The organism is Sphingomonas sp. (assembly GCF_036387535.1).
GTDB lineage: Bacteria > Pseudomonadota > Alphaproteobacteria > Sphingomonadales > Sphingomonadaceae > Sphingomonas_R.
Window position 1 is genome coordinate 1 of the sequence record NZ_DASVTO010000025.1, and the last position, 56684, is coordinate 56684.

Genomic DNA, 56684 nt, shown 5'->3' on the forward strand with positions numbered 1-56684 from the left:
TGACGCTGCCGTCGGGGCGTACGATGCCCTTGAGCTTGGCCAGGGCCTCGACGCTGGTGCTGCGCGGATGTTCGTCGCGGTCGACGATCAGGTGATCGCCCTTTTTCTGCGGCACGTGGACCGCGACGATCTCGGCGTCGAACCGGCCCGAGCTTTGCGCGGCGGCGGCGCGGCGCTGGCTGTCGCAGGCGAACGCGTCCTGATCGGCGCGCGATACGCCATAGCTCTCGGCGACGTTCTCGGCCGTTTCCGGCATCGAATCGGTGCCAAAGGCGCGGCGCATGGCCGGATTGACGAAGCGCCAGCCGATCGTCGTATCCTCCAGCCCGGCGGCGCGGGAGAAGGCGGTGTCGGCCTTTGCCATCACGAACGGCGCCCGGCTCATGCTTTCGACGCCGCCCGCGATCATCAGCCGCGCGTCGCCGGCACGGATGCTGCGTGCGGCCAGCCCGACCGCGTCGAGGCCGGACCCGCACAGCCGGTTGATCGTGGCGCCGGGCACCGTTTCCGGCAGGCCCGCCAGTAGCAGCGCCATGCGTGCGACGTTGCGGTTATCCTCGCCCGCCTGGTTCGCGCAGCCGAGCAGGACATCATCGACGGCATCCCAGTCGACCGACGGGTTGCGCGCCATCAAGGCGCGGAGCGGGTGCGCGGCGAGGTCGTCGGCCCGGACCGACGACAGCGCGCCGGCATAGCGTCCGATCGGCGTGCGGATCGCGTCGCAGATATAGGCGGCGGTCATGCCGCGGCGAAGGCGGCCACGGTCTTCGCCTGGATCTCGGCCAATGTGACGCCCGGCGCCATTTCCAGCAGGGTCAGGCCCCCTGCGACCTTGTCGCAGGCAAAGACGCACAGGTCGGTGACAATCAGGTCGACCACGCCCGCGCCGGTCAGCGGCAGCGTACAGCGATCGAGAACCTTGGATTCGCCGGCCTTGTTGGCGTGATCCATCACGACGACGACGCGCTTCACGCCGGCGACCAGGTCCATCGCGCCGCCCATCCCCTTCACCATCTTGCCCGGGATGGTCCAGTTTGCGATGTCGCCATTGGCGGCGACCTCCATCGCGCCCAGGATGGTCAGGTCGATGTGCCCGCCACGGATCATCGCGAAACTGTCCGACGACGAAAAGAAGGAGGAGGTCGGCAGCTGGGTGATGGTCTGCTTGCCGGCGTTGATCAGGTCGGCATCGACCTCGTCGTCATAGGGGAACGGCCCCATGCCGAGCATCCCGTTTTCGCTCTGCAACGTCACATGGACGCCGTCCGGGATATAATTGGCCACCAGCGTCGGGATGCCGATGCCGAGATTGACGTAGAAGCCGTCCTTGAGTTCCTGCGCGGCGCGTTGCGCCATCTGGTCGCGGGTCCAGGCCATCAGACGCTCTCCCTTTCACGCACGGTGCGCTTCTCGATCTTCTTCTCGTTGATCGTACTGCGCACGATCCGGTCGACATAGATGCCGGGCGTATGGATGCAGTCGGCATCGAGCGCGCCGGCCGCGACGATCTCCTCCACCTCGACCACGGTGATGCGCGCCGCGGTCGCCATGATCGGGTTGAAATTGCGCGCGGTCTTGCGGAACATCAGATTGCCCTCCGGATCGGCGCGCCACGCCTTGATGATCGCCAGATCCGCCTTCAGCCAGCGTTCGCGGACATAGGTTTCGCCGTCGAAATCCTCCAGCGGCTTGCCGTCCGCCACGACGGTGCCGACGCCGGTCTTCGTGTAGAAAGCGGGGATGCCGGCGCCGCCCGCGCGGATGCGTTCCGCCAGCGTGCCTTGCGGGTTGAGTTCCAGTTCCAGTTCGCCGCCGAGATATTGCTGCTCGAACAGCTTGTTCTCACCGACGTAGGAGGAGATCATCTTCGCCACCTGGCGGCTTTCCAGCAGCATCCACAGCCCGAAGCCGTCGGCCCCGGCATTGTTGGAGATGATCGTCAGCGCCTTCGCGCCCGAATCGCGGACGACGGGGATCAGGCTTTCGGGATTGCCGGACAGGCCGAAGCCCCCCGACATGATGGTCATCCCGTCGAACAGCAGCCCGTCAAGCGCGGCGGCGGGACTGTCATAGATCTTCTGCATTGCCCTGCTCCCAGCCGATGTCCGGAGTGCGACCATCGGATCGGATCGCGTCCTGCCATCTGGAACGCGGGCGGGAAAGCCCCTCCTGTCGAAAACCGCTCGATTGCGCGGCACGCTCCCAAGGAGCAGGTGCGGCGTACAGCGCACGCAACCAGTCGACGAGCGCGGTGACGGCTGGGGGGATCAGGCCGGCGGCGGGATGGACGGCGTAAATGCCGACGTCGACGGAGCCCTCATGGTCGACCAGCACGCGCGCCAGCCGCCCGGCCGCAATGTCGTGATCCACATCCCACAGCGAACGCAGCGCGATGCCGACGCCCGCCAGCGTCAGTTCGCGGACGACCTCGCTGCTGTTGGTGCCGACATGGCTGCGGCGGTCGACGATGACGGGGCCGTCCGGTCCCTCCAGCCGCCAGGGCAGTTGCCCGTCGGCGGCCAGCAGACGGTGGTCGGCAAGCGCGGCAATGCCATTGGGATGGCCATGGGCCGCAAGATAGGCAGGCGCGGCGCACAGGATCCGGCGGCTGGTGCCGAGGCGGTGCGCGGTCAGCCCGGAATCGATCGCCGGCGCGATCCGGACCGCGACGTCGATCCGGTCGGCGATCAGGTCGGAAAAGCCGTCCGACAGGTCAAACCGAAGATCGACCCCGGGATAGGCATCGAGAAACAGACCGAGGTGCGGGGCGAGATGGAGCCGGCCGAACGAAGTGGGACCCGACAGGCGCAACGGGCCACGAACGTCGCGCTGATGCCCCGAAACCCGCGCTTCGGCGGCCGCGACCGCCGCCAGGATGGCGACGACATCATCATGAAAGGCGGCGCCGGCCTGGGTCAGCGCCAGCCGGCGCGTGCTGCGATGGACCAGCTGCGTACCCAGCCGGCGTTCGAGCCGGGCCAGCCGCTTGGACGCCATCGGCGGCGAGATCGCCAGCCTGCGCGCCGCGGCGGAGATGCTGCCGGTGGCGACGATGGCGGCGAACAGGTCGTAATCGGGATCCACCATTCGTTCCTGCCGGGAAAGACTGTCGTCGGGAACTTGTGTCTACTGAACGGACGCGGGGCCGGCTACACCGACCGCGCAGGACAGACAGGAGGAAGCCGGATGATCGACAGGACGGATCGCGCGGGATTGCAGGTCGCGAACACGCTGGCCACGTTCATCGAGACGCGCGTCTTGCCGGGAACGGGGGTCGCGGCCGATACCTTCTGGGCCGGCATGGCGGATATCTATGCGCGCTTCGCCCCCGACAATGCCGAATTGCTGGCGGTGCGCGACCAGATGCAGGCGCAGATCGACGCATGGCATCTGGCGCGCGCGGGTCAGCCGATCGCGATGCCCGCCTATCAGACCTTCCTGCGTGCGATCGGCTATCTGGTCGACGAGCCCGCGCCGTTCACGATCGGTTCGACCGGCGTCGACGCGGAACTGGCGACGATGGCGGGACCGCAGCTGGTGGTGCCGGTGCTGAACGCGCGCTTCCTGCTGAACGCGGCGAATGCGCGCTGGGGCAGCCTGTACGATGCGCTATATGGCACCGATGCCCTGCCCGGGGCGGCAGCGGGCAAGGGCTATGATCCTGAGCGGGGGGCGCAGGTGATCGCCTGGGCCAAGGCGTTTCTCGACCGGACATTGCCGCTGGCGGACGGCAGCTGGGCGGACTTCGCAGGCGGGATGCCGGTGCTCGCGGATCCTACGCAGTATCGGGGTCATGCCGGCGAAACCCTGCTGTTCCGGCATAATGGACTGCATATCGAGGTGGTGGTGGACCGCGACCATCCGATCGGGCGGACCGATCCGGCGGGGATCGCCGATGTGGTGCTGGAATCGGCCCTGTCGACGATCGTGGACCTGGAGGACTCGGTCGCCGCGGTCGATGCGGATGACAAGGTGGCGGCCTATGCCAATTGGCTGGGGCTGATGCAGGGCGATCTGGAGGCGCAGTTCGAGAAAGGCGGCCGGACGCTGACCCGTCGGCTGGCGGAGGACCGCCGTTATGACGCGGCGGATGGCGGGACCATCACGCTGCCGGGGCGCAGCCTGTTGCTGGTGCGCAATGTCGGTCATCTGATGACGACGCCGGCGGTGCTGTTGCCGGATGGGACGGAGGCGCCGGAAGGCGTATTGGACGGGATCGTCACCAGCCTGATCGCGCTGCACGACCGGAACGGCGCCGGTATCCGCAACAGCCGGACCGGTTCGATCTATATCGTGAAGCCCAAGATGCACGGACCGGACGAAGCCGCATTCACCAACCGGCTGTTCGATGCGATCGAGGATCTGCTCGGCCTGCCGCGCCATACGATCAAGGTCGGCGTGATGGATGAGGAGCGGCGGACGTCCGTCAACCTGGCCGCGTGCATTGCGGCGGTGAAGGACCGGATCATGTTCATCAACACCGGGTTCCTGGACAGGACCGGCGACGAGATGCACACATCGATGCGGGCGGGGCCGATGCTGCGCAAGGGCGACATGAAGACGTCCGCATGGATCGCGGCCTATGAAAATCGCAACGTGCAGATCGGGCTCGCCTGCGGACTGTCGGGCCGGGCGCAGATCGGGAAGGGCATGTGGGCGGCCCCCGACCGCATGGCCGACATGCTGGACCAGAAGATCGCGCATCCCCGCACCGGCGCTAGCACCGCCTGGGTTCCCAGCCCAACGGCGGCCACGCTGCACGCGACCCACTATCATGCCATCGACGTGTTCGCGCGCGCGGCGGAGCGCGTTGCCGAGCCGATCGCGCCGCTCGACGCGTTGCTGACGATTCCGTTGGCGGATGGGCGCAACTGGAGCCCCGCGGACATTCGGGACGAGCTGGACAATAATGCGCAGGGCATCCTGGGTTATGTCGTGCGCTGGGTGGACCAGGGCGTCGGATGTTCGAAGGTGCCCGACATCCATGATGTCGGCCTGATGGAGGACCGCGCGACCTTGCGAATCTCGTCGCAGCATATGGCGAACTGGCTGTTGCACGGCGTCGCCACGCCGGACGAGGCGGAAGCGGCGCTGGAACGGATGGCGGCCAAGGTGGATGCGCAGAATGCCGGCGATCCGCTGTACCGGCCGATGGCGGGCGTGGCCGATACCAGTCTGGCCTATCAGGCCGCACGCGCGCTGGTCTTCGACGGACTGACGCAGCCCAATGGCTATACCGAGCCGTTGCTGCACCGGTTCCGGCAGCGGGCGAAGGCCGCGGGGGCGGCGGCCTGATGCCGGTCTATGCGCTGGACGGGCGGCAGCCGCGACGGCCCGATGACGGTTCCGCCTGGATCGCGCCGTCCGCCGACGTGATCGGGGAGGTCGTGCTGGCGGCGGAGGTCAGCATCTGGTTCGGGGCGGTGGTGCGGGCCGACAATGGCGCGATCCAAATCGGCGCGCGCAGCAATGTGCAGGATGGTGCAATGCTGCATTCCGATCCGGACGCGCCGCTGACCATCGGTGCGGGCGTGACGATCGGGCATCATGCGATCCTGCATGGCTGCACGATCGGCGATCATGTGCTGGTGGGGATGGGCGCTACGGTCCTGAACCATGCCGTGATCGGCGCGGACAGCCTGATCGGCGCCGGGGCGCTGGTGACGGAGGGCAAGGCATTTCCGGCGGGCAGCCTGATCGTCGGCGCCCCCGCACGGGTGGTGCGGGCCTTGTCCGAAGCGGAGATCGCACGGCTGCGCCAGTCGGCAGCGGTCTATTGCGAGAAGCGGGCGCTCTATGCGGCCCGCCTGGAACAAGTGGGATAAACGCAGTGCCCGCGGATCAGCGATCGCCGACCAGATCGAGCGCCAATGCCTCCGCGACCTTGATACCGTCGACCGCGGCCGAAAGGATGCCGCCGGCATAGCCCGCACCCTCCCCCGCCGGATAGAGGCCGCCGGTGTTGAGGCTCTGGAAATCGCGGCCACGGGTGATGCGGATGGGCGACGACGTCCGCGTTTCGACCCCGGTCAGCATCGCGTCGGGATGATCGTAGCCCGGAATCTGACGGCCGAAGGCGGGCAGCGCCTCCCGCATCGCGGTGACCGCGAAATCGGGCAGGCAGTCGGCCAGGTCGGTTGGATGAACACCGGGGCGATAGGACGGGACGACCGCGCCGAAGCCGGTGGAGGCGCGGCCGGCAAGGAAGTCGCCCACGGTCTGGCCGGGTGCGGCATAGCTGGATCCACCCGCCAGATAGGCGCGGCGTTCCCAATGGCGTTGCAGCGCGATCCCCGCGAGCGGCGACCCCGGATAGTCGCGCGCGGGATCGATGCCGACGACGATGCCGGAATTGGCATTGCGTTCGGCACGCGAATATTGGCTCATCCCGTTGGTGGCGACATGGCCGGGTTCGGACGTGGCGGCGACGACGGTGCCGCCGGGACACATGCAGAAGCTGTAGACCGTGCGCCCGTTCGCGCAGTGATGCGACAGGCTGTAGGCGGCCGCGCCGAGATCGGGATGCCCGGCGCAGGTGCCGAACCGCGCGCGATCGATCCAGGATTGCGGATGTTCGATGCGGACGCCGATCGAAAACGGCTTGGCTTCGACATGGACGCCGCGATCATGGAGCATGTGAAAGGTGTCGCGCGCGCTGTGCCCGACCGCCAGCACGACATGCGACGCCGCCAGATGCCCACCATCATGCAGGTGCAGGCCGCGCAGGTGGCGCGTCCCGTCCGCCGCGACCGCGATGTCCAGATCGTCGACCCGCGTGCCGAAGCGATATTCCCCGCCCAGCGCCTCGATCGTCGCGCGCATATGTTCGACCATGGTGACGAGGCGAAACGTGCCGATGTGCGGATGCGCCTCGGTCAGGATTTCCGGCGGTGCGCCGGCGGTAACGAACTCGGTCAACACCTTGCGCCCAAGGTGGCGCGGATCCTTGATCTGGCTCCAGAGCTTGCCGTCGGAAAAGGTGCCGGCGCCGCCCTCCCCGAACTGGACGTTGGATTCGGGTTCCAGCACGCCGCGGCGCCACAGGCCCCAGGTGTCCTTCGTCCGTTCGCGCACGACCTTGCCGCGATCCAGGATGATCGGGCGGAATCCCATCTGCGCCAGGATCAGTCCGGCGAACAGGCCGCAGGGGCCGGCACCGATCACCACCGGGCGAGGGCCGGCCGATCCCGTCGGCGCGCGCGCGACGAAGCGGTAGTCGGTGTCAGGCGTGGGGCGGACATGCGGATCGCCGGCAAAGCGGGTGAGGATCCCGGCTTCGTCATGAACCTCCACATCGACCGAATAGACGAGCAGGATCGCCGATTTGCGACGGGCGTCATTGGCGCGGCGGGCGATGGCGTGGTGAACCAGCGCATCCGGCGGGATGCCGAGCCGTGCGCAGATCGCGGCCGGCAGGGCTTTCGGTGGATGATCGAGCGGCAATTTCAGGTCGGACAGGCGCAGCATCGCACCGCCTTAGCCGGATATGGTGCATTCTGCCACGTCGGGCTGGGACGGTAAAACAGGTGCAAGGCAGGGAAATGTCGGATAACGGGCATGACGGCGGTCGCAGGGCCGACGGGATCACCAGGATGGGAATGGCGGGCAATGCGGATCACGATGATCGGGACGGGATATGTCGGGCTGGTGTCGGGGGCGTGTTTCGCGGATTTCGGCCATGACGTGATCTGCGTCGACAAGGACGCCGCGAAGATCGACGCGCTGCATGCCGGCATCATGCCGATCTACGAACCCGGGCTGAAAGAATTGGTGGCGACCAACGTCAAGGGTGGCCGCCTGTCGTTCACCACCGATCTGACCGAGGGCGTCGCCGGCGCGGATGCGGTGTTCATCGCGGTCGGCACCCCGTCGCGCCGCGGCGACGGCCATGCCGACCTGACCTATGTCTATGCCGCCACGCGCGAGATCGCGGCGGCGCTGACCAAGCCGGCCGTGGTCATCACCAAGTCGACCGTGCCGGTCGGTACCGGCGACGAGGTGGAGCGGATCATCCGCGAGGTGGCGCCCGATGCGAAGGCCTGGGTCGTGTCCAACCCCGAATTCCTGCGCGAAGGTGCGGCGATCGAGGACTTCAAGCGTCCCGACCGCGTCGTCGTCGGCACCGAAGATCCGGAAGCGACCGCCATCATGGAAGCGGTGTATCGCCCGCTCTACCTCAACCGGTCGGCGCTGATGTTCACCGGTCGGCGCACCGCGGAACTCATCAAATATGCCGCCAACGCGTTCCTTGCGACGAAGATCACCTTCATCAACGAGATCGCCGACCTGTGCGAAGTGGTGGGCGCCGATGTGAAGGACGTGTCGCGCGGCATCGGCCTCGACAATCGGATCGGATCGAAGTTCCTGCACGCGGGCCCGGGCTATGGCGGGTCCTGTTTCCCGAAGGATACGCTGGCGCTGTTGAAGACCGCGGAAGACCATGAGGTCCCGGTGCGGATCGTGGAAGCGGTGGTGCAGGTCAACGACAGCCGCAAGCGCGCGATGGGCCGCAAGGTGCTGCGCGCGATGGGCGAGGGTGATCATCGCGGCAAGCGGGTCGGCGTGCTGGGCCTGACGTTCAAGCCGGATACGGACGACATGCGCGATGCGCCGTCGCTGGCGCTGATCCAGGCGTTGCAGGATGCCGGCGTGTCCGTGCGCGCCTATGATCCGGAAGGCGTGGAGCAGGCGGCGAAGATGCTGACCGGTGTCGAGTTCGTGGCCGATGCCTATGCCGCGGCGGCCGATGCCGATGCGCTGGTGATCGTGACGGAGTGGAACGCGTTCCGCGCGCTCGATCTGCAACGGATTGCGGGTGCGATGCAGGCGCCGGTGCTGGTCGACCTGCGCAACATCTATCATCGCCGCGATGTCGAGGCAGCGGGGCTGCATTATCACGGGATCGGCCGCGGCTGATCCGCTTGATCGCGGGCGGCACGGTGGCCGCCCGCCGGGGTCGACGTCCACAGCGCCGGTCCGCGACGCAGGGAGCCTGTCATGACCGATCGCGATCCGCCATCCGCCGAGGATAACCGGACGCCGCGCGTGGTGCGGCCGTGGATCATCCTGTTCGCGGTGGTGGCCGTACTGGCCGCCGGCGGCATCCTCTATGCCTTCACGACGCGGTTCGGGCAGACCGCGACGCCGGGTGCGACGCCGGTGGGGGGAAGCCGCCCGGCCCGGTAAGCCGCGGCCGGACCGGGGCGTCAGCCGTTCGCGACCGCCTCCCAAAACCCGGTCTTGCGGCCATGATCCCGGCGAAGCGCCGCGACATAGCCAGCGTGGTCGGGCAGATCACCATGATCGACGATGCGGACATCGGCCGTCGCGCATTCCGCGAGGTGACGTGCGGCATGGCCGTAGCGCGCCGAGCGCGCAGCGCGGAGCGTGAAATCGATGATCGCGCGGCGCAGGATCGTGGCCGCAAGCGGATCGGCGCCATCGAGCCGGTCGGCGGCCTCGCTCAATACCTCATAGCGATTGCCGTCCAGGTCGTCGCGGCGGGCCAGCACCATGCGCGCGGCGCGTTCCGGCGCGGGCCATTCGATCAGGAAGGCGAGCGCGGCATGAACGTCGTTATGACGTTCGACCAAAGCGAGCGCACGCTGTTCCGCCTCGAAATCATCGAAATCGGGCAGCCGGCGGAGATGGTCGCGCAGATGACCGGCGTGGAGCACGGATTGGAACCGTTCCCAGCGCAACGCCTGCGCTGCATCCGCCCGACCCAGCGTTTCGAGAATGTCGAGCCGCACCATGTCCATGTCGGCGGGGATGAAGGCGGCGCGTACCGGGTGCGCCGCGTCGAGCGTCGCCAGCGCGGTATCGGCCCGGCCCGCCGCCAACAGGCGCCGCGCGATCGCGGTGGCGACCAGCGGCTGTCGCCGGGTGGCGTCGGGATGATGCGCGATGTAGGCGTCCACATCGCCCTCCGCGTCGGCCATGTCCCGCAGCAGGCGACGTGCGGTTTCTGCGCGGCGTCGGGTGGCGGAATGCGCGTAAAGGGGACCCGACAGGCCATAGCCGATCACCGGCCCCAATTCTTCCGGCGTCGGTTCTGTCTGTCCCCACGCCGCGATCTGTTTCTTCAGCCGGTCGCGTCCTTCGGCGCCGAGCAGCGGCGCGATCGTGGCGATCAGTCCGTCATATTGGCCCTGGTCCCCGGCGGTCAGTGCATCGAACACCCGGTCGGCCAGCGCCGGCGGAGCGATCGCCGCCGCCTGGGACAGCCGGCCGATATCACTGGCAGCGCGGCGGAGCAGATCGACCAGATGACCGCCGCCGTCCTCGGTACGATCGAACAAGCGGTCGGCGAGGCCGAGGAACGCCCAGAGCAGTTCATGGGCCGTTTTCGGATCGCTGGCCGCAAGCGGCCCGACGATGGCGGCATGCTGCGTCGACAGGTCGGCGATCAGCGCGCGCAATTGTTGCCAGTCGAGCCGGCCGCGCGCCTTGGCGATGGTGGCGATCCGCTTGCGGACCTGCGCCGCGATCTCGTCCGGCCCCGCGACATCGGCGAGTGCCAGCCGCAGCCGGCGCTTGATCGCACCGTGACCGGTCGACACCTCCATCAGCAGGGCGGCGAGCGCGGGGGCACCGAGTTTTTCCAGGTTGCGCGCGTTGAGCGTGGTCGAAGCTGCCATGTCCGACAGGTGGCGCGATTCCGGGCGCGGTTCAACCGCCACTGGCGACCGGTTCATCGGGGAGTCAGCTTCAGCCGGCGATCGTCCGGTATGCGGATATGGGCGATCCTCCTGTTGCTGATCGTGACCGCCTGTATCCCGGCGGGGCGCCCCGAACCGCGGGCGCCGGCCCGGCGGCCGGCCGCGACACCGGCGCGACCGGTCTTGTCCGAACGGGCGCTGCGTCAATGCCATGCCGATCTTGGCCGTGCCGGGGTGTCGTTCCAGGCGCTGCCGGACCGGGTGTTCGGTGGCGGATGCGATGCCACGGCCGCGGTGAAGCTGGTCGCCATCGGCACGCCGGTCACCAACCTGGGCGCGCTGCGATGTCCGCTGGCGCTGGCTTTCTCGCGCTGGGTGCAGCAGGTGGCGCAGGTCGAGGCGGAGCGTCGTTTCGACCAGCCGCTGCGCCGGATCGACAGTTTCGGGACCTATGCCTGCCGACCGGTAAACGGGCAGGTGGGCCAGCGGCTATCCGAGCATGGTCATGCCAATGCCGTCGACATCGCGGCGTTCGTGCTGGCCGACGGGACGCGCTTTACCGTACGCGACGGCTGGGCCGGTCCGGATGCACGGATCCGCGACTATCTGCATGCGGTGCATGACGGTGCGTGCCGGCGGTTCGGCGTGGTGCTGGGGCCCGATGCCAATGCCTATCACCGCGACCATTTCCATTTCGATATGGCGAGCAGCGACTATTGCCGCTAGAAGGCGCCGCTTTCCCGCGGGGATCGCCCCGCTTTTCCGGGCAAAAGCAGGATCTCCGCATGACCGACCGCCAGATTCCCAAGCGTGTCTTTTCCCCCGCGCGCGATGAGGCGGAGGTCGTATCGAAGCAGCTGTCGACCCCGCAGACATCCGATCCCGCTTACCGGCTGGCGTTCCAGGATCCCGATTTCCTGCTGCGTGAGGATCTGCGTTCGGTGCGGTTCCAGCTGGAATTGCTGAAGCCCGAATTGCTGCTCAACGAAGCGGGGATCGGATCGACCTTCGTCTTCTATGGTTCGGCGCGAATCCCCGAACCGTCGAAGGCACAGGCGCTGGTCGCCGCGGCGGGCGATGGTCCGCGCGCCAAGGTGGCGGCGCGGCTGGCGGAAAAGGCGAAATATTATGACGCGGCGCGCAAGCTGGCGGCGCTGGCCAGCGGCACCGCGCCATCGGAGGATGGCAAGCGCCAGCTGGTCGTCTGTTCGGGCGGGGGGCCGTCGATCATGGAAGCCGCCAATCGCGGCGCGGCCGATGCCGGGGCCGAGTCGATCGGTCTGAACATCGTGCTGCCGTTCGAACAGGCGCCGAACGTCTATGTTACGCCGAAGCTGTCGTTCCAGTTCCACTATTTCGCCTTGCGCAAGATGCATTTCCTGTTGCGCGCGCGCGCCGTGGCGGTGTTCCCGGGCGGGTTCGGGACATTTGACGAGACGTTCGAGCTGCTGACCCTGATCCAGACCGGAAAGGTCACGCCGATGCCGATCCTGTTCTATGGGCGAGAGTTCTGGAACCGGGTCGTCAATTTCGAGGCGCTGGTCGAGGAAGGCGTGATCGGCGCGCAGGACCTGGAGCTGTTCCGCTTTGTGGAGACAGCGGAGGAAGGCTGGGCCGCGGTCCAGGATTATTGGGCGGCGCACCGGCGGGCATGAACCGCCCGCCCTCCCGCGCCCGCATGCTGGGCGAACTCGCCACGCCGCTGGCATGGATGCGGGGCCAATGGGCATGGCGCGGATTGGCGCGCGCCTGCCCGGGTGATGGCCGGCCGGTGCTGGTCCTGCCGGGATTTCTGGCCGGGGACCGCACCACCGCGACCTTGCGCCGGACGCTGGCCGCCGCCGGATATCGCCCGCAGGGCTGGGGATTGGGGCGCAACCTGGGGATCAGCCCGGCCCTGATCGACGGCATGCTGGCGCGGCTGGAGGCGATGACGCGCGATCGCCCGGCGGCGGTGATCGGGTGGAGCCTGGGCGGGCTGTATGCGCGCGAACTCGCGAAGCGGATGCCGGACCGGGTCGAACGCGTGTTGACGCTGGGCACGCCCTTTTCCGGTGACATCCATGCCAACAATGCCTGGCGATTGTATCAGCGGGTCGCGGGCCACGCCGTCGATCGGCCGCCGGTCGATGCCGTGCTGCCAGAAAAGCCGCCGGTGCCGACCTTCGCACTCTGGAGCGCGCGCGACGGGATCGTCGCGCCGGCGGCGTCGCGCGGGCTGCCGGGCGAGGCGGACGTGGCGGTGGAGGTCGATTGCCTGCACATCGCCTTCACCAGCGCGCCGGAGGCGCTGCGCGCGATCCTGGAGGTGCTGGCGCGGCCGGTGTAACCGATGGGCCTTCAAGCCAGAAAGGGCGCGATCACCTCCGCAGGCACGCGAAGCGGCCGGCCGGTGGTGCGGTCGAGAATCGCCCAGGTCGTGCGGGCGCGGACATGGACCTTGCCATCGCCGCCGGTGAACTCCATCAGCCGGTCGAACTTCGCGCCGCGCGGCGCATCCGCGACCCAGGTGCGCGCGGTGACGGTCTCGCCCGCCTTCAACGCGCGCAGATAATCGATCTCATGACGGGTGATCAGCCAGACATAGGCGTCATGATGGCCGGGCGCCGCCACCGCATGCCAATGGGCGGTCGCGACATCCTGGATCCAGCGGACCCAGACCGCATTGTTGACATGACCCAGTTCATCGATGTCGTCGGGCAAGGCCGTGATCGGCAGCAGGAACGAAGTCGCCATGGCGTTCAGCCCTTTTCCCCGAGACCCGCAATCCGCGGGCGGTCGGCCGGCGGGATCAGCGCTTCCAGCACCGCCCAGAACCCCGCGACCGCGCCCGGCCCGGCGTCGCTATAGGCGCGCCCCAGCTTGGCGCGCAGCATGTCGAACAGCTGCGCTTCCAGTACCGCGCCGGCGGGGGTCAGGCGCAGCAGGCGCTGGCGTCGGTCGCTGGTTCCGGGGCGGGTGTCGATCAGCCCCCGGGTCGTGAGATCGGTCAGCACGCGACCGAGCGATTGCTTCGTGATGCCGAGCAGGCGCAGCAGCGTGCCGACGTTCAGCCCGGGCTGACGTGCGGTGAAATACAGCACGCGGTGATGCGCGCGCCCCAGGCCATGCGCCGCCAGCGCATCGTCGATCCCGCGATAGAGCTGGGCCTGTCCGAAATGCACGAGTTCGATGCCGCGCCGGATCTCGGCTTCGCGCAGGAACAGCGGCGATGCGGGCGGGGCAGGCATGTTGACCCCTCCTGACAGCGCGCCTAACCGGACGCAACCGCCAAGCGGGAGGACGGTCCCGCCGGGCCGCGCCACCAAAGCCCCTGAAGGAGCCGCCACGTGACCGAGCAGACCTTTCGCATCGAACCGCATGCCACGCCGGTCGATGCCGGTACGCGCGCGGGCATGCTGGTCGATCCGGGGTTCGGGCGCGTGTTCACCGATCACATGGTCGTCATCAACTATGCCGAGGGCAAGGGCTGGTACGATCCGCGCGTGCAGGCGCGCGCGCCGATCCAGATGGATCCGGCGTCGTCGGTGCTGCATTATGCGCAGGAAATCTTCGAAGGCATGAAGGCGTACCGCACGCAGGACGGCGGTGCCGCGCTGTTCCGCCCCGATGCCAATGCGCGTCGCTTCGCACAATCGGCCGAGCGCATGGCGATGCCGCCGCTGCCGGAGCCGCTGTTCCTGGAGTCGGTGCGCGCGCTGGTCGCGGCCGATCGCGACTGGATCCCCGGGCAGGAGGGCGGGGCCCTCTACCTGCGCCCGTTCATGTTCGCGAGCGAGGTGTTCCTGGGCGTGAAGCCCAGCGCGGAATATCTGTACATGGTGATCGGATCGGCCGTCGGCGCCTATTTCAAGTCGGGAACGCCGACCGTGTCGCTCTGGGTTTCCGAAGACTATACGCGCGCGGCGCCGGGCGGGACCGGAGCCGCCAAGTGCGGCGGCAACTATGCCGCCAGCCTGCTGGCGCAATCGGATGCGATCCGGCGCGGCTGCGACCAGGTCGTGTTCCTCGACGCGGTCGAGCGTCGCTGGGTCGAGGAACTGGGCGGGATGAACATCTTCTTCGTGTTCGACGACGGTTCGGTGGTGACGCCGCCGCTGGGCGGGACGATCCTGCCTGGTATCACCCGGGATTCGATCCTGACGCTGGCGCGTGATCAGGGCGTTACCGTGCGCGAAGAACGCTATGCCATCGATCAGTGGCGCGCCGACGCGCGGAGCGGGCGCCTGCGCGAAGCCTTTGCCTGCGGTACCGCTGCGGTGGTGACGCCGATCGGCACGGTGCGCAGCGTCGATGGCGATTTCACGATCGGCAATGGCGGCAGTGCCGGCGAACTGACCCTGAAACTGCGCACCGCGCTGGTCGATATTCAGCGCGGCCTGGCGCCCGATCCGCACGGCTGGGTCGAAAAGCTGTTCTGAACCCGCCACCAACCCCCTTCCCTCCCGCGCCCGCCCGGCTATAAGGCCGGGCACGTTGGGGCGTCGCCAAGTGGTAAGGCAGCGGCTTTTGATGCCGCCATGCGCAGGTTCGAACCCTGCCGCCCCAGCCAATTTCATCATAAGTCGTTGTTTTAGCTGAAAGCGACGCTGGTCCGGCTTTGGCGTCCGCCGGAGGCGTTCCATCACGTGTCGTGTGACGTATCTGCCGTCCGCTACCCTGAAAACAGGGGCTTTCGCCTTCGCAAGTGAAGGTTTCGCGTCATTGCGCTGGACCGATTAGACGTGGTGGCGATTTCAGGCGGCCATATCTCCTGCGACCAAATCCTTTGGCGAGAATAGGCCGATCGGTTTGGTAGAGGAGATATGTGTCGCCGAGCTGTTCCGTACACTGCGCCGCGTGCCGAGGAACCATCACAAGACACCAGTACATGGCGGCATTCCGCGTCCGGCAGCGGCCTGAAAACGGGGCAGGTCATGTGGCCGAACAGGGGCTTCATACTGCCCCCAGATCCTTCTGGCTCGACCCAGCTCACGCAAAGAGCCCTCGTTAACCATGTTGCAATTTTGTAACATAAACGGATCGATCGTTGCCATCGGGTAAAAGGATACGCCCTGTCTATTGCGGCGCAGCACTTTTTCCCGAACCTTGGGCGCATCACTCAGGGGGCCGTTACGATATGAAGAACCGAACATCGCTGCGTTCAGGCATATGCCTTTCTGCCATGCTGCTCGCGAGCGCCGCTGCCCATGCACAGGCGGTTGATGTCGGCCCTGCGGCTGGCGCAAGCGCCGCGACGAACGATGTGGCGGGCACGACCGACGACATCATCGTCACGGGATCGCGCATCCGGCAGAGCCCGCTGGAACAGCGCTCGCCGGTCGTCACGCTGGACGCCGCTGCCCTGGCCCAGACAGGGCTTACGTCGGTGGCCGACATTCTCCAGCGCCTGCCCAGTGCGGCCGGCGGCCTGAACACGAAGGTCAACAATTCGGGCAACATCGGCAATCCCCAGGATGGCGGCGGGGTCGGGGCCGGTTCGTCCGAAATCGACCTGCGCTATCTGCTCGCCAAGCGTACGCTCGTGCTGGTCGACGGCCTTCGCTACGTCAACGGCGCCTCGGCCAGCGGCATCCCGGGCACGGTCGATCTGAATACCATCCCCAACAGTTCGATCGAACGGATCGAGGTTCTGCAATCCGGCCAGTCTCCGCTCTACGGCTCGGACGCCATCGCCGGTGTCGTCAACATCATCACCAAAAGCAGCCAGCAAGGCCTGCGCATGTCCGGCCAGTTCGGTACGTTCCGCGCGGGCGACGGCCATTCCTATAACGGCGATATCAGCTACGGCGTGAAGGGACCCACGACGTCGCTGGTGATCGGCGCCAGCTATGTGAAGGAAGGCAGCGTCCGCACGCGGGACCGGACCATCTCGCAATTCCCGAACCCTGGCCAGACGAGCTGTACCGATCCCCGCGGCGGTTGCTCGGGCGCGGCGCTCGGCGGCCGCATCGTGTTCAACCAAGGCAATGCAATCCGTCCGCAGGGCGGCACGCTGACCGTACGCCAGAATGGCCTCAGCACGCGCGGCGTCTATGATCCCACGCTGGTCGGTGGCGATTTCCGCGCCTTCACCACAGCGGACCGGTTCAATTTCTCGCCCTTCAACTATTTCCTGACCCCGTCGGAACGCTATGGCGCGTTCGTCAACTTCAAGCAGGAACTGGGGTCCGACATCAACCTGCGCGTCCGGGCGATCTACAATCACCGGGAGTCGCAAAACCAGGCTGCGTTCCTGCCGCTGAACGTCGGCCCCGACGCGGGCACCGGCACGCTGACCGATCGGATCTCGATCGACGCAACCAATCCGTTCAATCCGTTCGGCGTCACGTTATCGGCGGGCGGCGCAGGCCAGCCGCCGGCAAATTACGCGCTGATCGGCCGCCGACTGGTCGAGGCGGGGCAGCGGACCTACGATCAGCGGGTCGACACCATGACGGTGACGGCAACGCTCGACGGCAAGTTCCAGCTTGGCGAACGGACCTTCTACTGGGACGTAAACGCGGTGCAGGGCTTCAATGACGCGAAGCAGGTATTCACCGGCAACATCAACACGCAACGGCTCGCCCGCGCGCTTGGCCCGGTTTCACAATGCACCGGCGAATGCGTACCGTTCAACATCTTCGGCGGCGCGGGTTCGATCACGCCGCAGATGCTGGCCTATGTCGGTTTCACCGAACGGGCGCGGAGCAGTCAGGAACTCCGCGACTATACCGCCAACGTGACCGGTGAGCTGTTCGACCTGCCGGCCGGTCCGGTCGGTATCGCGGTCGGGTATGAGCATCGCTATCAGCAGGGACAATTCACGCCAGATCCGATCATCCAGGCGGGATTCGGTGCAGACATTCCGGCACAGGCCGCCGGCGGCTCGTTCAACTCGGACGAATTCTACGGCGAGATCCGCATCCCGCTGCTGAAGGATGTGCCATTCTTCAATTCGCTTGAGGCATCGGGTGCGGTGCGCCACGTCAATTATTCGATCAGCGGCAGCAACACGACCTATACCGCGACGGGTTTGTGGAAGCCGATCTCCGATCTGCTCTTCCGCGCCTCCTTCGCAGAGGGGTTCCGCGCGCCGAGCATCGGGGAACTGTTCGGTGCGCAATCGCGATCCGACATCGGCATTCCCGATCCGTGCAGCAACATTGCAGGATCCCGCTACCAGGCGTCCGCCACGGTGCGGGCCAACTGCGCGGCAAACGGCGTGCCGACCAACGGCAGCTATCAGGAACCGACCGGCCAGCTCGGCGTGACGACCGGTGGCAACCGTGCATTGGCACCCGAAACGTCGAAGACCTGGCTGTTCGGCGGCGTGCTGAGCCCCGCCTTTTTGCGTGACAGCGGTTTTGCCAGCCAGTTCGCGCTGGAGGCGAACTATTACGACATCAAGGTGTCAGGCGCGATCGCCTCGACCAACCCGCAGGTGACGCTGGCGCGGTGCAGCGAAGCCGGCGACGCGCTCAGCTGCTCGAACGTAGTGCGCAGCACCAGCGGCCGCATTTCCAGCATCGTGGGTCTGTTGCAGAATATCGGCCAGATTCGCACCCGCGGCATTGATCTGACACTCAACTACCGGTCGCCTCAGACCGGAGCGGGTATTTTCGGGCTGTCGCTCAACGGCAACCACCTGATGAAATATACCGAGACGACCCCGACCTCCACCGGGTTGGCTGCGATCAGCTACCGAGGCACCACTCGCGGATCGCCCGACCAGTCCTATCCCAAGTTCAAGGGAACCGGGGTGGTCAGCTGGAGCATTGCAGATCTGGAGGCATCGTTTACGGGGCGCTACATCAACCATGTTACCGAAAACACCGGCGCACGACTCAAGAACACCTTCTACGGCGATGTTCAGCTGATCTTCTCGCCCGCCTTCCTCGACAGGAAATACGACCTGACCGTCGGCGTGCGCAACGTCTTCAATCAGGATCCACCGGCCTGCACCACGTGCACCGGCCCGAACTATGATCCGACCACCTACGACGTTCCGGGTCAGTTCGGGTATGTGCGCGTGTCGTACAGGATGTGATCCTCGCGTAGATCCAGCCGGAGGAGGGCACCCGCCCTCCTCTGTGCGACATGAGCGGTCTGCATGACCGGGACTTGGGAACGGCCATTTACGGCTGTTACGAACCTCTCCGTTCGTCTGCCTGGATCGATTGCAGGCGTTCGGTCGATGCAGTGCACCACTTCAAATGATGAGAGGGGATGATGCTTCCTGGTCCGATCTCTCGCCGCCGCCTGTTTCTGGGGAGCGCCGCACTGACGGTGGCGCCCCTGCTGCCTGGCCCCCTGTTCGCCACGCCAGACACCGGGGGCCTGCGCAAGATCACCGATGATGCTGCGCCGATTTCGGTTGCCGAACGCCTGCTGCGGATCGATCGGGCGCGCCGGCTCATGCGCGAACAGGCCATCGATGCTGTTGTGATCGAGCCGGGTGCGAGCCTCGTTTACTTTACGGGCGTGGAATGGAGGCGGAGCGAACGACTGACGGCCGCCATCCTGTTCGCCACGGGCGACGCGGTGATCATCACCCCCTTCTTCGAAGCGCCGTCGGTGCGGGAAACGCTGGCGATCCCGGCCGAAGTGCGGGTTTGGCAGGAGGATGAAAGTCCGATCGCGCTGATCGCAGGTGCGCTGAAAGCGCGCGGGATCGGCAACGGCACGGTAGGCATCGAGGAGACGGTGCGATTTTTTGTCAGCGATGGCCTCGCCAAACTGGCACCGGGGATCAGGGTCGTATCGGCAAACGCGATCGTTCGGGGCTGCAGGATGATCAAGACGGCCGCCGAGATCGCGCTCATGCAGAAAGCGGCGGAGGTGACCATCGCGGCCTATCGCTGGGTATGGCCGCGCATCGCGATCGGGATGGCTCCGCAAGAGATCGGCGCCATGATGAACGCCGCAACCAGCAAGCTTGGTGGCACACCGGAGTTCGCACTCGTGTTGCTTGGGGAAGCGGCTGCCTATCCGCACGGATCACACCAGCCGCAGCGCGTGCGCGAGGGGGAAGTGGTCCTGATGGATTGTGGCTGCTCGGTACAAGGCTATCAATCGGATATCTCGCGCACCTTCGTGCCGGGCAAGGTACCCGCCGATGTCCGCCGGGTATGGGACATCGTGTGCGAGGGTCAGCAGATAGCGTTCCGCACCGCGCGCGTCGGTGTTCCCGCCGGCAAGGTGGACGATGCGGTCCGTGCTTTTTATGAAAAACAGGGCTTCGGCCCGCGATACCGGCTCCCCGGCCTCTCACACCGTACCGGTCATGGCATCGGTCTTGATGGGCATGAGCCGGTCAATTTCGTCCATGACGAGATGACGCCGCTGATGCCTGGCATGTGCTTCTCCGACGAACCCGGCCTCTACCTGCCGGGCAGGTTCGGAGTGAGGCTGGAGGACTGCCTGCACATGACGGAAAGCGGTCCCGCCTGGTTTTCAAGACCGCCAACGTCGCTGGAGAACCCGGTCTGATGCGGGGATCATGGCTCAAAAGCGGCCGGGAAATCCTCCGTCCCATGCCGAAAAGCGGATCTACCGGGCTCTGGTTCAGAACCGGGCCGTAACGGCAGACGATCGAGTCTGGGTGTGAGTCCAAGAGGGTGCGATACCATCCCTGGAGGTCGTGCTGTGGATCCCGCAACATATGCCGACGAGCCGCTTGCGATGCCGGCACCCGTGCGATCATCCTTCCGGGACGGGCCAGCCATCGGCACCCCAGCGCAAGCGCACGATGCGCAGGGTCGGGATGCCTTTTTCCTGCCGGTCATAGGCATGGTAGACGAGATAGTCGGTGCCGTCGCGATCGCGCAGATGGCCGGCATGGCCGGGGCCACGGAAGCGTTGCTTTTCGGGCAGGTCGGCGCGCAGGAGGATGGTACCGCCGCCCTGCATCATCGCGCTGCCGTCCTTGCCGAGATAGGGGCCGGTGATCGCACGGGAGCGGCCGATCACCGTATAATAGGTGCTGGCGTTGCCCTTGCAGCAATAGTCGTAGGACGCGATCAGCCAGTACCAGCCACCATGATCGATCACGAACGGCGCCTCGACCGGGGCCGGCGCACCCGCGGGGACCGGCCGCCGTGCGATCGAAACCGGCGCTTCGCCGGCCGTGCGCAGCTTGCCCGTGGCGGGATCGAGCGCGAACATCTTCAATCCGCTCCAGAAACTGCCGAGGGCAAGCCAATGCGTGCCGTCGCGCGCAGCGACGAAGTTCGGATCGATGGCGTTGAAGTCGTTCGAGGGACTGGACAGGACGACCATGCCATCATCCCGCCAGCCATAGTCCGGACGTGCCGCATCCAGCGTCGGGCTGCTGAGCAGGCCGATCGCGGACCGGTTGGAACCGAAGGTCGAGATCGAATAATAGAGGCGGTAGCGACCTGCGACGAAGGACAAATCAGGCGCCCAGGCATTGGTCGCCCCCGGAATGGCGCGGGCCGCCCAGGCCGGCAGTGCGGACAGCGGTGGTGGCGCTTTCCGCCAATGCACCAGATCCTGCGAAACGCGGTGCGCCAGAATGCGGTCGGGCCCATCCCCGATGCCGGTAGAGAAGACGTGATAGGTGTCGCCTTCCCGGATGATGACGGGATCATGCGTGGGCGCGATATCGCCCTGCAACCGGTCGTTGAGTGTCGGGGTGGACGGACCCGGGGATGGTGATCCCGCCTGCGCGCCCGCCTGCGCCAAGGGCCCGCCCGCCGCAAGCGACAGCATCGCCGCGAGCAGAACCCCGTTCACCGATCGCCGGTTCATCCTCACTCTCCTGACATTTCGGCTTTCGTCGGGTCTTGTCGGCGCCATGTCAAATCAAAGATCATGTTTGAAACACACCTATTCTCCGGTCGAAAATTTTCGGGGCGGGCCCCTTGACGCTGGTCGCGGCCAAACCATCTTGCCGTCGCCGGATGCGAAAATCGGTCCGGCAGGACATTGAGGGCACCGGCTCTCTGGCCGTGCGCCTCATGCTCAAATTGCTCATGAGGAGGATTTGACCATGCGAACCACATTTGATTTTTCGCCCTATCGGCGGTCCACCGTCGGCTTCGACCGGTTCTTCGAACTGCTGGAAAACAGCGCGCGGGCGGAGACGGCGGACGGGTACCCCCCGTTCGATATCGAACGCGAGAGCGAGGACAGCTATCAGATCACGCTGGCGGTCGCCGGCTTCCGTCCCGACGAGATCGAGGTGGTGGCCCAGAACAACCAGCTGACGATCACCGGCCGCAAGGCGGACGAGAAGGACAGTGGCCGTTACCTGCACCGCGGCATCGCGACGCGCGCGTTCGAGCGGCGGTTCCAGCTGGCCGATTTCGTGCAGGTTCAGACCGCCAATTTCGAGAACGGCCTGTTGCGGATCGCGTTGAAGCGCGAGGTACCGGAGGCGATGAAGCCACGGCGGATCGCGATCAACGGCGCACCGCACACCGCCCGGGACGAGCGCCTGGAGGCGCCCGCCGAGGAACGTCGCGCGGCCTGATCCCGCGCGGCGCCCGCCGGCCGCCGTACAGGTGGCCGGCGGTGTCCCGGCACGTTCAGCCAATGCCATCAATGCCATTCTTTCAGCCAATGGAGGACCAGATGACCATCCGTGATCTTATCCCCTGGAGCAGGCAGAATGATGTGACCCGCCTGCCCGTGGAGGCGCCGCGCGACCGCGAAGCCTCGCTCTTCGCCCTGCACCGCGAGATGAACCGCGTGTTCGACAGCCTGTTCGACGACTGGACCCGGCCGCTGCTGGGCAGTGGACCGGGGCGAGGGCTCAACTGGCCGCAGATCGCGCTTGCGGAAACCGAGCGCGACATCCGCGTGACCGCCGAGCTGCCCGGACTTGACGAGACGGATGTCGAGATCACCGTCGAGGAGGGCATCTTGACGCTGCGCGGTGAAAAGCAGGTCGACACCGAAGATCAGGCGCGCGGCTATTCCGAGCGGAGCTATGGCCGGTTCGAACGACGGATCGGCTTGCCGCGCGGTGTGGAGCGCGACCAGGCGGAGGCGACTTTCCGCAACGGCCTGTTGACCGTGACGCTGCCGAAGACGGCGGCGGCGAACGAGAATGTCCGCCGCATCCCGGTGAACAGCCAGGCCGCCTGACGGCGAACAGCGAACCCAAAAGACGGGGCGATGCTTCGGCGTCGCCCCGTCTTGCGTGTCAGCCGGTGGCGCGGCCAAGGACGCGGGCGAGGCGCGCGGAGAAGGCGCGTGGATCGGCCGGCGTTTCCCCATCCGCGATCCGGGCTTCGTCGAACAGCAGATGCGCGGCATCCTCGCGGAAGCTCCGGTCGGCATCGCCCAGTCCGCTGAGCCGCGCGATCAGATCATGACGCGGGTTGATTTCCAGCACCGGCCTGGCCGCGGCCGGCAGGCGCCCGGCACCGGCGAGCAGCTTTTCAAGCTGGCGATCCATGCCATGTTCGGGCGCGACCAGGCAGACCGCGCTTTCGGTCAGCCGTTCGGACGCGCGGACATCGGACACCGCGTCCCCGAGGGTCGCCTTGACGAAATCGATGAAGCCGCTGACCTCCGGTGTCGTCTCGGTCGCTGGCGCTTCGCCGTCGACCAGCGGGATCAGGCCGAGGTCGGCGAGCCCTTGCGTGATCGACTTGAACGGCTTGCCATCATGGTCGATGCCCGACGTGACCCAGAAGCTGTCGACCTGGTCGGTGAGCAGCAGCACCTCGATCCCGCGCGCGCGAAATCCCTCCAGCTGGGGCGAGCCGGCAAGGCGATCGAGATCTGCGCCGGTCGCGTAGTAGATCGCGGTCTGATTGTCCTTCAAATCGGCGACATAGTCCTTCAGCGATCGCCAGGCGCGGGTATCACGCGTGGTGCGGAAGCGGGCAAGACCAAGCAGCGTCTCGCGCCGGGCATAATCCTCGTACAGCCCTTCCTTCAGGACGGCACCGAAATTGTCCCATACCTTGGCATAGGCGTCGGCATCCTTTTCGGCGAGCTTGTCGAGTTCGGACAATATGCGGTTGGTCACGCCTTTCTGGATGGCGGCGAGTACCGGGCTTTCCTGGATCATCTCCCGCGACAGGTTGAGCGGGAGATCCGCCGAGTCCGCCAGCCCGCGCACGAACCGCAGGTAGCGCGGCACGATCTGCGCCTCGTCGGTGATGAAGACGCGGCGGACATAGAGCTTCATCCGGCCGGTGCGATCCGGATCGAACAGGTCGAACGGCTTGGTTTCCGGAATGAAGGCCAGCACCGCATATTCGTGCCGCCCCTCGGCGCGGTAGTGCAGCGTCAGGGCGGGCTGATCGAATTGTCCCGCCACGCTGCGGTAGAAGTCGGTATACTCGTCCGGCGTGATGTCCGCCTTCGGCCGGGTCCAGAGCGCGGCGCCGTCGCCGATCTGGCGCGGTTCGGCGTCGGGCTTGTCGCACAGGAAGACCGCGACGGGCACATGCCCCGACTGATCCTTGACCGTGCGTTCGATGGTGAACGGCTCGGTATAGGACGTCGCATCCTCCTTCAGGTGCAGCACGACGCGGGTGCCGCGCGCCGGTGCTTCGGCCGGATCGGCGGCAGCAATCGTATAGGTCCCGAGCCCGTCCGACGACCAGCGCGCGGCGGTGTCCCCGCCGGCGCGACGGGATATCACATCGACGCGGTCAGCGACCATGAAGGCGGAATAGAAGCCGACGCCGAACTGCCCGATCAGCTGGCTGCCCTCTGCCTCTTTGCTGGCGGCAATGCGTTCCATGAACCCCTTGGTTCCGGAGCGCGCGATCGTGCCGAGCGCGTCCATCATCTCGGCTTCGTCCATGCCGATGCCGTTATCCTCGATCGTCATCCGGCGTGCGTCCGGATCGAGGGTCAGCGTGATCCGGGGCTGCGCATCGTCGCCGAGCAGCGTCGGATCGGCGATCCCCTCATAGCGCAGCTTCTCGCACGCATCGGCCGCGTTCGAGATCAGTTCGCGCAGGAACACGTCCTTGTCCGAATAGACCGAATGCACCATCAGATGCAGCAGCTTGGCGACATCGGCTTCGAACGCGCGGGTTTGGGGTGCGGTGTCGGTGGCGGCGGTCATGGCGGTCTCGTTGATCCTCCGGAATGATGATGGGCCGCGAGATGGCAGAGCGAAATCATGCTTTCAAGAGCGCCGGTCAATCGGAACGTGTGTGGCCGTGCACTGTTGTAGAAACAGGCACTTGGCAGGAGCGACATCATGGCGACCGCGACGATTTCTTCGAACACCACCCGCAACGTGGCGATCGGCGCGGCGGGGGTGGCGGCCGGGTTGCTCGCCAACGTCCTGCGCAAGGCGGCGATCCAGGCGCCGACGATGATCGCGGGCAGCTGGGACCAGGCGCTGGCGGCGGAGCACAAGGCGGCGCTCGGCATCTTCGACCTGATCCAGAAGACGTCCGACCGGCAGACCGGGCGTCGGTCGATGCTGCTGATGCAGTTGAAGCATGCCATCGGCAAGCACGCATTCCAGGAAGAAAATACGGTGTACGCGATGATGCGGGACCAGGGTTTTTCCGAGGCGGCCGACCACCTGAATCACGAGCATGGCTATGTGAAACAGTATTTCTTCGACCTGACCGAGATGGCGAAGAATGATCCCGCCTGGTTGCCGAAGGTCAACGAATTCCGGTCGATGATCGAGACGCACATGCGGGAGGAAGAGGACGAGCTGTTCCCGAAGATCCGCGCCAAACTGAGCGATGCGGAGAACAAGCATCTGACCGTCGCGATGAACAAGGAAGGCCTGAAGCTCGCCTGATGGCCGCGTTGCACTGGCCGGAGCGACTCTGGATCGCCCGGCACGGCGAGAGTGCGGGCAATGTCGCCCGCGATGTGGCGATGGCGGCGGCAGCGGAACGGATCACGCTGACCGGGCGCGATGTCGACGTCCCGCTGTCGCCGCAAGGCGAGGAGCAGGCGCGCGGGCTGGGCGCATGGTTCGCGGGGTTCGACGCAGCCGACCAGCCGGACGTTCTGCTGACATCTCCCTATGCGCGCGCGGCGGCAACGGCGCGGCTGTTTCAAGCCGCGGGCGGGTGCGATCCCGATCTGGTCCCTTGCCTGGACGAACGGCTGCGCGAAAAGGAATTCGGCATTCTGGACGGCCTGACCACCCGCGGGATCGCAGCGCAGGAGCCGGGGCAGGCGGAGATGCGGCGACTGCTTGGCAAATTCTATCATCGGCCACCGGGCGGCGAGAGCTGGTGCGACGTGATCCTGCGGCTGCGGTCGCTGATGGACAGCGTCGCGCTGCACCATGGGGGCGGGCGCGTCATGATCGTCGCGCATCAGGTGGTGGTGCTGTGCCTGCGGTACATCATCGAAGGGCTGAGCGAGGCCGAGATCCTGGCGATCGATCATGCCGGCGACGTGGCCAATTGTTCGGTTACCGAATATCGGATCGACCGGCAGCCGGGGGAGCAGCCGAAGCTGGCCTTGGTCCGCTATAACGCGGTCGCCGCGGTTGCGGACAGCGATGCGCCGGTGACGTCCGCGCCCGACCGGACGGCGGCGGCCCGGGGGTGAGCGCGCGGATCGAGATCGATGCGGCGTGGCGGGCGGCAAACCCGCTGTCCCCGCCATCCGGCGAAATCAGCAAGAATGATCGCGGGCGCGTGCTGGCGATCGGTGGCGCGCGCAGCGTGCCGGGCGCGATCCTGTTGACGGGCGAGGCGGCACTTCGCGTCGGGGCGGGCAAGGTGCGGATGGCCACGATCCGCGACGCGGCGCTGGCGGTCGGGATCGCGTTTCCGGAGGCTGCGGTGGTCGCGCTCGATGAGGATGCGGACGGAGAAATCGGCGGCGATCCGCAAAGCGCGCTGTCGGCATCACTGAAGACCAGCGATGCGGTGGTCGCAGGACCGGGTATGGGCGGAAAGCAGGCCGCCGCGCGGCTGGTCCGCGCGCTGGCCGCCGACCCCGATGGCGAACGGATGCTGGTGCTGGATGCGGCTGCGGTCGCCTGTGCGGGCCCGTTGTGCGATCTGCTCGGCGGCTATGGCGGGCGACTGGTGCTGACGCCGCATCTGGGTGAGATGGCGGCGTTGGCGGGGTGCGACATCGATCGGGTGGCGGCGGATCCGGATGGGATCGCCACGCGGATCGCGGCGCAGTTCGCCGCGGTCGTCGTGTTGAAGGGCGCGCAAACGGTGATCGCCGCGCCCGATGGTACGCTGCTGCATTATGCGGGCGGCGGTGTCGGGCTGGGCACCGGCGGGTCGGGCGACGTGCTGGCCGGCGCGGTGGCAGGGCTGCTGTCGCGCGGCGTGGATCCGCTGGCCGCCGCCGGCTGGGGCGTGTGGCTGCACGGCGAGGCGGGGCGGGCGCTGGCGGTCCGGCACGGCACGGTCGGGTTCCTGGCGCGCGAACTGCTGCCGGAACTGCCGCGGCTGTTGCCACGCTGATGCCGATCACCGACATCGCGACGCGAACCTGGGATCATGGGTGGCGGCTCGATCCAATCGTGCGCAGCCTGCTCGACACGGATTTCTACAAGCTGTTGATGCTGCAGATGATCCGGCATCTGTATCCGGATGTCGAGACGACCTTCTCACTGATCAACCGGACGAAGACGGTGCGGCTGGCCGAGGTGATCGACGAGGGCGAATTGCGCGCCCAGCTTGATCATGCGCGCGCGGTGCGGTTCAGCAAGAAGGAACTGATCTGGCTGGCGGGGAACAGTTTTTATGGCCAGAGCCGGATGTTTGCGCCCGGATTCATCGCCTGGCTCGCGGATTTCCAGTTGCCGCCCTATGCGCTGCGCACGATCGACGGGCAATATGAGCTGCAGTTCTCCGGCCCATGGACCCATGCCAGCATGTGGGAGATCCCGGCGCTGGCGATCATCAACGAACTGCGATCACGCGCGGCGCTGAAGGGCAAGGGACGGTTCGAACTGGATGTGCTGTACGCCCGCGGCAAGGCCAAATTGTGGGACAAGGTGGAGCGGCTGCGCGCGATGCCGGATCTGGTGCTGTCGGATTTCGGAACCCGGCGGCGGCATGGCTTTCTGTGGCAACGCTGGTGCGTGGAGGCGTTGAAGGAGGGGCTGGGCGCACGTTTTATCGGGACGTCGAACGTATTGCTGGCGATGGATGCCGATCTGGAGGCGATCGGTACCAACGCCCATGAACTGCCGATGGTGCTGGCGGCGCTGGCGGACAGCGACGCCGCGGTGGCTGCAGCCCCGTATCGCGTGCTGGAAGATTGGCAACGGCATTATGGCGGCAACCTGCTGGTGGTGTTGCCCGATGCGTTCGGTACCGCCGCCTTTCTGCGGCATGCGCCCGATTGGGTGGCGGACTGGACCGGGTTCCGCCCCGACAGCGCGCCGCCGATCCCCGCGGGCGAGGCGATCATCGCGTGGTGGCAGGCGCATGGCCGCGACCCGCGGGAGAAGCTGCTGATCTTTTCCGACGGGATGGATGTGGATTCGATCGAGCGGACCTATCGCCATTTCGCGGGCCGGGTGCGAATGAGCTTCGGCTGGGGCACCAACCTGACCAACGACTTTCGGGGCTGCGACCCTGCCGGCGGGTCGGGGCTCGATCCGATCTCGCTGGTTGCCAAGGTCATCCGCGCCGACGGGCGGCCGGCGGTCAAGCTGTCCGACAATGCCGCAAAGGCGAGCGGCGACCCCGAAACCCTGGCCCGTTACCGCCGGATCTTCGGGACCGAAGGGATCGAGGCTCGCGCGACGACAGTGTGACGACAACGGTGTGACGACGACGGTGTGACGACGACGGTGTGACGCGGCTGCGGCGGGACGTCAGGCCAATATCGTGACCTGTGCTTCCTCGACGACGATCTTGTCCGACACGACGTCCCATTGAGATGCGGTTTCGTCCATGCGGTTTCGGCGGATCAGGACGGTGGCGAGCGCGCCGGCACCCAGCAGGGCGGCGGCGGTGGCCATGGGCCGCTTCGTCGCCGCCACATAGACGCTGCGATTGCGGAGCAGATGTGGTTCATGAGTGCCACGTTCATGGCCACCATAGCCCGGTTCGAACAAGGCGCGCTGGTGATCGTCATCGGACCTGCGGGTGCGCGACTGATGCGAGCTGTACATCAGCGTCTTCATGATGCGGTCGGTCAGCCGTGGGGCGACGGCACCGAACACGGCCGCGAACTTGGCCTGCGCCCCGACGAACATGTCGCGTTTCGGGTGCGCAGCGCACCACAGGATCGCTTCCGCCACGGCTTCGGGTGGATAGATCATGCCACGATGTACCGGCTGCATCGGCATGTAGTTGCCCGCATGTTCATTGTAGGGCGTGTCGATCCGCCCGGGATGGATGAGCGACACCGAGATCGGCCAGCCTTCGTGTTCGATCTCCTGCCGGAGCGCGCCGGTGAACCCGTGGACCGCGAACTTGGCCGAGGCGTAGCTGCTCTGCACCGCCGGAGCCTTGTCGCCGAAGAAGCTGCCGACATTGACGATCGCGCCGGGCTTGCCCGCGTCGCGGAAGTGACGGACCGCGGCCAGCGCGCCATGGACCTGCCCCCAATAGGTGGTTTCGAACATCCGGCGCCAGTCGGCGATCGGTACGTCCCAGGTCTGCCCGAAGATCGAGATGCCGGCATTGTTGACCCAGGTATCGAACCCGCCGAACCGCTGCTGCGCGGTCGCGACCACCTGTGCGACGTCTGCTTCGCGCCCGACATCGCAGACGGCATAGGCGGCGCGGCCGCCCTGCTCAACGATCTCGTCGACCAGCATGCGCAGGGCCGCCTCGTTCCGCGCCGCCACGACGACCGCCGCACCGCGCCGGGCCGCCATCCGTGCGGTGACCAGCCCGATCCCACTGCTGGCGCCGGTGATGACGACGACCTGGTCCTTCAACGGCTTCAACGGGTTCGCCATGGTGCGTCCTTTCTGACCTATATCAATATCGTATTGATATCGTTGTTTTATATTCGCACCGACACAACGATTCGCCGCGATATGGGTTCATGACACCATGACCCAGATCGCATCTTCCGCCCGCTGCGACGCCCTGCCGCGGATGACCGCAACCGAAACCGCAACGGTCCTGCTAGCGGTGGGCGGGCCGTTGCTGGCGAAGGGCGTGATTGTACGGCGGCCGTGGGTGGTGCGGCTGTTGCAGGCGACCGGTGCGGAGCAGGCGAGCGTAAGGCGGTTGCAGGATCTGCGGCGGCGCTACGGCGAGGGGCCGGTGTTGCTGCGCCTGCCGATGCGCGCGCTGGCCGTGATCCTGTCGCCGGGGGATCTACGGCGCGTGCTGGAGGCGACGCCGACGCCGTTCGAGACGGACAGCCGCGAAAAACATGCGGCGCTCGCCCATTTCGAACCGCGCGGGTCATTGATTTCGCGCGGGGCGGATCGGCGCGAGCGGCGCCGGTTCAACGAACGCGTGCTGGAAACCGGCTGTCCGCTGCACGGCCTGACGGACCGGTTCCGCGCCGTGGTGGCGGAGGAATGTCGGCCGTTGTCCGCAGAACCGACGCTGCCGTGGGGTGCGTTCAAGGCGGGCTGGTTCCGGATCGTGCGACGTTGCGTGTTCGGCGATGCCGCGCGCGACGATACCCCGCTGACCGATACGCTGATCCGCCTGCGCGGGGATGCCAACTGGGCATTTCTGAAGCCGCGGCGCCGCGTTCTGGAGGCGCAGTTCCGGTCCCGCGTCGCCGCCTACCTGCATGCGCCGGAGCCAGGGACACTGGCCGCGCTGGTGCGGGAGCGGGCAACGCCGCGCGCCGCGCCGGTGGATCAGATCGGCCAATGGCTGTTCGCATTCGACGCGGCCGGGATCGCGACGTTTCGCGCGCTGGCGGTGCTGGCGTCCGACGACCGCCTGATGCAGCGCGCGCGGCAGGACTCGGCGCCGGACTTTGCCTATCTGCGCGCGGTGGTGCTGGAATCGGTCCGGCTATGGCCGACCACGCCCGCGATCCTGCGTGAAACCGATGCCGAAACCACATGGCACGGCGCGACCATGGCCAAAGGCACCGGCCTGTTGATCCATGTGCCCTTCTTCCACCGCGATGATGAACGGCTGCCGTTCGCGCACCGGTTTGCGCCGGATCTGTGGATGGACGGGACTGCGGCGCAGTGGCCGCTGGTGCCGTTCAGCGGCGGTCCCGGGGAATGCCCGGCAAAGGATCTGGTGCTGCTGCTCGGCAGTCTGGCGCTGTCGATACTGATCCGCGAGAATTGGCGGCTACCCAAGGGCCGGACGCTCGATGCCGAGACGTTGCCGCCGACCTTCGATCAGTTCTCGCTCACGCTCTTGCGGGAGGGTACGATAGCCTGAAGGCAGCGGCGCGCCGCTGCCCGCGATCACCGCATATGCTGCATCATCTCGCCCGGAGACATCTGCATCCCGTGATCGAGATGTGTCATGATCCAGATCGACCCGAGGATGACCAGCAGCACGATCATCACGCCGAAGGCGAGCGCGACGACATTGTTGGTGTTGTCCGGCCCGGTGGTGACATGCAGGAAGAAGACGAGGTGGACGCCCATCTGCGCCACCGCGAGCACGACGATCCCCGCCGGCACCGCCGGACCCCAGACGAGGTCGGTGGATGCGATCCAGAAGGAAGCCGCGGTCAGCAGTGCCGCCATCAGGAGCCCGAGCGTGTAGCCGCGCGCACCCTTGGCGAGTTCGTGGTCATGCGGAATCTCCTCGCCCGGCGCGGCGTCGTGGACGTCATGATGGGTGTGCTTGCTCATGATCCGCTTCCCAGAAGATAGACGATCGAGAACACGCCCACCCAGATGATGTCGAGCGCGTGCCAGAACAGATTGAAGCATAGCAGCCGGCGCTGGACGTTCGGGCGGAAGCCCTTGAGCTGGATCTGCGCCATCATCGTCGCCAGCCACAGCAGGCCGACCGCGACATGCAGCCCGTGCAGCCCGACCAGTGCGAAGAAGCCCGACAGGAACGCACTGCGTTGCGGGCCCGCGCCTTCGGCGACCAGTTCGACAAACTCCTGGATCTCGATCCCGAGGAACAGGAGCCCGAGCAGCCCGGTGACGGCAAGCCAGAACTGGGTCGCGCCCCGATTTTCGCGCGCCGCCGCGATGCTGCCGAGACCGCAGCTGTAACTGGACAGCAGCAGGCAGACCGTTTCCAGCGCGACCCGCCCGCGACCGAAGATTTCGGCACCGGTCGGTCCGCCCGCGGTGCGATGCGCCAGCACGGCATAGGCGGCGAAGAAGCCGGAAAACATGATGATGTCGGACAGCAGGTAAATCCAGAAGCCGTAGCCGACGATGGTCCGTTTCGATGCGGGGCCGCCTTCGCCGTGCCCGGTCGGTTCGTGGCCGTGGCCACCACCCGAACCATGATGCGGATCACGCCGGCCAAGCGCATAGGGATCGTGCGCCGTGCCGTGCCCACCATGGCCGCCGGCCGTGGTCGACGCGCTCATGCCGTCACCCCGTCGCGGGCGGCAAGCCATGCCTGACGCGCCGCGCGGCGGGCGCGGTCGATCCGCGCCACCTCCTCGGCCGGGATCTCATATTCCTCTTCATCCCGCCACGCGAACAGCACGAAGGTGGCGTAGGCCCCGACGAAGCCCAGCCCGGCCAGCCACCAGATATGCCAGATCAGCGCGAACCCGATCAGCGTGGAGAAGAAGGCGGTCACGATCCCGGTCGGCGAGTTGCGTGGCATCTCGATCGGTTCATAGACGGGTTCGGGCCCCAGCCGTTGCGCTTCGATCGCGCGCTGCTTGATGCCCCAATAGACTTCTTCGCCGTGCACGTCGGGTTCGACCGCGAAGTTGAACGCAGGCGGCGGCGACGGAGTCGACCATTCCAGGCTGCGTCCGTCCCACGGATCGCCGGTGACGTCGCGCAACCGATCGCGATCCCGGATGCTGACGAACAGCTGGATGACCTGTGCGGCAACGCCCACCATCATGAAGCCCACGCCGCCAAGCGCGACGTGCAGCCACGGCACCCATTCCTGGACCTCCACATGCTGCAGCCGGCGGGTCATCCCCTCCAGCCCCACGACATACAGCGCGCCGAACGTGAGCGCGAAGCCGATCAGCGATGGCCAGAAGGCGATCTTGCCCCAGGTTTCGTCCAGCTGAAACCCGAACGCCTTGGGGAACCAGAAGGTGTAGCCGGCGAATGCGCCGAACACGACGCCGCCGACGATCACATTGTGGAAATGCGCGACCAGGAACATGGAGTTGTGCAGCATGAAATCCGCCGGCGGAACCGCCAGCAGCACGCCGGTCATGCCGCCGATCACGAAGGTCACCATGAACGCCAGCGACCAGAGCATCGGCGTGGGGAAGCGGACGCGGCCGCCATACATGGTGAACAGCCAATTGTAGATCTTCACGCCCGTGCCGACCGCGATGATCGACGTGGCGATCCCGAAGGCCGCGTTGACGTCCGCCCCGGCGCCCATGGTGAAGAAATGGTGCAACCACACCAGGAACGACACGACGACGATGAACAGCGTCGCGGCCACCATCGACCGATATCCGAACAGCGGCTTGCCCGAAAACGTGGAAAATACCTCGGAGAAGATGCCGAAGGCGGGCAGGATCAGGATGTAGACTTCCGGATGGCCCCAGGCCCAGATGAGGTTGACGAACATCATCATGTTGCCGCCGGCTTCATTGGTGAAGAAGTGGAAGCCGGCGTAGCGATCGAGCGTCAGCATCGCGAGCGTCGCGGTCAGGATCGGGAAGGCGGCGACGATCAGCATGTTGGAGCCGAGCGACGTCCAGCAGAACATCGGCATGCGCAGATAGGACATGCCGGGCGCACGCATCTTCAGGATGGTGGTGACCAGGTTGACCCCGGACATCAATGTGCCCACGCCGGATATCTGGACCGCCCACAGATAATAATCGACCCCGACGCCCGGCGAGTAGGTCGTTTCGCTGAGTGGGGCATAAGGCAGCCAGCCGGTGCGCGCGAATTCGCCGATCACCAGGCTGACATTCACCAGCAGCGCACCCGCGGCAGTCAGCCAGAAGCTGACCGAGTTCAGCGTCGGGAACGCCACGTCGCGCACGCCGAGTTGCAGCGGCACGACGAAGTTCATCAGGCCGATCACGAACGGCATCGCGCCGAAGAAGATCATGATCGTGCCGTGCGCCGAAAAGATCTGATCATAATGTTCGGGCGGCAGATAGCCCTGTGCCCCGCCGACTGCCATCGACTGCTGCGTCCGCATCATGATCGCGTCGACGAAGCCGCGGATCAGCATCACCAGCGCGAGCATGGTGTACATGACGCCGATCCGCTTGTGATCGACGCTGGTGATCCATTCGTGCCACAGATAGGGGAACAATCCCTTGCGGCCGACCCAAACGAACGTGCCGAGCAGGGCCAGCAGCACGACGCCGGCGGCGACGAGCGGGATGGGCTGATCGAACGGGATCGCCGACCAGTCGAGTTTTCCGAGCATCATCAGGTCTCCGGCGGGCGGGGCGAAACATGCGGGTCGCCGTCCCGACCCTGTTGCGGCCCGGGCGCAGGCGACAGGCGTTGCAGGACGATTGCGTCGAACAGGCGCGGCTGGACCGCACCATAGACCCGTGCCGGGTCGTTCTGGCTTTGCCGGGCGAGCATGGCATAGGCGGTGGTATCGAGCGCGGCTCCGCGCCTCCGCGCTTGTGTCGCCCAGGCCGCGAATTGCGCCGGCGGAAGCGCACGCACCGGAAAATTCATGTCGGAAAAACCGTCGCCGCTGAAATGGGCGGATTGCCCATAGACCGTGCCCGGCCGATCCGCGCGCAGGTGGAGTTCGGTCTCCATTCCGTTCATGGTGTAGATCATCGAACCGAGCCGCGGCACGAAGAAGGTGTTCATGACGCTGGCGGATGTCAGCCGAAAGTGCACCGGCGTGCCCACCGGCAGCACCAGCATGTTGACGGTGGCGATCCCCTGCTGCGGATAGATGAACAACCATTTCCAGTCGAGCGAGACGACCTGCACCTCCATCGGCGCACCATTGCCGGCGGTGGGCGCGATCGGGCGGCGCGGATCGAGATCGTGGCTGCCGACCCAGATCACGCCACCCAGGAACAGGATGACGAGGATCGGGATCGACCAGACGATCATTTCGACGCGGCCGGAATAGACGAAATCCGGACGGTAGCGCGCACGGTCGTTGCCCGCCCGGAACCACCAGGCAAAGGCCAGCGTGGCAATGATGGTCGGCACCACGATCGCCAGCATGATGGTGAGCGCGTTCAACAGGATCGTGCGGTTGGCCGCCGCGATCGGCCCGGCGGGCGCGAGGATGCTGGCGGGCGCGCAGCCGATCAGGGCGATCGGCAGCATGGCCGCGAGCCGGCGGATCAGGACGCGGGGCGCGTTCGGCATCGGTTCGGCGTCATGGCAGGTTCCCCGGAACCGGATCGTGTCGCCCAAGCAGGCCACCGAACCGGAGTATCGCGAGCAGGGTCAACGTCCGCTTCTGGAAAGGGTTCACCCAAGATATTGGTAATGCAGGATAATAACCTGGGTCAGCGCATCGCCGCGGGCATCCGAACGTAGGTGATTGCGGGGTCGTCGGAATGGGTGGAGCAGGAGCGTCGATCAGAGGAAGACGCGATGTCAGACCATAAAACCGACGGCCGCGTCTATGGCGGACCGGATGCAGCGGATAAGCAAGGCGCGCAACCGGAGGGGCTGCGCGGCGAACGCGTCGATGCGGCAACCAGCCGCCCGGAATTGCGGCACGCCGGTGCCGGACTGGCCGGCGGTGCGGTAATCGAGGAGATGTCGGGCGTCGCCTATGTCGAGGTGATCGGCACCGCCGGCCGCGGTCCAGAGCCGGTGGTGGACAATGCTGTTCCGGCGGAGCGACCGCGCAGCCACCCCATGCTGTTGCTGGCGGTGTTCGCGACCGGGCTCTGGCTGGGGTCGCGGCGGCGGTCACGGCCGGCGGTGGCGATGATCGTGGAGCAGCGCGGTGCGCCGCCCGCCTTTGCCACCATGATCACGGATCCCGCCAATTTCGACCAGACGCGCGACGCCGGGCCGGATCACATGCGCGATGCCGGCCGTGCGCGGTGGGATGTGGTCGATGAGGGATCCGACGAATCCTTCCCGGCCAGCGACCCGCCCTCCTATTCACGCCCGGAACGCTAAGGCAGGCGCGGCGGTTCTTGTCCCCGAAAAGGGGTGACGACCGCATGCCGACGACAGACCTTAACGCCATGACCCAGCCGCCGCTGGGTGCGCTGCTCCGCATCCTGGCGGCTCAGGAATACCGGTTCGTGACGGTCAGCCCGGCGACCCATGCCCGTGTCGTCGCGCGTGACGGCCGACACGTCGCGCACGACCTGCGCGATATATTGGGTTGGAGCCTGCCGTTCCGGGCCGATGCGGTTCCAGCCGAGATCCTCGCGTTGCTGGAGGCGGGCGGTGCCGTGCGATCGGTCGCGGGCGGGCTGTTGCAGGCGACGGTGCGGGTATCGTGCGTGCACGGTCTGCTGTTCCTGCATTCGGCCTATCCCACGACGGAGGCGGACGCGGTGTTCCTGGGGCCGGACAGTTACCGGTTTGCGGACCTGATCATGGCGGACAGCGGGACCCTGCCCGCCGGCGCGCGGATCCTGGATTATGGCGCCGGGGCCGGGGTCGGCGGGATCGTCGCTGCGCGGCACCAGCCGGACGCACGGCTGACGCTGGCCGATATCAATCCCAGGGCGCTGTTCCTGGCGTCGATCAACGCCGCGCACGCCGGCGTGCGCCATGAAACGGTGGCGGCGAGCAGCCCGGATGCGGTGACGGGTGCCTATGACCTGATCGTCGCCAACCCGCCGTTCATGATGGACCATGATCGCCGCGCCTATCGGGATGGCGGCGACCTGCACGGCGCGCGGCTGTCGCTCGATTGGGTGCTGGCCGGGGTCGGGAAACTGACGCCCGGCGGGCGGCTGATCCTGTATACCGGCGTGGCGATCGTCGACGGTCGGGACGCGTTGCTGGATGCGCTGCGCCGCAGGCTACCGGACGAGGGGCTGCGCTGCCGCTACCGTGAACTCGATCCCGACATCTTCGGCGAGGAACTCGACCAGCCGGCCTATGCCGAGGTCGAGCGCATCGCGGCGGTAGGATTGTGCGTGGAGCGGCGTACGGATCAGGCGGTGGCCGGCACGACATGGGGCAGCCGGTCGGGATAGCGATTGGCGACCTCCGGCTTGCTGGAAACGGGGTCGCCGGGCTGTTGCGCGGTGATGCGGACCGGCACCGATTTTGCCGCCGGCGTGTTGCTGCGTTCGTCGCGGTGGGATAGCGGCAGCAGCGCATTGGTTTCCGGGAAATAGGCGGCGCAGCAGCCCTTCGGCACGTCATAGGCGACGACTTTGAATCCGCCCACGCGGCGATCGATGCCGTCGTCGGAAACGGTCGTGAATTCGATGATCGATCCTTCCGACAGGTCGCGTTCGGCCATGTCGCCCTGGCTCATGAACACCACCATCCGTTCACCCGATACGCCGCGATAGCGGTCATTGTAGGAATAGATGGTCGTGTTGAACTGATCGTGGCTGCGGATCGTCATCAGTTGCAGATGCGCATTCTGCGGCGCGTCGTCATCCTCGTCCATGCGATCGGGTTTGAACAGGAAATTGGCCTTGCCGGTGGGCGTGTCCCAGACGCGTTGCCGCGCGGCGATCGGCAAGTGGAACCCGCCAGGCTCCTGGATCCGCTGGTTATAATCCTGGAACCCCGGAATTACCGCTTCGATCTTGTCGCGGATGCGCGCATAATCGGCGACCATCCCGTCCCAGTCGATCGCGGCGCGGTCCGCCACCGTCGCCTTGGCCAGTTCGGCGACGATCCAGGGTTCGGACCGGCATTGATCGCTGGCGGGTGTCAGGGCGCCGGTCGAGGCATGGACCATGGCGAAGCTGTCCTCCACGGTCACGCTCTGCTGCCCACCCGCCTGAATATCGCGTTCGGTGCGACCCAGCGCCGGCAGGATGTAGGATTGCTTGCCCGGCGTCAGGTGGCTGCGGTTGAGCTTGGTCCCGACATAGACGGTCAGCCCGACATCCGCGACCTTGGCGCTGATCCGGTCGGTATCGGGGACCGCGCGGAAGAAATTGCCGCCCATCGCCAGGAAGGCGTCGACCTTGCCCGCCAGGATCGCCTCACAACATTCGGCGGTGTCATGGCCCCATTCGCGGGGACTCCGGATGCCGAAGGCGGCGTCCAGCCGCTGCAGAAAGGGTTCCGTCGGGGTCTTGTTGATGCCGACCGTGCGGTCACCCTGCACATTGGAATGGCCGCGCACCGGGCAGGCGCCGGCGCCCAGCCGGCCCATATTGCCGCGTAGCAGCAGCAGGTTGCAGATCTGCTGCATCGCATCGCCGCCGCGGCGATGCTGGGTGATGCCCATGCCCCAGCAGGCGATGACGCGTTCCGCCTTCATGTAGATGGCGGCGGCCTGTTCGATCTGGTCGCGTGTCAGTGCGGTCCAGTGCGTGATCCGGTCCCAACCGAGCGCGCGGACATAATCGGCGAACGCGTCGAACCCGTGCGTATGTTCGGTGATGAAATCCACGTCCAGGATGCGCGGCTGGCCGGCCGCCTGCGCCGCGTCATCGGCTTCGATCACCACCTTGCAGATCGCCTGCATCGCGACGATGTCGCCGCCCGTGCGCAGCTGGAAATAGTTGGAACTGATCGTCTGCCCGCGCCCGGTGAGCATTTCGAGCGGGCTTTGCGGATCGGTGAACTTCACCAGCCCGCGTTCCTTCAGCGGATTGAACGTGACAATCGGGATGCCACGCTTCGCCATGTCGTGCAGATATCCGAGCATGCGCGGCGAATTGGTGCCGGGGTTCTGGCCGATGATGAACAGCGCATCGCACTGTTCCCAGTCGTCCAGCGTCACCGTGCCCTTGCCCACGCCGATGCTTTCCGGAAGCGCGGCGGTAGTGGTGGCGTGGCACATGTCGGAACAGTCGGGGAAATTGTTGGTCCCGATGACCCGCCCATAAAGCTGCCACAGGAAGGCGGCTTCGTTGGAGGTACGACCGGAGGTGTAGAGATTGACCCGTTCGGGTTCGAGCCCGCGCACGATCGCCCCGATCTCGCGGATCGCGGTGTCCCAATCCACCGCCTCATAATGATCGGTGTGCGGATTGTAGCGCAGCGGATGTGTCAGGCGGCCATGATCCTCCAGCGCGAAATCGCTCCACCCGCGCAGCCGCGTGACACTGTGATCGGCGAAGAGTTCCGGCGTCGTGCGCTTGGCCGTTGCTTCCCACGCCACGGCCTTCGCACCGTTTTCGCAATATTCGGCGGCATGAGGTTTGGCGGGGTCCGGCCAGGCGCAGCTGGGACAATCGAACCCGCCCGGCTTGTTCATGTTGAGCAGTGCGCGGTTGCCCTTCACCAGGATCTTCTGACGCCCGAGTTGGCGTTCGGTGGCGTTGAGCGCGCCCCAGCCGCCGGCGGAGGGTTGCGGCGGTGCGTTCTTGCGGCCTTCAGCCATGGGTCGTCCTCGTTTCCTGATCGTCGGGGTGAACGTGGTGTCGGCGATGTCGTTCAGAGGAATAGCAGATTTTTGACCATGCGCTCGATCAGAAGACCAGATCATTGATCTAAATTAATAGCATGTATCTCAGATAGTTAAGCCGGAACCCGGCCAGTCGGGGGCCGTTGAGCAAGGTCTGTAGCCCACCCGTCCCGGAGTTTCGCCATGCCCAAGCCGAAGACCGCACAGGATATCCTCGTAACCGAATTGAAGGAAATCCACAGTGCGGAGCGCCAATTGTCGCGGGCGATCCCCAAATTGTCGCGCGCCATCCAGTCCGAGGATCTGAAGACCCGGTTGCAGGAGCGGCGTGATCGCGGCGCCACGGCGATCGAGGAGCTGGACGCGATCTTCGACGCGATGGAGGTGACCAAGGCCCGGCCGAAGAATGTCGCGGCCGAGGGCCTGATCGAGGACATGAACGAGCATCTGGCGGAAATCGACCAGCCCGCACTGCTGGACGCCGTCTTGCTGGGCGCCGTCCAGAAGCTGGAGCATTATTGCATCGCCGCCTGGGGCACGTCCGCGTCCTTGGGCCGCTTGCTGGGCCAGCAACCGGTCGTCGACCTGATGGATCGCCTGCTGGACGAGGGCAAGCGGCTGGACGAGCAGCTGACGCAGCTGGCGGAAAGCACGGTCAACCCCGCGATGATGGCCGGCGAGGAATAAGGGCGCGTGATGCGGGAGCAGGGCGAGCCGACCGACCGCGACCGTGCCGAGCCCCCGGCCGGTCCGGACGCGGTGTTGGGCAGCGACGTCCTGTTCCGTGGCTGGCTGGACCTGCTGATGCTGCAATTGCGGATCAACGGCCACGATGAAAGCCGGCCGCTGGTGCGGCATCCGTCCGGTGCGGCGGTGCTGCCCTATGATCCCGATCGGCGCGTGGCGATCACCGTAACGCAGACGCGGGCCGCGCCGCTGTTCCTGCGATCGCCGCCGCTGGAGGAAGCGATCGCGGGCGTGGCGGAGGAAACCGACCTGGCCGAAACCGCGCGGCGGGAGGCGTGGGAGGAAGGCGGGTTGCGGCTGGCGCGGCTCGACCGGGTCGGCGCGGTCTGGATGGACCCGAACAGTTCGACCGAGCAGGTGCATCTGTTCCTGGCCGAATATCGCGTGGGCGACCGCGTGGCCGCCGGCGGCGGGTTGGCCGCGGAAAACGAGCGGGTCGTGGTCCGGGAATGGCCGCTTGCCGAATTGTGGGATGCGGTGGTCGGCGCGCCGCTGGCGGATGCCAAGACTCTGTTGCTGCTGCAGGCACTCCGGCTGCGGCGTCCGGCGCTGTTTACGGCGACCGGCGATCCGGTCGCGATCGTCGGTGGATCATGACGTCGCCGACCGTGCCGCCGCCCGGTCCGCGCCGGCTGAGCGATGCGCTGACGCGCAACATCGCTGCATTGGAGGAGCGCCGCGCCGCCGAAAGCGCGGCCGCACCGCGCCAGGACCAGGTGGCGGAGGCCATCACACGGTTCACGGGCAGCATGGCATTCGTATATCTGCACCTCGCCGTCTATGGCCTATGGATCGTCGTCAATATCGGGCTGGTTCAGGCTGTGCGCCCGTTCGATCCCAGCTTCGTGATTCTGGCATCGGAAGCGTCGGTGGAAGCGATCTTCCTGTCGACATTCGTGCTGATCAGCCAGAACCGGATGGCCGAGGCGGCCGACACACGCGCCGATCTGGACCTGCACATCAACCTGCTGGCCGAACATGAGCTGACGCGGTTGGCGGCGGTGGTGGATGCGATAGCGGAGCGGCTGGGCGTGGCGCAGGCGGTGCCGAACGACATGGGCGACGTGAAACAGGATGTCGCGCCCGAAGCCGTGCTGGACGAGATCGCCGAGCGGCGGTCGGACCGGAGCATGGGATGACGCCGGTCGCGCTGATCCTGGCGGGCGGACTGGGACTGGGTGCCTATCAGCTGGGCGCCTGTCGGGCGTTGGCGGAGGTCGAACTGTTCGAGGTGCAGGCGATCGCAGGGGCATCGATCGGCGCGATCAATGGCGCGATCCTGGCCGGCAATGCTCCGGAAACCCGGCTGGAGGCGCTGGCGGAGTTCTGGGAGGCGGTCACGTCCGATCTGCCGCCGAGCGCCTGGATCGATCCCCTGGGGTGGAATCGACACGGTATGCTGCGCCACGGTCGCAACTGGACCAGTGTGCTTTCGGCGCGGTTGGGCGGCGTGCCGAACCTGTTTCGTCCGCGCCTCGCCGGATCGGGTGGGCAGCCGACCGCCAGCCTGTACGATGTCGCGCCGGTCCGCGACACGCTGGCGCGGTTCATCGACTTTGATCGATTGAACGATGGTCCGGTGCGGCTGTGCATCGCGACCACCGATGTCGAAACCGGCGAATCGGTGCGGTTCGATACCGCCGCGGGCGACCGGATCACCATCGATCATCTGATCGCCAGCGGCGGGCTGCTGCCGTCGTTCGCGCCGCTGCGGATCGATGGCCGCCTGCTTGGCGATGGCGGTTTTTCGACCAATGCGCCGCTCGACCCGTTTTTGGCGAGCGACCGGATCGGCAACGTTCCGCGGCTATGCTTCCTGCTCGACCTGTTCGCGCCGGACGTGGCGGTGACCGGCGGGCTCGAAAATGTGATCGAGCGGTCGATCGATCTGCAATTCGCCTGTCAGACCCTGGTCACGCTCGATCGGCTGCAGCGTGAACGGACGCTGGCGGCGCGGCTGGAACCGGACGGCGACAGCACGGATCTGGTCTACCTCCGCTACCGGGCAAGCGCGGACGAGGCCGGGCCGGAAAAGACGTTCGATTTCTCCCGCGCGACGATCCGCGATCGGATCGCGCGCGGTGCGGCTGATGCCGCGGCGGCGATCGCGATGCTGTCGTCGGTGCCGCGGACGGACGCCGCGGGGTTGCGCATCCACAGGGTGCGTGGCGATGCCCGGTCATAGGAGCGCGGATCAATGGCCCGTCGTTGTGTGATCCTGATCGCGGCGGCGTTGTCTCTGTCCGCCTGTGCCACGTCGACCCGGCTGTCGCGCAGCGACCCGCAACGGATCGCGCATCGCACCTATGTCGTGACCGGCGCATCAAGCGGGTTCGGACGCGGCGTCGCGCTGAAGCTGGGCGCGATGCACGCCAATGTCGTGCTGGCCGCGCGGCGGACCGACGTGCTGGATGAGGTGGCGCGCGGGGTGCGCGCCGCGGGCGGGGCGGCGTTGGTGGTGACGACGGATGTCGCGCAACCCGATGCGGTCGCGCGGCTGGCGGCCGCGGCGGTCGCGCGGTTCGGCCGGATCGATGTGTGGATCAACAATGCCGGCATCGGGGCGCTCGGGCGGTTCGACACCATCCCGGTCGCGGATCAGGCGCGGGTGATCGATGTCAACGTGAAAGGTACGCTATATGGCAGTCATGCCGCGTTGCGCCGGTTTCGCGACCAGGGGTTCGGTACGCTGGTCAACATCGGTTCGGTCGAAAGCGAGGTGCCGCTGGCCTATCATGCAACCTACAGCGCATCGAAGGCCGCGGTGCTGAGTCTGGGCCGCGCGCTGAACCAGGAACTGCGGCTGGCGGGGGTCGGCAGGCAGATCCGGGTCGCGACGGTCATGCCGTGGGCGGCGGACACGCCGTTCTTTTCGCAGGCCGCCAACTATAGCGGCCATGCCGGCCGGATGGTGATGATGGATTCGCCGGACCAGGTGGTCCAGGCGATCGTCTGGGTGTCCGTACACCCGCGTGAGGAACTGCCCGTGGGGTGGAAGGCGCAGGGCGCGTCGACCGCGCACCACCTGATGCCCGACCTGACCGAACATATCGCGGCCAATATCGCGCATGACCAGCAGATGGTGAAGGGAGCGCCAACCCCGCCGACCGCGGGTGCCATCTATCGCCCGATGCCGGGGACGACCGGTGTCGAAGGCGGCATTCGCGCACGGATGAAGGCCGAGGACGCGGACCGCAAGGCGGCGAGCCCACGCTGATGGCGGGGACCGACGCGTCGGCAGCGGACGGGACCGCGTTGCTGATCATCGACATGATCAACGATCTGCGGTTCGAGGAGGCGACCGCCATCCTGCCGGCGGTCCGCGCGGCGGCAGAGGCGATCGTGACCCTGCGCGCGGCGGCGGATGCGCACGACGTCCCGGTCATCTACGTCAACGACAATTACGGGCAGTGGCATTCCGAACGATCGCGCCTGATCGAACGGGCGCTGGAGCAGGCGGGCGACAATCGCGACCTGATCCGCGGGATCGTGCCGCGAGACCGCGACCTGTTCGTGATCAAGCCGCAATTTTCCGGATTCTACGCCACCAACCTGCCGGTCGTGCTGCCCAGACTGGGCGTTCGACGGCTGATCCTGACCGGGATCGCCGCCGACATCTGTGTCCTGTTCACGGCCGCCGACGCCCATATGCGCGATTATGCGTTGTGGGTGCCGGGCGACACCGTCGCCGGCCTGAGCGCGGATCGCACGCGTTGGGCGTTGGAGATCATGGAGACCAGCATGAAGGCCGATATCCGCCCGACCACCGTGCGCCGACTGGACGACTGGCTGGGCGCGGCGTCTTGAACGCCAGCCTGCATTTCCTGATGATCGAGAGCGAGTCGGAGGCCGCACGCGAACGCCGCCGCAAAAGCGTGGGGTCGAGTTCGGGCGAGAGCTTTGCCGACACGCTGCGAGGCCTGGTGCCCGGTTGCCGGTGCGATCTGATCCGGCCGGCCGATGCCGATGGACCGCACCCGCAGCCGGACGAGATCGGCCGATATGACGGCGTGTTTCTGAGCGGATCGCCGCTGCACGTCTATGACGATCGGCCGGAAGTCCGGCGGCAGATCGCGTTCATGCGCGCGGTGTTCGCATCGGGCACGCCGGCGTTCGGATCCTGCGCGGGGTTGCAGGTCGCGGTCGCGGCGGCCGGCGGCACCGTCCGCCCGATGGGGGCGCGGCGCGAGGCCGGGTTTGCGCGGCGGATCGCACCGACCGCGGCCGGACGCGATCACCCGTTGCTGGCGGGGCGGCCACCGGCCTGGGACGCGCCGGCGGTGCATACCGACGAGGTCGCAACTCTGCCCGACGGGGCGGTCCTGCTGGCGTCCAATGCCGTCACGCAGGTTCAGGCCGTCGAGATCCGGCACGATCAAGGCGTGTTCTGGGGCGTGCAATATCATCCGGAATTGTCGCTGCGCGAAATTGCAGCGGCACTCCGCCGGCAGACGCCCGACCTGATCGAACATGGCCTGGCGCGGGATGCGGAGGCAGTCGAGGTACAGGCCGGCGCAGTCGACGCGTTGGCGCATGCGCCCGACCGCCGCGATCTGGCCTGGGCGCTGGGGTTGGATGAACAGGTGACGGACGCAGCGTTGCGCACGGCCGAATTGCGGAACTTCATCGCCCATCTGGTCAGGCCGATGCGGCGCGCGCGCGGTCGGGGCGACTGAAAGGGGGCGTCGATCGCACGGCACCCTTTGCGCGGCGATGCGTTGCTTGATCCATGTTGCTGACCGAACTCGCCTGTTTTCCGGACCGCATTCTCGGTGAATTGGCGCGGGGGCGCCTGGCGGCGGACGGGATCGCCGCGGAACTGTTCGACGATGGCCTGGGTGCGCTCGGCATCGGCGTGATGGGCGGCGTCCGGCTGATGGTGGCGTCGCAGGACCTGCGCGCCGCGGCCGAAGCGCTGGATCTCCCCACGCCATGACCGCGATGCTGACCGTCGCCAGCTATAACATGCGCAAGGCGATCGGGACCGACCGCCGCCGACGGCCGGACCGGATCCTGGAGGTGCTGCACGAAATCGACGCCGATATCGTCGCCTTGCAGGAGGCGGATCGGCGGTTCGGAACCAAGCTGTCCGCGATCCCGATCGACCTGATCGCCGAACGGTCGGACTATCGCCCGGTAGGGTTCGGGGTGCGGCCGGGCGGCATCGGGTGGCACGGCAATGCGATATTGGTGCGCAAATCCGCGACGATCCTGACCTGCCGGATCCTGGATCTGCCGGTGCTGGAACCCCGCGGGGCGGTGATGGCGGACATCCGGATCGGCCGTGCCGAGATGCGGATCGTCGGCATGCATCTCGACCTGTCGGGTCTGTGGCGGCGACGGCAGGCGCAGGCGGTGATGGCGCATGTCACCGGGTGTGCGCGGATCTTGCCGACGGTCATGATGGGCGATCTGAACGAATGGTCGCTACAGGGCGGATGCCTGCGCGATTTCGGGCGCGATTACCGGTTCGCGCCGACCGGGCGAAGCTATCATGCCCGGCGTCCGATGGCCTGTCTCGACCGGATCCTGGTCAGCCCGGACGTGACGGTGATCGATTCGGGTGTCCATCACAGCCACCGCGCGTCGCTGGCGTCCGATCACCTGCCGATCTGGGCGACGTTGCGGCTGCCGATCTGAGATCCGGGCGCGGGTGGCCGGATGCCGCCCGCGCCCGCCCGGGGAGGAATCAGGCGATCGTCAGGCCGACATCGACATTGTTGCGGGTGGCGTTGGAATAGGGGCAGACGGCATGCGCCGCATGCACCAGCCGTTCCGCATCGGCCTTCTCGACGCCCGGCATGTGGATGGTCAGGTCGGCCGTGATGCCATAGCCGCCTTCGGACCGCGGGCCGAAGCCGATTTCCGCGGTCACGGTGGCATCGTTCGGCACCTTCACGCCTTCCTTGCCCGAAACCGCCTTCATCGCGCCCAGGAAGCAGGCGGAATAGCCGGCAGCGAACAGCTTTTCCGGATTGGCGCCGACCCCGCCGGGACCACCCATTTCCTTTGGCACGACCAGTTTCACGTCGACCGAACCGTCGTCCGATTTCGCGGCGCCGTCGCGTCCGCCGGTGGCGGTGGCACTGGTCTTGTAGATCACATCAATGGACATCAGACATCCTTCGCTCAGGTCGACGATGCCGCTTCAACGGCCGACCACGGGTGCGGTCGCATGGCAGAGGTAAAAAGAAGAAGGAAAATCGCATCGTGCGCATGATCTAAAGCAATGTCGGGCGGACGCCAGGACGCTAACATGCTTTACCATCGGCAGAATCCGGATCGTTCGACAGCTGGCATGCGATACCTGCACCTTCATCGCAGCCGCGTGGCGTCGCTCATGCTGCTGCTGATCCTGGCGGCGTGCAGCAAGGAAGCACGCGATATCGGCCCCTCCGCCCCGATGACGCCGCCGCACGGCGCCGACGATCCGCGGATCGTCTATTTCCAGGCCAATGTGTATCAGATCGCCCAAGGCGGGCGCTATTTCCGGTGGTATGGCTGCACGGCCTGCCATGCGGAACAATCGCCCGGCCGGCGCAACCTGACCGACCCGCACTGGCACCGGGGTGGTACTTTCGATCAGGTCTATGCCGCGGTCGCGGACGGGCATGGCGCGCTCGCCTATCGTAACCGGATCCCGGTCGAGCCCCTGTGGCAGATCGTCGCCTATGTCCGCGACCTGTCGCTGCATACGGTGGAGAAACGACGGCGTGTGGCCATCGACGGGGCCGCCGAACCGGAAGGTGCACGGTGGTCGGGGCCGCTGTGACGCGGGCGCGTGTTCTCATCATCTGCGCACCACTGGCGGGCTGTACCGGGGTGCAGAGCCCGCTTGCGCCCGCCGGCGACCAGGCGAGCGCGCTGTCGTCGCTGTTCGCGCTGATGCTGTGGGTGTGCGGCATCGTCTATGTCATCGTGCTGGCCGGGATCGCCTGGGCATTGTGGCGTACGTGGCGGCGCTCGTCCGCGGCGCCATCCGGGAGTGGTGGGGACGAGTCGCCGGACCGGGTGCTCACGCGCACGCTGCCGGTGGCGGCGGGGGCGATCGTCGCCGGGCTGACGGTGCTGATCGTCGGCAGTTTCTGGGCGGATCGCGCGCTGTTCGCGACGCGCGGCGCGCCCGCCCTGATGGTGCGCGTGACCGGCCATCAATGGTGGTGGCGCATCCAATATCATGACCCGGCGACCGGCGCCTGGATCGAAACCGCGAACGAACTCCATTTGCCGATGGGCACGACGACGCGGGTGTCGCTGGGGTCGGCGGACGTCATCCACAGCTTCTGGGTGCCCAATGTCGCGGGCAAGCTGGACATGATTCCCGGCCGCCGCAACCTGATCGACCTGACGCCCCGCCGGGAAGGCTGGTTCCGCGGGCAATGCACGGAATTCTGCGGGACGCAGCACGCGCACATGGCGTTCGATGTGAAGGTGGAGAGCCCGGCGGCATTCCAAACCTGGCTGGCCATGCAGGCCGCACCCGCACGCCGTTCCGCGGATCGCGGGGCGCGGCTGTTCGCCGGTCCCTGCGCCGCGTGCCACGTCGTGCGCGGCACCGGGGCCGGCGGGCGTGCCGGACCGGACCTGACCCATGTCGCGGCGCGGCAATCGATCGCCGCGGGCACGCTGGCGATGACGCGCGGCAACCTGCAGGGCTGGATCATCCAGCCGCAGGCGTTGAAGCCGGGCACGTCGATGCCGGCGGTGCCGCTCACCCCCGCCGACGCGAATGCGGTCGCGGACTATCTGGCGAGCCTGCGATGAGCGCGGACACCGATCGCCACGATCAGCTTGCCCGCACCTGGCGCGATCCGCCGGGGCTGTGGGGCTTCCTGACCACGGTCGACCACAAGCGGATCGCAGCGCGCTACATCGTGACCGCGCTGCTGCTGCTGTTCCTGGCGGGCATGCTCGCGCTCGACATGCGCTGGCAATTGTCGGTGGCGGAAAATACGCGGATGGGTCCGCAGCTCTACAACGAAAGCTTCTCGCTGCACGGATCGACCATGTTGTTCCTGGTGTCGGTCCCGGTGATGGAAGCGATGGCGCTATGGCTGGTGCCGCTGATGCTGGGGCAGCGGAACATGGCGTTTCCACGGCTGGGCGCGTTCAGTTTCTGGCTGTATCTGGGCGGCGTGCTGACGCTCTGGATCAGTCATGCGCTGGACGTCACCCCCGATCTCGGCTGGTTCGAATATCCGCCGCTTGCCGGCCCCGGCTACGCCCCCGGCCACCGCGTCGACATCTGGGCGCAGATGATCACCTTCACCGAGGTGGCGGCGCTGTGCGCATCGGTGAACATCGCGGCGACGATCCTGAAGATGCGGCCGCCCGGCATGACCCTGGCGCGGATGCCGGTGTTTCTGTGGGCGATGCTGATCGCGGCGATGATGACGATCCTGTCGATGCCCGCGATCATGCTGGTGACCAGCATGCTGATCGCCGACCGGCTGGTTTCCACCCATTTCTTCGCGCCCGGCGGGCACGGCGACGTGCTGCTGTTCCAGCACCTGTTCTGGTTCTTCGGCCACCCCGAGGTCTATATCATCTTCATCCCCGCGACCGGCTTCGTCTCGGCGATCGTCGAGACGTTTTCGCGGCGACGTTTGTTCGGGCACACGGTGCTGGTGCTGGCGATGATGGCGATCGGTGCGCTCGCCTTCGGTCTCTGGGTGCATCACATGTTCGCGGTCGGGCTGCCGCGGCTGGGCAATGATTTCTATACCGCCGCCAGCATGGCGATCGCGCTGCCGGCCGGGCTCCAGATCTTCTGCTGGATCGGGACGATGATCGCGGGCCGGCCCTGGTTCGCGACGCCGATGCTGTGGATGCTGGGGTTCGTTTCGACGTTCGTGATCGGTGGCCTGTCGGGGATGATGACGGCGTCCGCCGCGCTCGACCTGCAACTGACCGACACCTATTTCATCGTCGCGCATTTCCATTATGTGCTGGTGGGCGGCGCGATGTTCCCGTTGTTCGGCGCGTTCGCCTACTGGTATCCGAAGGCGACCGGCAGGATGATGTCGGAACGCTGGGGCCGGATCGCGTTCGTGCTGATCGTCGGCGGGTTCAACCTCGGCTTCTTTCCGATGCACCTGCTGGGCCTGATGGGGATGCCGCGGCGGGTCTATACCTATCCGCACACCATGGGATGGGACCTGCTGAACCAGATCGCCACCGCGGGCAGCGTGATCGCCATGGTCGGCGGGCTTGTCTTCGCCGCCAACGCGTTGTGGAGTTTCTGGCGCGGTACGCCGGCGGGCGCCGATCCGTGGGGCGCATCGACGCTGGAATGGGCCGGGCCATCGCCGTCGCCGGCGTGGAACATTGCCTATACGCCGGTGGTCGACAGCCTGACGCCGTTGTGGCGTGCGGATGGCGTCCTGCCGGCGATGGAGGGGATTGGCAGCGAGCGGCGCGAAGTGCTGGTGACGTCCGTCACCGAGGCGATCCCGATGTATCGGCAGAAGAGTTCCGCGCCGTCGATCTGGCCGTTGGTGTCGGCACTGGCGGTGACGGCGATGTTCCTCGGCAGTATCTTCACCCCATGGGCGGTGGTGGCCGGCGCGATCCCGATCGGCGCGGCGCTGACCGGCTGGTTCTGGCCGCAGCGTCCGCGGGCGAAGACCAGCCCGCTTCGGAAACAGACATGATGATCCGCGATCCAAGGCCGATCCGGATCACAGGCGACCTGTCGCACCTGCCGGACAGCGCGAGCGGCGCGCGCCACCTGGTCTGGTGGGGCAATATCGGTTTCATGCTGATCGAGGGCACCGGCTTTGCGATGGCGGCCGCGGCCTATCTGTACCTGATGACGCAGGCGTCGCAGTGGCCGCCGGCGGGAACGCATCCGCCGGACCTGATGTGGGGGATGATCTTTACCGCGGGGCTGATGCTGAGCGAGGGGCCAAACCTCTGGGTACGGCGCCGCGCCGTGGCCAAGGATGCGCGCGGGGTGCGGATCGGGGTGGCGGCGATGACGGTCATCGGTCTGCTGCTGCTGATCCCGCGGGCGTATGAATTCGCGCATCTCGGCACGCGCTGGTATGACAATGCCTATGGATCGGTCGTGTGGATGCTGATGGTGCTGCACACCATGCATGTCGTGACCGACTGGGGCGACACCGCGGTGCAGGCGGCGTGGCTGTTCACGCATGAGGTGGGCGACGATCAGTTCGCCGATGTCGAAAACAATGCCAATTACTGGACGTTCGTGGTGGGCAGCTGGCTGCCGATCGGGGCGATCGTCTATGGCCTGGCGCGGCTGTCATGAGTCCGCGCGCGCGCAGCTGGACGGTGCTGCTGCTGCCGCCGGCCGCCTGGTTCCTGTTCGAACAGGGGCTGTCGCATGTCCTGCATCGGCGGTGCGGGCTGATCGGGATCGGCCTTGCCTGGGGCGTGGCCAGCCTGGCCATGTGCGCGGCCGCGGGACGGGGCGCGTGGTCGCTGACACGGAAGGACGGTGCCCCGGCCGACCGGTGGCTGGCGCAACTCGCGCTGGCGGTGGCGGGCATCTTTGCGCTTGCGATCAGCTTCCAGACTCTGGCGATCATGATGGTGCCGCCGTGCGTGCGCTGATCCGCTTCTGGCCGATCGCGCTGCTATGGGCCAGCACCGGCATGGCGCATGGGGTGGACCGGCACGCCCGCCCGGAGGGACCGGAATGGACGTTCGACCCGTGGATCACGCTGCCTCTGCTGATCGCGGCGCTGCTGTTCACGCGCGGGTGGCGGCGCCTGATCCCGCGATCCGGGCAGGGCGCGGGGTCGCTGCGCCGGCGGGCGCGCTGGTTCGCCGCGGGGCTGACCCTGCTGGCGGCGGCGCTGGTATCACCGTTGCACGCGGCGGGGGAACGATCGTTCGCGGCGCATATGTTCGAACATGAGCTGCTGATGCTGGCGGCGGCGCCGTTGCTGGTACTGGCCGAACCGCTGGCGATCATGCTGTGGGCTTTCCCGGGCGCATGGCGGCGGCGGATCGGGCAGGGGGTCGCGGCGCGCCCGATCGCGCTGCCGTGGCGTCAGGCGACCGGCGCGGTGACGGCAACGCTGGTGCAGGCAACGGCGTTGTGGCTGTGGCATGCGCCGGCGCTGTTCGACCGTGCGCTGGCAAGCGCGGGATGGCATGTCGTGCAGCATCTGTCGTTCCTGATCGCGGCACTGCTGTTCTGGACCGCGATGGTTCATCGCCGGACCGCGCCGGGCGTCGCGGCGCTGTGCCTGGTCGTCACCGCGATCGTATCGGGCGCGCTTGGTGCGTTGATGGCGTTCGCGACCAGCCCCTGGTACGCCGGCTATGCCAGGCTGGGCATGGCCCCGTTCGGGCTCAGCCCCGCGGAGGACCAGCAGCTGGCGGGGTTGCTGATGTGGGTGCCGGGCGGGCTGGTGCATGCCGGCGCGGCGCTGCTGCTGATGCGGCGGCTGCTCCGCGAACCCGGTCGGGGGGTGGGGCATGCCGTCTAGCCTGCGCTGGCTGGCCCTGTTGTTCGCCGCGTCGATCGTCGCGGCGATCGTGGCCGGTGGCGTGCTCTATGCCGAATCGCAGACGCGCACGCGCACGATGGCCGAAGCATTGACCGGCGGGCGCATCGCCGCCGGGCGGGAAGCGATCGCGGCCTATGGCTGCGGCAGTTGTCACGTCATTGCAGGTGTCTACGGCGCCGACGGTATGGTCGGGCCGCCGCTCGACGGTATCGCCACGCGGGCGCAGATTGCGGGACGATTGCCGAACGAGCCCCGGGCCATGATCGACTGGCTCCGGCATCCGCAAGCGGTGATCCCGGGCAACGGCATGCCGGAACAGCGGATCACGGACCGCGGCGCCCGGGATATCACCGCGTATCTCTACACCCTCAAATAAGCGGCTGCCTGGGGGCGGCGGTTGCGTCAGGCGGCGGCGCGTCCGAGCCCTCCGGTGGCGAATGTCGGACATGCCCGTGATCCGACATCGGCGAGAGACGGTGGTATGATCGCAAGCTGGAACTGCGCGATCTGGTGGCTCATGCCGTCGGCCTCGGCCGCCAGCGACCTGGCGGCGGCGGTCGCTTCCTCGACCATGGCGGCGTTCTGCTGTGCCACCCCGTCCATCTCCGCCACGGCGATATTGACCTGTTGAAGGCCGCCGGCCTGTTGTTCGACCGACGACGCGATGGCGGCGACAAGCGATTCGATTTCCCCGATCCGCGCCGCGATGCGGTGCAGCGCCTGCCCGGTTTCGCCGACCAGCTGCGTGCCGGCCGCCACCTGGTTGGAGGATGCGAGGATCCGCAGCTTCACGTCCTTGGCGGCATCGGCCGATCGCTGGGCGAGCGCGCGGACTTCGGATGCGACCACCGCGAACCCCCGGCCCGCGTCGCCCGCGCGCGCCGCCTCCACCCCGGCGTTCAGCGCCAGCAAGTTGGTCTGGAAGGCGATGCCGTCGATGATGGTGATGATTTCCGAGATTTCTGCCGAGGTGCGCTCGATCCCCGCCATGGCATGGACGGTGTTGTCCACGATCACGCCGGACTGCTGCGCTTCGTCGCGTGCCAGGCGCACGGCCGATTCGGCATGGCCGGCCCGATCCGCGGTCGTACGCACGGCGCGCGTGATCTCGCCCATGACCGCCGTGGTTTCCTCCAGGCTTGCCGCCTGCTGCTCGGTCCGGATGGCAAGCGTGTCGGAAGCCTCCCGGATTTCCCCCGCGCCGCTGCGCACCCGTTCCGCGACCCGATCCACCGCCGACATCGTCGCGGAGAGTTGTTCGACCGCGCCGTCATAGGATCGGGCCAGAGCGGTGTATGTCGGCGGAAGCGTTGCGCCGATCCGGTGCGTCAGCATGCCACGACCCAGCCGGTCGAGCGCCGAGGCCAGTCGGGTAACGACGATCTCCTGCTCCGCCGCCACGCTGCGCTGCGTCAGCGCGGCGCTGCGAAACACATCGACGGCCGCGATCATGACGCCGATCTCGTCCGTGCGGTTCCGGAGCGTCGGGACGCTGTCGAGGTTGCCGGCCGCCATCCGCCGCATCACCGCAGCCATCCCGGCCATCGGGCGCAGCACGCCGCGGAACAGCGCGAGCAGGCTACCCGCCAGCACGATCGCGATGCCGCCGATCAGAACCGCGAACGTGACCATCGCGATGTGAAGGCGGTGACGGCTATCCGCCGCAAGCTCTGCTTTCCGGGCCGTTGCCAGTTCCACCGTGCGATCGATCTCCCGCCGATGCCTGGCATAGATCCCGCTCAGTCGGCGATAGCTGGCGCGGGTGGCGGCGTCGTCCCGCTGCCGGAGCGCGGGCAGGAAATGGCCGTCGAGTTCCATCCAGAATCGATCGGCATCACCACCCGCCCGGTCGACCAGCGCGGCCCGAAGATCGGCATCCAGCGTGGACCCCCGCCACCTGGCGATTTCCGTGCGATATTGCCTGTGCAGTGTCTGCAGGGTCGTCCGGCGCGCGGCAAAGGAGGCGGGGTCGTTGAGCAGCAACGACGCTTCGAGATAGGGTTCGATGATGTAGGCGGGGGGCGGCAGGATCGCAGCCTGAAGATCGTTGATCTGCTGATCCGCCACGTCGATCGACCCACCCACGCGGATCGCGTTGACGTCCAGCGCCGTCATGACCGCCCCAGCCCCCAGCGCGACCGCAACGGCGGCAACAGCAATCTGACACTTGCGTGCTATGTCCATCGTCGATCCTTCGGGTGGATCACGACGAATTATGCAAATTCTATGTAGATATCGTTGCCGACCGCAATAAGATCAATAGCTTGCAATGGACAAGCCGCAACAGCGCTGTCTCGCCAGTCCGGAAGACTGGAGCGGGCGAAGGGATTCGAACCCTCGACCCCAACCTTGGCAAGGTCGGCTTCAGCCGTTTTTAGACGTGCCTGTCGTTACTGATGTTCCGGCATTTCCGACACATAGTAAACCCACGGGTTTCTGCCGTTTTTACCGTTACAGGGGTTTTTCAGCGTTCCCGGTGGGGATACGGTGGGGCGAAATTTCATGGCCAAAATACGCCATTCTTGATAATACCCCACTGAATTCCCCACCGGGAAAGAGGCTGGAGGCAGGCAAGTGGCTGAGATCAAAAGACCGATGGGGCGACCGGGGCGCTATTCGAAGTATGAGAAATTCGAAGCCCTGCTTCCGGCGAAGATGGAGAAGCGTCCCGCCTATTGCGACGGAATCGGCCTGTTCCGGGGAGCCAAGTCGTACACGGCATGGGTGAAGGTCCGGCTGCCCTATGGAGGCACCTACAATAACCGGCTGATCCCGGTGGGGGCATCGATCGAACATAAGGTCGGCAACCGAGCGTCCTTCACGTGGCAGCAACTGGAGGCCGAACGGGACCGCTTGCAGGGGCTGGCCGATCGGAACGAGCCATTGGAGGCGGTGCAGGCCGATACGTTCAACAGCTATGCAACCGACTGGCTGGATCGGAAGAAGCCCGTCCTGAAAGGCTATGGCGTCACTAAGGGCCATATCACCACGGCGCTGATCCCGACGTTCGGCAAGAAGGCGATGGATGCGATCACCGTGGCCGATGTGAATCGTTGGATCGGCAAGCAACGCGCGACGCTCGCCCCTGCTACCGTTCAACGCCAACTCAGCACGTTCAACGCGATCATGAACGATGCCGTTCGTGTCGGCCTGATCGACCGCAACCCGGCTACCCGCGCCGACAAGATACGGGGGATTGAGGCGCGCCAGCGTTTCGTCACGGAACAGGAGTGGAAGACGATCCTCGCAACCTGCGAACGAATCGAGCAGGAGCAGGAGGAAAAGAGCGAGCAGCAACCCCAGCGTATCAGGGGATGGCTTCGTCACTATGTGGCCTGGGCGTACAACTCCGGGATGCGGCGAGCCGAAATCCTTGGCCTGACAGCGGACAACGTGCGGCTGGTGGATGACGCCCATATCGTGGTGGAAGTGCTGAATTCGAAGAACGGCAAATCGCGCTACGTTAGCTGCACGGCGGAGATGCGGGACATTCTGCTGGCGCTGAAACGACTAGACCGGATGCCGGGGGATACCCGACTATTCCCCGTGTCCCTGACGACCTTGAAGCGCGCCCTGACGGCCCTGTGGAAGGCTACCGGGTTGAAGGATGTGCGGTTGCACGACCTGCGGCGGAGCCATGCCACGATCCTGATCGGCAAGGGCGTGGACGTTCGCACGGTCGCGGGGCGGCTGGGCCATACCGGTACTGCGATGCTGGCGAAGCACTATGCGGTCGATCGAGGGGACAAGGAAGCGGCGGCGCTGTTCGGATGAGTTTGAATTGACAAGTGAAAGTCTAGCAAAGTCTATCAGCCGATCATGCGCCTTCCAATGTTGTTGCGAAGTCGTATCGAACGTGGTACAATCTGTCGCATGGGGCATGGTGCCGCATAAAGTAAAGGATACTGGGATCGCCCTCTTTTGAGGGTCGAGAGACGAAACAAGAAGCAGCCGCAATGGCTCCGGCGCTGGCCCTACGACGGGGGTCTTTAACTGGGGTCACCCTTCATGGGTTGAGTGGCTGAAACAGTAGTCTCTGAAGCATTCCGGCCCGTTTACCGTCCGTCGTATCAGCGGTTTAACGAGGCTGTTATGAATGCGACTCCCGAATTCTATTCCGACAAAGATATTGCGCGTATCCTGAACATGTCCCCTGCATGGGTGCGGGGGCAGCGGCATAAGCGCCGCCACGGACAACCGTGCATCTTCAATCTTCAACCACGCTACATCGGATCGGCGGCGCGCTACGTCCGGGATGAGGTGGAAGCCTTCATAACCCAGTTGCGGGGCTGACGGCGGTGCTGGGGGTCGCCGGAAGCGGCGGGCTGCCCTGTCTCGACAACGTGTTTGAGTATGTCGAGGATCGAGCGGCCCCATCGCCTGTACGTCCATTACCCGCCCTTCATGGGAAGCCCTTGGAGGCCGGTCGAGGCACGTTCTTTGACGAGCATATCGACATGCGTGACCCAGAGGGCGAACGCCTGACGGAACGTCTGGTTGAAATCTACGACACGATAGAGCCACGGCAGCGGAAACGAGGAAGAGACGCCCTGTGGCTTCGCCTGCGAAGGCTGGCAGCCAATGCGCTGCGGGGTCATTTCTATCGCGATCCCGCCTCGGTCCTCTACTTCCGTAAGGCGGATGCGGGGCATTACGCCGATAAGCCCGGATGGATGAAGCACGGCGCGTTGGCGGGCGTCGTGGATGCGATGGCGAAGGCCGGGCTGGTCGAGACGCTGACGGGCCGGTGTATGCCTTGGTACTCGAAGATGCACTCAACGGCATCGTCCTACCGGGCTATCCCCGACCTGATCGCCCTGGCTGCGGACTGCGGCGTAACCGAACAGTCGATCGAATGCCGCTTGCCTGCTGACGAACTGGTTCGCCTCTATGGCCCCAAGGGGAAAACGGAATATGACTGGCACAAGGGCGGGATCGTTCACCCTGCCAAGGGTAAGCGCATCCGCTTCACGGCCAACGAGGAAACAGAGCGTTGGACGGCGGCGCTGCAAACGGTCAACGCCTTCTACCGTCAACGAGGGATCGGGCTTAACCTGTCGGCTGACGAACTGACGGGCTGGCTGGGAGGGACGGGTTATCGCTTGCCCGAATTTTTCAGGACCGACCTGTACCGCATCTTCAACAACGGGGATGAGGCCGATCCCCGGTTCGATCAAGGCGGGCGGCTGTTCGGCGGTTGGTGGATGTACGCCCCCAGCACGTTGCGACGGGCGATCACCATCAACGACAAGCCAACAGTGGAAATCGACTATCGGGGCTGCTTTCCCCGAATGCTCTACCATGAACGGGGCATCGACTGTGCGGACGATCCCTACGCC

Annotated in this window: 55 protein-coding genes and 1 tRNA gene (1 of these 56 running past the window's edge); 38 read left to right on the plus strand and 18 right to left on the minus strand. The window is 66.5% G+C overall.

The features are described from left to right. From VF649_RS02285 to VF649_RS02300, 4 genes are all read right to left on the minus strand, one after another. On the minus strand, nt 1-742 hold a 742-nt coding region (locus VF649_RS02285; RefSeq protein WP_331010339.1), incomplete at its 3' end, for a beta-ketoacyl synthase N-terminal-like domain-containing protein. Further along, entirely contained in the window at nt 739-1377 is a 639-nt protein-coding gene (locus tag VF649_RS02290) for a 3-oxoacid CoA-transferase subunit B (RefSeq protein ID WP_331010340.1), read from the minus strand. The genes VF649_RS02285 and VF649_RS02290, both read right to left, overlap by 4 nt. Further along, complete coding sequence (locus VF649_RS02295; protein ID WP_331010341.1) at nt 1377-2084, minus strand: CoA transferase subunit A; 708 nt, start codon at nt 2082-2084, stop codon at nt 1377-1379. The genes VF649_RS02290 and VF649_RS02295 overlap by 1 nt, the downstream gene beginning before the upstream one ends. Beyond that, nucleotides 2068-3087 (minus strand): LysR family transcriptional regulator, encoded by a 1020-nt coding sequence (locus VF649_RS02300; protein WP_331010342.1) that lies wholly within the window; start codon nt 3085-3087, stop codon nt 2068-2070. The genes VF649_RS02295 and VF649_RS02300 overlap by 17 nt, the downstream gene beginning before the upstream one ends. Before the next feature lie 99 nt (nt 3088-3186). Here VF649_RS02300 and VF649_RS02305 point away from each other — a divergent pair, with 99 nt between their 5' ends. Both VF649_RS02305 and VF649_RS02310 read left to right on the plus strand, forming a co-directional pair. Then, nucleotides 3187-5295, plus strand: a complete 2109-nt coding sequence (locus VF649_RS02305) for a malate synthase G (RefSeq protein ID WP_331010343.1) — start codon at nt 3187-3189, stop codon at nt 5293-5295. Further along, entirely contained in the window at nt 5295-5825 is a 531-nt protein-coding gene (locus tag VF649_RS02310) for a gamma carbonic anhydrase family protein (RefSeq protein ID WP_331010344.1), read from the plus strand. The genes VF649_RS02305 and VF649_RS02310 overlap by 1 nt, the downstream gene beginning before the upstream one ends. 16 nt (nt 5826-5841) lie before the next feature. Here the strand turns inward: VF649_RS02310 and VF649_RS02315 are convergent, their stop codons facing one another. Next, nucleotides 5842-7467 carry an NAD(P)/FAD-dependent oxidoreductase gene (locus VF649_RS02315; protein ID WP_331010345.1) on the minus strand — a complete coding sequence of 542 codons (1626 nt, stop codon included), beginning with the start codon at nt 7465-7467 and terminating at the stop codon, nt 5842-5844. Nucleotides 7468-7608: 141 nt separating this feature from the next. Between VF649_RS02315 and VF649_RS02320 the strand changes: the two genes are divergently transcribed. Next, nucleotides 7609-8916, plus strand: a complete 1308-nt coding sequence (locus tag VF649_RS02320; RefSeq protein WP_331010394.1) for a UDP-glucose/GDP-mannose dehydrogenase family protein — start codon at nt 7609-7611, stop codon at nt 8914-8916. 81 nt (nt 8917-8997) lie between these two features. Next, nucleotides 8998-9186: a hypothetical protein gene (locus VF649_RS02325; RefSeq protein ID WP_331010346.1), complete on the plus strand. Its 189-nt coding sequence runs from the start codon at nt 8998-9000 to the stop codon at nt 9184-9186. A gap of 20 nt (nt 9187-9206) precedes the next feature. On the opposite strand, the gene VF649_RS02330 is transcribed toward VF649_RS02325, so the two are convergent. After that, a complete protein-coding gene (locus VF649_RS02330; RefSeq protein ID WP_331010347.1) occupies nt 9207-10640 on the minus strand; it encodes a DUF6880 family protein in 1434 nt (477 codons plus the stop codon). A 90-nt stretch (nt 10641-10730) separates the two neighbouring features. Between VF649_RS02330 and VF649_RS02335 the strand changes: the two genes are divergently transcribed. The 3 genes from VF649_RS02335 to VF649_RS02345 are packed head-to-tail and all read left to right on the plus strand — an operon-like array spanning nt 10731 to nt 12990. Beyond that, entirely contained in the window at nt 10731-11387 is a 657-nt protein-coding gene (locus VF649_RS02335; protein WP_331010348.1) for an extensin family protein, read from the plus strand. A gap of 59 nt (nt 11388-11446) precedes the next feature. Next, nucleotides 11447-12316 carry an LOG family protein gene (locus tag VF649_RS02340; RefSeq protein ID WP_331010349.1) on the plus strand — a complete coding sequence of 290 codons (870 nt, stop codon included), beginning with the start codon at nt 11447-11449 and terminating at the stop codon, nt 12314-12316. Continuing rightward, nucleotides 12313-12990 (plus strand): alpha/beta hydrolase, encoded by a 678-nt coding sequence (locus VF649_RS02345; RefSeq protein WP_331010350.1) that lies wholly within the window; start codon nt 12313-12315, stop codon nt 12988-12990. Before VF649_RS02340 ends, VF649_RS02345 begins: the two co-directional genes overlap by 4 nt. 11 nt (nt 12991-13001) lie before the next feature. Here the strand turns inward: VF649_RS02345 and VF649_RS02350 are convergent, their stop codons facing one another. Both VF649_RS02350 and VF649_RS02355 read right to left on the minus strand, forming a co-directional pair. Continuing rightward, nucleotides 13002-13397, minus strand: a complete 396-nt coding sequence (locus VF649_RS02350; protein ID WP_331010351.1) for an acyl-CoA thioesterase — start codon at nt 13395-13397, stop codon at nt 13002-13004. Nucleotides 13398-13402: 5 nt separating this feature from the next. Next, nucleotides 13403-13891, minus strand: a complete 489-nt coding sequence (locus VF649_RS02355) for a MarR family winged helix-turn-helix transcriptional regulator (protein ID WP_331010352.1) — start codon at nt 13889-13891, stop codon at nt 13403-13405. 99 nt (nt 13892-13990) lie between these two features. Between VF649_RS02355 and VF649_RS02360 the strand changes: the two genes are divergently transcribed. The 4 genes from VF649_RS02360 (at nt 13991) to VF649_RS02375 (ending at nt 20132) form a co-directional block, all read left to right on the plus strand. Then, complete coding sequence (locus VF649_RS02360; protein ID WP_331010353.1) at nt 13991-15082, plus strand: branched-chain amino acid aminotransferase; 1092 nt, start codon at nt 13991-13993, stop codon at nt 15080-15082. A 56-nt stretch (nt 15083-15138) separates the two neighbouring features. After that, a tRNA-Gln gene (locus VF649_RS02365) sits at nt 15139-15213 on the plus strand. 612 nt (nt 15214-15825) lie between these two features. Beyond that, nucleotides 15826-18690, plus strand: coding sequence for a TonB-dependent receptor domain-containing protein (locus tag VF649_RS02370; protein WP_331010354.1), 2865 nt, complete (start codon nt 15826-15828; stop codon nt 18688-18690). 179 nt (nt 18691-18869) lie between these two features. Beyond that, nucleotides 18870-20132 (plus strand): Xaa-Pro peptidase family protein, encoded by a 1263-nt coding sequence (locus VF649_RS02375; protein WP_331010355.1) that lies wholly within the window; start codon nt 18870-18872, stop codon nt 20130-20132. Nucleotides 20133-20342: 210 nt separating this feature from the next. On the opposite strand, the gene VF649_RS02380 is transcribed toward VF649_RS02375, so the two are convergent. Next, nucleotides 20343-21413 carry an arabinan endo-1,5-alpha-L-arabinosidase gene (locus tag VF649_RS02380; RefSeq protein WP_331010356.1) on the minus strand — a complete coding sequence of 357 codons (1071 nt, stop codon included), beginning with the start codon at nt 21411-21413 and terminating at the stop codon, nt 20343-20345. Between the two features lie 241 nt (nt 21414-21654). On the opposite strand from VF649_RS02380, the gene VF649_RS02385 reads away from it, so the two are divergent. Together VF649_RS02385 and VF649_RS02390 are read left to right on the plus strand one after the other, a co-directional pair. After that, nucleotides 21655-22137, plus strand: a complete 483-nt coding sequence (locus VF649_RS02385) for an Hsp20 family protein (RefSeq protein WP_331010357.1) — start codon at nt 21655-21657, stop codon at nt 22135-22137. Nucleotides 22138-22280: 143 nt separating this feature from the next. Next, a complete protein-coding gene (locus VF649_RS02390) occupies nt 22281-22754 on the plus strand; it encodes an Hsp20/alpha crystallin family protein (RefSeq protein WP_331010358.1) in 474 nt (157 codons plus the stop codon). Between the two features lie 58 nt (nt 22755-22812). On the opposite strand, the gene htpG is transcribed toward VF649_RS02390, so the two are convergent. After that, the gene (htpG, locus tag VF649_RS02395) at nt 22813-24699 is read right to left on the minus strand and encodes a molecular chaperone HtpG (RefSeq protein ID WP_331010359.1); all 1887 of its coding nucleotides are present in this window, start codon (nt 24697-24699) and stop codon (nt 22813-22815) included. A gap of 138 nt (nt 24700-24837) precedes the next feature. Here htpG and VF649_RS02400 point away from each other — a divergent pair, with 138 nt between their 5' ends. Genes VF649_RS02400 through pncB form a run of 4 tightly spaced genes read left to right on the plus strand, consistent with a single transcriptional unit; the run spans nt 24838 to nt 28347 of the window. Continuing rightward, nucleotides 24838-25398, plus strand: coding sequence for a hemerythrin domain-containing protein (locus tag VF649_RS02400; protein WP_331010360.1), 561 nt, complete (start codon nt 24838-24840; stop codon nt 25396-25398). Next, nucleotides 25398-26165, plus strand: a complete 768-nt coding sequence (locus VF649_RS02405; RefSeq protein WP_331010361.1) for a histidine phosphatase family protein — start codon at nt 25398-25400, stop codon at nt 26163-26165. Before VF649_RS02400 ends, VF649_RS02405 begins: the two co-directional genes overlap by 1 nt. Beyond that, the gene (locus VF649_RS02410; protein WP_331010362.1) at nt 26162-27043 is read left to right on the plus strand and encodes an NAD(P)H-hydrate dehydratase; all 882 of its coding nucleotides are present in this window, start codon (nt 26162-26164) and stop codon (nt 27041-27043) included. Before VF649_RS02405 ends, VF649_RS02410 begins: the two co-directional genes overlap by 4 nt. Then, nucleotides 27043-28347: a nicotinate phosphoribosyltransferase gene (gene pncB, locus VF649_RS02415; protein WP_331010363.1), complete on the plus strand. Its 1305-nt coding sequence runs from the start codon at nt 27043-27045 to the stop codon at nt 28345-28347. The genes VF649_RS02410 and pncB overlap by 1 nt, the downstream gene beginning before the upstream one ends. Nucleotides 28348-28407: 60 nt before the next feature. Here the strand turns inward: pncB and VF649_RS02420 are convergent, their stop codons facing one another. Continuing rightward, nucleotides 28408-29502, minus strand: a complete 1095-nt coding sequence (locus VF649_RS02420) for an SDR family oxidoreductase (RefSeq protein WP_331010364.1) — start codon at nt 29500-29502, stop codon at nt 28408-28410. Nucleotides 29503-29599: 97 nt separating this feature from the next. Here VF649_RS02420 and VF649_RS02425 point away from each other — a divergent pair, with 97 nt between their 5' ends. Further along, nucleotides 29600-30913 carry a cytochrome P450 gene (locus VF649_RS02425; RefSeq protein ID WP_331010365.1) on the plus strand — a complete coding sequence of 438 codons (1314 nt, stop codon included), beginning with the start codon at nt 29600-29602 and terminating at the stop codon, nt 30911-30913. A 26-nt stretch (nt 30914-30939) separates the two neighbouring features. On the opposite strand, the gene cyoD is transcribed toward VF649_RS02425, so the two are convergent. From cyoD to cyoA, 4 genes are read right to left on the minus strand one after another with little or no spacing between them, the layout of a single operon-like run. Further along, on the minus strand, nt 30940-31335 hold the full coding sequence (gene cyoD, locus VF649_RS02430) for a cytochrome o ubiquinol oxidase subunit IV (protein ID WP_331010366.1): 396 nt from the start codon (nt 31333-31335) through the stop codon (nt 30940-30942). Next, complete coding sequence (gene cyoC / locus VF649_RS02435) at nt 31332-32036, minus strand: cytochrome o ubiquinol oxidase subunit III (protein ID WP_331010367.1); 705 nt, start codon at nt 32034-32036, stop codon at nt 31332-31334. The genes cyoD and cyoC overlap by 4 nt, the downstream gene beginning before the upstream one ends. Beyond that, entirely contained in the window at nt 32033-34042 is a 2010-nt protein-coding gene (locus VF649_RS02440; protein WP_331010395.1) for a cbb3-type cytochrome c oxidase subunit I, read from the minus strand. The genes cyoC and VF649_RS02440 overlap by 4 nt, the downstream gene beginning before the upstream one ends. A 2-nt stretch (nt 34043-34044) precedes the next feature. Continuing rightward, a complete protein-coding gene (gene cyoA, locus VF649_RS02445; RefSeq protein ID WP_331010368.1) occupies nt 34045-34962 on the minus strand; it encodes a ubiquinol oxidase subunit II in 918 nt (305 codons plus the stop codon). 231 nt (nt 34963-35193) lie between these two features. On the opposite strand from cyoA, the gene VF649_RS02450 reads away from it, so the two are divergent. Next, nucleotides 35194-35733 carry a hypothetical protein gene (locus VF649_RS02450; protein WP_331010369.1) on the plus strand — a complete coding sequence of 180 codons (540 nt, stop codon included), beginning with the start codon at nt 35194-35196 and terminating at the stop codon, nt 35731-35733. Nucleotides 35734-35801: 68 nt separating this feature from the next. Continuing rightward, nucleotides 35802-36770, plus strand: coding sequence for a methyltransferase (locus VF649_RS02455; RefSeq protein ID WP_331010370.1), 969 nt, complete (start codon nt 35802-35804; stop codon nt 36768-36770). Here the strand turns inward: VF649_RS02455 and VF649_RS02460 are convergent. Continuing rightward, a complete protein-coding gene (locus VF649_RS02460) occupies nt 36728-39091 on the minus strand; it encodes an FdhF/YdeP family oxidoreductase (RefSeq protein ID WP_331010371.1) in 2364 nt (787 codons plus the stop codon). The two genes, VF649_RS02455 and VF649_RS02460, sit on opposite strands and share 43 nt — an antisense overlap. A gap of 207 nt (nt 39092-39298) precedes the next feature. On the opposite strand from VF649_RS02460, the gene VF649_RS02465 reads away from it, so the two are divergent. Genes VF649_RS02465 through VF649_RS02505 form a run of 9 tightly spaced genes read left to right on the plus strand, consistent with a single transcriptional unit; the run spans nt 39299 to nt 45502 of the window. Next, nucleotides 39299-39802: a ferritin-like domain-containing protein gene (locus VF649_RS02465; RefSeq protein ID WP_331010372.1), complete on the plus strand. Its 504-nt coding sequence runs from the start codon at nt 39299-39301 to the stop codon at nt 39800-39802. A 9-nt stretch (nt 39803-39811) separates the two neighbouring features. Continuing rightward, nucleotides 39812-40459 carry an NUDIX domain-containing protein gene (locus tag VF649_RS02470; protein ID WP_331010396.1) on the plus strand — a complete coding sequence of 216 codons (648 nt, stop codon included), beginning with the start codon at nt 39812-39814 and terminating at the stop codon, nt 40457-40459. Then, a complete protein-coding gene (locus tag VF649_RS02475; protein ID WP_331010373.1) occupies nt 40456-41001 on the plus strand; it encodes a DUF1003 domain-containing protein in 546 nt (181 codons plus the stop codon). The genes VF649_RS02470 and VF649_RS02475 overlap by 4 nt, the downstream gene beginning before the upstream one ends. Next, the gene (locus VF649_RS02480) at nt 40998-42047 is read left to right on the plus strand and encodes a patatin-like phospholipase family protein (RefSeq protein WP_331010374.1); all 1050 of its coding nucleotides are present in this window, start codon (nt 40998-41000) and stop codon (nt 42045-42047) included. Before VF649_RS02475 ends, VF649_RS02480 begins: the two co-directional genes overlap by 4 nt. Nucleotides 42048-42059: 12 nt before the next feature. Beyond that, nucleotides 42060-43079, plus strand: a complete 1020-nt coding sequence (locus tag VF649_RS02485) for an SDR family NAD(P)-dependent oxidoreductase (protein WP_331010375.1) — start codon at nt 42060-42062, stop codon at nt 43077-43079. After that, a complete protein-coding gene (locus tag VF649_RS02490; RefSeq protein WP_331010376.1) occupies nt 43079-43669 on the plus strand; it encodes an isochorismatase family cysteine hydrolase in 591 nt (196 codons plus the stop codon). Before VF649_RS02485 ends, VF649_RS02490 begins: the two co-directional genes overlap by 1 nt. Further along, the gene (locus tag VF649_RS02495; protein ID WP_331010377.1) at nt 43666-44538 is read left to right on the plus strand and encodes a type 1 glutamine amidotransferase; all 873 of its coding nucleotides are present in this window, start codon (nt 43666-43668) and stop codon (nt 44536-44538) included. The genes VF649_RS02490 and VF649_RS02495 overlap by 4 nt, the downstream gene beginning before the upstream one ends. Before the next feature lie 53 nt (nt 44539-44591). Further along, the gene (locus VF649_RS02500) at nt 44592-44798 is read left to right on the plus strand and encodes a putative signal transducing protein (RefSeq protein ID WP_331010378.1); all 207 of its coding nucleotides are present in this window, start codon (nt 44592-44594) and stop codon (nt 44796-44798) included. Nucleotides 44799-44803: 5 nt separating this feature from the next. Beyond that, the gene (locus VF649_RS02505; protein ID WP_331010397.1) at nt 44804-45502 is read left to right on the plus strand and encodes an endonuclease/exonuclease/phosphatase family protein; all 699 of its coding nucleotides are present in this window, start codon (nt 44804-44806) and stop codon (nt 45500-45502) included. Between the two features lie 49 nt (nt 45503-45551). Here VF649_RS02505 and VF649_RS02510 read toward each other — a convergent pair whose 3' ends face one another. Further along, entirely contained in the window at nt 45552-45977 is a 426-nt protein-coding gene (locus VF649_RS02510; RefSeq protein WP_331010379.1) for an organic hydroperoxide resistance protein, read from the minus strand. A 213-nt stretch (nt 45978-46190) separates the two neighbouring features. On the opposite strand from VF649_RS02510, the gene VF649_RS02515 reads away from it, so the two are divergent. The 7 genes from VF649_RS02515 to VF649_RS02545 are packed head-to-tail and all read left to right on the plus strand — an operon-like array spanning nt 46191 to nt 51721. After that, nucleotides 46191-46634: a cytochrome c gene (locus tag VF649_RS02515; RefSeq protein ID WP_331010380.1), complete on the plus strand. Its 444-nt coding sequence runs from the start codon at nt 46191-46193 to the stop codon at nt 46632-46634. Further along, entirely contained in the window at nt 46616-47626 is a 1011-nt protein-coding gene (locus VF649_RS02520; RefSeq protein WP_331010381.1) for a cytochrome c oxidase subunit II, read from the plus strand. Before VF649_RS02515 ends, VF649_RS02520 begins: the two co-directional genes overlap by 19 nt. After that, on the plus strand, nt 47623-49515 hold the full coding sequence (locus VF649_RS02525) for a cbb3-type cytochrome c oxidase subunit I (protein ID WP_331010382.1): 1893 nt from the start codon (nt 47623-47625) through the stop codon (nt 49513-49515). The genes VF649_RS02520 and VF649_RS02525 overlap by 4 nt, the downstream gene beginning before the upstream one ends. Further along, nucleotides 49512-50135 (plus strand): cytochrome c oxidase subunit 3, encoded by a 624-nt coding sequence (locus VF649_RS02530; protein WP_331010383.1) that lies wholly within the window; start codon nt 49512-49514, stop codon nt 50133-50135. Before VF649_RS02525 ends, VF649_RS02530 begins: the two co-directional genes overlap by 4 nt. Beyond that, on the plus strand, nt 50132-50440 hold the full coding sequence (locus VF649_RS02535; RefSeq protein WP_331010384.1) for a hypothetical protein: 309 nt from the start codon (nt 50132-50134) through the stop codon (nt 50438-50440). The genes VF649_RS02530 and VF649_RS02535 overlap by 4 nt, the downstream gene beginning before the upstream one ends. Continuing rightward, a complete protein-coding gene (locus VF649_RS02540) occupies nt 50428-51324 on the plus strand; it encodes a cytochrome c oxidase assembly protein (RefSeq protein WP_331010385.1) in 897 nt (298 codons plus the stop codon). Before VF649_RS02535 ends, VF649_RS02540 begins: the two co-directional genes overlap by 13 nt. Further along, nucleotides 51314-51721: a c-type cytochrome gene (locus tag VF649_RS02545; protein ID WP_331010386.1), complete on the plus strand. Its 408-nt coding sequence runs from the start codon at nt 51314-51316 to the stop codon at nt 51719-51721. Before VF649_RS02540 ends, VF649_RS02545 begins: the two co-directional genes overlap by 11 nt. A gap of 26 nt (nt 51722-51747) precedes the next feature. Here VF649_RS02545 and VF649_RS02550 read toward each other — a convergent pair whose 3' ends face one another. Next, entirely contained in the window at nt 51748-53529 is a 1782-nt protein-coding gene (locus VF649_RS02550) for a HAMP domain-containing methyl-accepting chemotaxis protein (RefSeq protein ID WP_331010387.1), read from the minus strand. Nucleotides 53530-53919: 390 nt separating this feature from the next. Between VF649_RS02550 and VF649_RS02555 the strand changes: the two genes are divergently transcribed. After that, a complete protein-coding gene (locus tag VF649_RS02555; protein WP_331010388.1) occupies nt 53920-55119 on the plus strand; it encodes a tyrosine-type recombinase/integrase in 1200 nt (399 codons plus the stop codon). Between the two features lie 524 nt (nt 55120-55643). Beyond that, nucleotides 55644-56684: the 5' portion of a hypothetical protein gene (locus tag VF649_RS02560; RefSeq protein WP_331010389.1), read on the plus strand. The gene runs 420 nt beyond the window's last position; 1041 of the gene's 1461 nt are visible here — the first part of the coding sequence; the start codon lies at nt 55644-55646; its stop codon lies beyond the right edge, outside the window.

Coding starts and splice junctions, on each gene's coding strand:
- pncB (WP_331010363.1), top strand. CDS start 27,043: ATGCCGATCACCGACATCGCGACGCGAACCTGGGATCATGGGTGGCGG.
- VF649_RS02310 (WP_331010344.1), top strand. CDS start 5,295: ATGCCGGTCTATGCGCTGGACGGGCGGCAGCCGCGACGGCCCGATGAC.
- VF649_RS02510 (WP_331010379.1), bottom strand. CDS start 45,977: ATGTCCATTGATGTGATCTACAAGACCAGTGCCACCGCCACCGGCGGA.
- VF649_RS02305 (WP_331010343.1), top strand. CDS start 3,187: ATGATCGACAGGACGGATCGCGCGGGATTGCAGGTCGCGAACACGCTG.
- VF649_RS02375 (WP_331010355.1), top strand. CDS start 18,870: ATGATGCTTCCTGGTCCGATCTCTCGCCGCCGCCTGTTTCTGGGGAGC.
- cyoD (WP_331010366.1), bottom strand. CDS start 31,335: ATGAGCAAGCACACCCATCATGACGTCCACGACGCCGCGCCGGGCGAG.
- VF649_RS02505 (WP_331010397.1), top strand. CDS start 44,804: ATGCTGACCGTCGCCAGCTATAACATGCGCAAGGCGATCGGGACCGAC.
- VF649_RS02330 (WP_331010347.1), bottom strand. CDS start 10,640: ATGGCAGCTTCGACCACGCTCAACGCGCGCAACCTGGAAAAACTCGGT.
- VF649_RS02460 (WP_331010371.1), bottom strand. CDS start 39,091: ATGGCTGAAGGCCGCAAGAACGCACCGCCGCAACCCTCCGCCGGCGGC.
- VF649_RS02345 (WP_331010350.1), top strand. CDS start 12,313: ATGAACCGCCCGCCCTCCCGCGCCCGCATGCTGGGCGAACTCGCCACG.
- VF649_RS02470 (WP_331010396.1), top strand. CDS start 39,812: ATGCGGGAGCAGGGCGAGCCGACCGACCGCGACCGTGCCGAGCCCCCG.
- VF649_RS02545 (WP_331010386.1), top strand. CDS start 51,314: ATGCCGTCTAGCCTGCGCTGGCTGGCCCTGTTGTTCGCCGCGTCGATC.
- VF649_RS02530 (WP_331010383.1), top strand. CDS start 49,512: ATGATGATCCGCGATCCAAGGCCGATCCGGATCACAGGCGACCTGTCG.
- VF649_RS02550 (WP_331010387.1), bottom strand. CDS start 53,529: ATGGACATAGCACGCAAGTGTCAGATTGCTGTTGCCGCCGTTGCGGTC.
- VF649_RS02400 (WP_331010360.1), top strand. CDS start 24,838: ATGGCGACCGCGACGATTTCTTCGAACACCACCCGCAACGTGGCGATC.
- VF649_RS02295 (WP_331010341.1), bottom strand. CDS start 2,084: ATGCAGAAGATCTATGACAGTCCCGCCGCCGCGCTTGACGGGCTGCTG.
- VF649_RS02425 (WP_331010365.1), top strand. CDS start 29,600: ATGACCCAGATCGCATCTTCCGCCCGCTGCGACGCCCTGCCGCGGATG.
- VF649_RS02450 (WP_331010369.1), top strand. CDS start 35,194: ATGTCAGACCATAAAACCGACGGCCGCGTCTATGGCGGACCGGATGCA.
- htpG (WP_331010359.1), bottom strand. CDS start 24,699: ATGACCGCCGCCACCGACACCGCACCCCAAACCCGCGCGTTCGAAGCC.
- VF649_RS02490 (WP_331010376.1), top strand. CDS start 43,079: ATGGCGGGGACCGACGCGTCGGCAGCGGACGGGACCGCGTTGCTGATC.
- VF649_RS02535 (WP_331010384.1), top strand. CDS start 50,132: ATGAGTCCGCGCGCGCGCAGCTGGACGGTGCTGCTGCTGCCGCCGGCC.
- VF649_RS02350 (WP_331010351.1), bottom strand. CDS start 13,397: ATGGCGACTTCGTTCCTGCTGCCGATCACGGCCTTGCCCGACGACATC.
- VF649_RS02370 (WP_331010354.1), top strand. CDS start 15,826: ATGCTGCTCGCGAGCGCCGCTGCCCATGCACAGGCGGTTGATGTCGGC.
- VF649_RS02440 (WP_331010395.1), bottom strand. CDS start 34,042: ATGCTCGGAAAACTCGACTGGTCGGCGATCCCGTTCGATCAGCCCATC.
- VF649_RS02385 (WP_331010357.1), top strand. CDS start 21,655: ATGCGAACCACATTTGATTTTTCGCCCTATCGGCGGTCCACCGTCGGC.
- VF649_RS02300 (WP_331010342.1), bottom strand. CDS start 3,087: ATGGTGGATCCCGATTACGACCTGTTCGCCGCCATCGTCGCCACCGGC.
- VF649_RS02405 (WP_331010361.1), top strand. CDS start 25,398: ATGGCCGCGTTGCACTGGCCGGAGCGACTCTGGATCGCCCGGCACGGC.
- VF649_RS02380 (WP_331010356.1), bottom strand. CDS start 21,413: ATGAACCGGCGATCGGTGAACGGGGTTCTGCTCGCGGCGATGCTGTCG.
- VF649_RS02355 (WP_331010352.1), bottom strand. CDS start 13,891: ATGCCTGCCCCGCCCGCATCGCCGCTGTTCCTGCGCGAAGCCGAGATC.
- VF649_RS02320 (WP_331010394.1), top strand. CDS start 7,609: ATGCGGATCACGATGATCGGGACGGGATATGTCGGGCTGGTGTCGGGG.
- VF649_RS02480 (WP_331010374.1), top strand. CDS start 40,998: ATGACGCCGGTCGCGCTGATCCTGGCGGGCGGACTGGGACTGGGTGCC.
- VF649_RS02455 (WP_331010370.1), top strand. CDS start 35,802: ATGACCCAGCCGCCGCTGGGTGCGCTGCTCCGCATCCTGGCGGCTCAG.
- VF649_RS02485 (WP_331010375.1), top strand. CDS start 42,060: ATGGCCCGTCGTTGTGTGATCCTGATCGCGGCGGCGTTGTCTCTGTCC.
- VF649_RS02325 (WP_331010346.1), top strand. CDS start 8,998: ATGACCGATCGCGATCCGCCATCCGCCGAGGATAACCGGACGCCGCGC.
- VF649_RS02335 (WP_331010348.1), top strand. CDS start 10,731: ATGCGGATATGGGCGATCCTCCTGTTGCTGATCGTGACCGCCTGTATC.
- VF649_RS02465 (WP_331010372.1), top strand. CDS start 39,299: ATGCCCAAGCCGAAGACCGCACAGGATATCCTCGTAACCGAATTGAAG.
- VF649_RS02290 (WP_331010340.1), bottom strand. CDS start 1,377: ATGGCCTGGACCCGCGACCAGATGGCGCAACGCGCCGCGCAGGAACTC.
- cyoC (WP_331010367.1), bottom strand. CDS start 32,036: ATGAGCGCGTCGACCACGGCCGGCGGCCATGGTGGGCACGGCACGGCG.
- VF649_RS02340 (WP_331010349.1), top strand. CDS start 11,447: ATGACCGACCGCCAGATTCCCAAGCGTGTCTTTTCCCCCGCGCGCGAT.
- cyoA (WP_331010368.1), bottom strand. CDS start 34,962: ATGCCGAACGCGCCCCGCGTCCTGATCCGCCGGCTCGCGGCCATGCTG.
- VF649_RS02500 (WP_331010378.1), top strand. CDS start 44,592: ATGTTGCTGACCGAACTCGCCTGTTTTCCGGACCGCATTCTCGGTGAA.
- VF649_RS02315 (WP_331010345.1), bottom strand. CDS start 7,467: ATGCTGCGCCTGTCCGACCTGAAATTGCCGCTCGATCATCCACCGAAA.
- VF649_RS02420 (WP_331010364.1), bottom strand. CDS start 29,502: ATGGCGAACCCGTTGAAGCCGTTGAAGGACCAGGTCGTCGTCATCACC.
- VF649_RS02525 (WP_331010382.1), top strand. CDS start 47,623: ATGAGCGCGGACACCGATCGCCACGATCAGCTTGCCCGCACCTGGCGC.
- VF649_RS02475 (WP_331010373.1), top strand. CDS start 40,456: ATGACGTCGCCGACCGTGCCGCCGCCCGGTCCGCGCCGGCTGAGCGAT.